The following is a 55,255-nucleotide window of genomic DNA, read 5'->3' as shown; positions in this document are numbered from 1 at the left end:
CCCGAACGGGTCCCGGACTTCGCCCGCCGCCCCTGACCCGCCCGGATCAGGCGTTCGCGGGAACCGCGGTGAGCGCGGACAACCGCTCGAACTGGTCCTGGGTCAGCGATACCGCACCCGCGGCGATGTTCTCCTCGAGGTGCGCGATCGAGGTGGTTCCTGGAATCGGGAGCAGGGTGGGGGAGCGGTGCAGCAGCCAGGCCAGTGACACCTGTGCCCGGGTGGCCCCGACCTCGGCCGCCACCTCGGCGAGCGGGCCGTCCACCTCGGCGTGCGCGCCCCCGGCCACCGGGAAGAACGGAATGAACGCGATCCCGTGCGCCGCAGCGTAATCCACGACATCCTCGTGGTGGCGATCGCCGAGATTGTAGAGATTCTGCACGCTCGCGATGGGCGCGATCTCGGCCGCCTCCCGCAACTGCTCGACCGTCGCCTCCGACAGCCCGATATGGCGCGCCTTGCCCTCCTCGACCAGTCGCGCCAACGCGCCGATCTGATCGGCGAGCGGGTAGTTCGGGTCGATCCGATGCAGCTGCAACAGGTCGATGCGGTCGAGTTTCAGCCTGCGCAAACCCAATTCGGCCTGCTGGCGCAGATAGTCCGGATGCCCGAGCGGCACCCATTCGGTCGGCGAGGGCCGCAGCACGCCGATCTTGGTCGCGACCACCACATCCTCGCGATAGGGATGCAGCGCCTCCGCGACCAGCTCCTCGTTCTCACCCAGTCCGTACGAATCCGCGGTGTCGATGAGGTTTGCCCCCAATTCGACCGCCCGCCGCAGTACCGCCACGGCCGCCGCCCGATCCGCCGGCGCCCGCCAGATGTGTCCCATGCCCGGTTCGAAACCGGGTTCCGGCGCTGCCGCCAAACGCATGGTGCCGTAACCGATCCGGTTGACCGGAAGATCGCCGCCCATCTGGAATTCCGTCATCGTTCCTCGACTCCCTCGTGCGTCGTGCCGTTACGGGGCGAATGAACCGCAACTCCCGGGGATTCATTCCGGGCTCGGCACGGGGGATCGGCTTGCGGCGTCCGGGACCCCTCGGTTACCGGACGCCGTGTGGGCGGAACTGAATACTGATCCGCGGCCCGACCGGTCGCTTCGTCTTGGGAATCGCATGCTCCCAAGTTCTTTGGCACGACCCGCCCATCACGATGAGATCCCCGTGCCCGAGCGGATACCGCACACTCGCCCCGCCGCCGCGCGGCCGCAGCAACAACGCGCGCGCCGCACCGACCGACACGATCGCCACCATGGTGTCGTCGGTCGCCCCGCGCCCGAACGTATCCCCGTGCCAGGCAACGCTGTCGTTGCCGTCGCGGTAGTAGCACAGCCCGGAGGTGGTGAACGGCTCCCCGAGCTCCTCGGAGTAATACGCGCTCAACGCATCCCGCGCCTCACCCAGCACCGGATCCGGTAGCTCCTGCCCCTCCTCGTAGAAGCACAGCAGCCGAGGCACATCCACCACCCGGTCGTACATGGCCCGCCGATCCGCCCGCCACGGCACCTCCGCCGCCAGCCGTTCGAACAACTCATCCGCCCCGCTCAACCACCCCGGCAGCACATCGATCCATGCGCCGTCCCCGAGTTCGGTGCGCCGGATCCCTTCCAGCGCCCCGACCCCGACCTCCCCGAACCCATCGAGCAGTGATCCCTGCAATGGCGTCGACATGCGCACGAACCTACCACAAGATCGAACATGTGTTCGGATATTTCGGCTAGACCCGGACCGGCTCTGGCTGACGGGCCGTCACCGAGCGATGCAGACAGACGAAGAAGAGGGTGAATCCGATGGTCATGAGGATGTGGGCGCCGCCGGAGAGGTGGGCGAACAGGTCACTTTCGGTGCGGCCCTGCACGGTTCGCATGCCGATCGCGGTCATGCAGGCCACCACCCACAGCAGGCCCACGTTGAAGGTCCAGAAGAACCAGGCGAACAGTTGCTGGGAGGAAAGCGTGAACTGTTTTTCCAGGACCAGGACTATCAGGAAGAACAGCGTGCCGAGCGCCAGCAGGTGGGTGTGAACGACCGCGAGTTCGGTCTTCCCGGTGAAGTCGTGGGACTTCGTGTACTCGCGATAGAACAGGCCGGACAGCAGTCCGAGCAGGGTGTAAAGGGTCGCCGCGTAGTAGAGCTGCTTCATCACGAGCATCACGATAGAACAAAAGACCATTTAATGGAACAGTGTTCTAGTTACTAGTCCGATGATCGTGTGCGCGGTACGCTGATCCGGTTGCGGGTGGGTCGTCGGCAGGAGGAAATGGATGTCAGCGGAGCAAGTGGTCCGGTTGCGTGATCGGCGTGAGCAACTGACGCTGCGGACCATCCTGACCACCGCACGACGACTGTTCGCCGAAAGTGGATACGCGGGGACATCGATTCGGCAGATCGCGCGTGAGGCCGGGGTGGCGCCGCAGACGATCTACTCGCACTTCGGCTCGAAGGCCGGTGTGCTGCGGGGACTGATCGACCTGCTCGAAGAGGAGGCCGGGCTGATCGACCTGCGGGCCGAGGCCCAGCGCCTCGACGACCCCATGGCGTTGATTCGCATGCTGGCCAAGGGAAGTCGGCAGACCCGCGAGCGGTGCGGTGACATCCTCACCCTGCTGCATGCGGGTGTCGGCATCGACACCGATCTTGCCGACGCGTGGGCAGACGCCATGCGCCGCAACCGTGTTGAAATCGACGCGATCATCGTGCAGATCCGGGATACCGGCAGAAAACTCGACGCCAATGCCACCGACGTCGCGGTCGCGTTGATGACCGACGGCGTCTATCACAGCCTGGTCGGCGAGGCCGGTTGGACGCCCGCGGCGTACGAGCGGTGGCTCACGGACACGCTCGCACGCCTGCTACTGGGCTCCGAGCCGGCAGTCGGCCGATAGGTCAGGCGCGGACCTGATCGTGTTGCTTCACGAAGTCCAGGAACCGGGGGATCACCTTTTCCGGTATGGCCCATAGCATTTCGTGGCCCACACCGGGGTAGATGTCGACCACCGCGCTCGGAATCAGTTCGCGAACACGCTGTGCGCCGACCTCCGGATCATTGGCGACCGTGGTGGCTCCGAAAAGCACCATCAGCGGCGCGGTAACCGCGGTGAGCTGCTCATCGGTGAGCGGTCGTTCCCAAGGCATGGCCATGCGGAACCTGATGGCACTCATGGCCAATTCCCACTGCTGCTCGGTGAGCTCGACTCCCGGCGTGAGCCACTGCAGGAGCTTGGCCATCCGCTTGCGTGTGGGCACCATGCCGCCGATGAGGAACTTGAACAGGACACTCCACCGCGGTTTGGTGAAGGTCGCGCCACCCGGTTCGAGCATGGTCACACTGGCCAGCCGCTCGGAGTGATGCACGCCGACCAGCAGCGAAAGCCATGAGCCGACCGAGTATCCGGCGAGGTGCACACGCTGGGCGTCCAAGCCGTCGAACACCTCGAGCAGCCAGGCGACGATGTCGGCCTCGTCGCGCAGGGGAGCGGTCTGCTCGCTGCGCCCGGCCCAGCCGAGCGGATCGACCGTGTACACGACGCGGTCTCGCGACAGTTCCTCGATGACCGATTCCCAGAACAATCCATTGCCCGGCATGCCCGGTAGCAGCACGATGGGCGTGTCGGACCCGGACCCGGATTTGCGTACCCGCGTGGTTCCGTACGACGTCTCGAGATCGAAATCGGTTGACGGCACCGGCCATTGCGCGGCCATGGCGTCATAGGCCCGCAGGTACCTCGCCTCGGCCTTGGCGCTGATGAAACGTCCGATCTTGGCGGCCATTCGGCCTCCCCTTCCTCGTTGAAGCTTCGGTCTGTGACGGCGGGTTCACTTGGCGTGCGGGGCGTCCACGGGATCGTGCAGGGTTGCGAAACCCAGGATCCGGTCGAGGACTGCATCCTTGTCGCGCCCCTGGAACAGCAACCCGTGTGTCGCGCCGGGATAGATCTCCACCTCGCAATGCGGAATCTGCTGTCGCGCACGGGCCGCGGCGGCCTCGGGGTCGCCGAGCACCGACTCGGCACCGTAGATGAGCAGGGTGGGTGCGGTGATCGCCTGCAGTTCTTCGTCTTTCAGCCGCTGCGGCCACGGCGAGCGCGTCTTGTAGCCGAGTCCGGCCTTCGCGCAGGCCATTTCCTCCTCGACCGGGACATTGCCGGGCATCAGCCATTCGGCCGCCTTGCGCATGTTCTTCACCGACGGCGGAATGGCGTAGCGAATCATCTTGAACAGCACGCCCCACGGCGTCTTACCGACCGCCCCGCCCGGCTCGACCAACAGCAGGCTCGCGATCCGCTTCGATCCGTCGACCGCCGCCATGAACGCCCGCCACGCGCCATCGGAATAGCCCATGACGTGCACGTGCGGCAGCTCCAGCGCCGCGAGTGTCTCGTCCAGCCAGGCCGCGTAATCGGCCCGGCCGGTGATCGGCGCGGTCTGCACGCTCAGTCCCGGCCCGCCGATGATGTCGAGCGCGTACACGGTCCGCTCGGCGGCCAGTCGTTCGATGATCGGATACCAGACCGCCCCATTGCCCATCACCGGCGGATCAGTACCAGCGGAGCCCCCGCGCCGCTGCCGCATTTTCGGACATGTGTTGTCCCGTAAGCAGTTTCGACGTCGAACTCGGTGGCCGGAACCGTCCACAGTTTCGACAGTGACGCATAGGCCCGCAGGTAGGCGTCCCGTGCCGCCTCGCTCTTCCATTGCCCGATCTTGGCCATCGCGCCTCCCCGTTCATCATCGTTGATGGTATGAACGTACCATAAAAATGGTATGGGCGTACCATCAAAAACTTCGCACCCCCGGGAGTCACAGGAGAGCTGGTCACATGCCGCGTTTGGTCGATCACGAGCAGCGGCGGCAGGAAATCACCACCGCCGCACGCAAGGTCATCGCCACCGGTGGGCTCGACGCCGCCACATTCCAGGCAGTCGCCGCCGAGGCGGGGATCTCGGTGCGGCTGATCCAGTACTACTTCGGGACGAAGCGGGATCTGATGCTGGCGACGCATCGGGCGGTGGTTGAGGACTGGGGGAAGGGATTCGCGGCGGCGCTCGGCGGATTGGGGCCTGATGCCACGCCGCGGGAGGTGATTCGAGCGGTATCCATCGGGCTGATTCCACTGGACGATGTTCGGCACCAGGACAATCTGGTATTCGCGGCGTTTCACGCGGCGAATCTGACCGGGAACACCGTCACCTCGGAGGAGATGATGGGCGCGCCACGGTATCTGATCACCAGCTTCACCGAGCAGCTACGGCGCGAACGGCCGGATGAATCCGATGCGCGCGCAACAGAACTCGATGCGGAGCTGATCGTGCTCGCGGTGACCGGGGTCAGTCAGGCGGTGCTGGCCGGTGGCGCCACCCGGGAGCGGGCGGTCGAGTTGCTCGACCACATGCTCGACCGGGTGTTCGCACCGGAGCGGCGTTAGGACTGCTGCTCGCCGACCTGGGCGCGCACGAAATCGACCACCGCGTCGGTGAATTCGTCATTGGCGTCGCTGGCGGCGGTGTGGGCCGCCGTACCGATCTCGGCGTAGTCGGCGTGCGGCACCAGGGCCCGGAAGGCCGCGACGCCCTCATCGCTGACCACATCGGAGAGCGCGCCGCGCACCAACAGCACCGGAATCTCCAGCTGCCGGGCCGCGTTCTCCAGCAGCTCGGTGTGCACATCGATCGCCTCGCCGCGCCCGTCGCGCGGCCCCGCCATCATGGCCGGATCCCAGTGCCAGTACCAGCGGCCGTCGGCGCGCTGACGCAGATTGCGCTGCAGCCCTTCGGGATTGCGCGGCCGACGGCGGTGGGGGAGATACGCGGCGACGGCGTCGGCGGCCTCCTCGAGGCTGGCGAAACCCTCGGGATTGCTGCTGAGGAAATTGATGACGCGCTCGACGCCCTTGCGCTCCGGCCGCGGCACCACGTCCACCAGCACCAGGCCCGTAATGCGTTCGCGCTCAGCGTGTGTGGTGGCCAGAAGCCCGGTGAGACCGCCCATGCTGGCGCCGACGATGAACGCGGGCTTGTCGAGTTCGCGCAGCACCGCCATCAGGTCCTCGACCATGGCCTCGCGGCGGTAATTGCCGTCGGGATCCCATTCGCTGTCGCCGTGCCCGCGCGCGTCGAGGAGGACCGCGTGCATCCCGGCCTTGGCCAGGGCCAGCCCGGAGTCCTTCCAGGATCCGCGGGTCTGCCCGCCGCCGTGCAGGAACACCACCAGCGGGCCGTCGGCGGGTCCCCAGCTGTCCCCGGCGATCCTCAGCCCGCCGTGCCCGGTGAAGCTCACCCGGGCGGGTTCGGTGAATTCAGCGTCATTGCTCACCCCTCGAGCATCGCACACCTCGGTTTACGGTGTATGAAGACCGGCCGGTAGCAAGAATCGCGGGTCGTCGGTGGGGGAGAAGGCCAGGGTGCGCACCGGGTAGGGGATGGTGATGCCTTCCTCGCGGTAGCGCCGGTGTAGGGCCTTGATGAATTCGCTGATCAGCAGGTACTGGTCCTCGTATTGCCGGGTGCGCAGCACGACCCGGAACTCGATGCCGGAATCGCCGAAGGTGTGGAACCGCACGCGCGGATCCGCGCCGGCGAAACCCTCGTCGAGTTCCTTCATGACCTCGCGCGCCACCTCCAGGGTGACCGCCTCGACGTGTTCGAGGTCGCTGTCGTAGCCGGTGGAGACCTCGACCATGACCGCCATGTCCTGTTCGGGGCGGTGGAAGTTGGTCAGGATCGCGTCGGCGAACTTGCGATTGGGCACGATGATGAAGTTGCCCGGAATGTCCTGGATAGTGGTGGTCCGCCAGTTCACGTCGTGGACCCAGCCCGCCTCGCCGGTATCGAGCTTCACGAAATCGCCGGGATTCACCGTCTTGGATGCCAGGATGTGCACGCCCGCAAAGAGATTCGCGAGGGTGCCCTCCAGTGCGAGGGCGATGGCCAGGGCGCCGATGCCCAACGCGCCGAGCAGGGGCGTGATCTGCAGGCCCACCGAGTCGAGGGTGATCAGCACGCCCAGCGCGAACACCACGACCCGGGTGATCGTGGTGAACAGACTGACCGACCCCGAGATGCCGGTGATCCGCTTCGCCACCGTGGTCACCACCTCGGCCGCCAGCCGGGCCACCGCGTAGGTGATGGCCAGCATGAAAGCCGCTTCGAGAATCTGATGAACCGCACGGGGGGAGAACGGCAGCCCGGTGGGCAGCGTCAGCGCGATGAGCAGGCCGGTCAGCGAGGCGAGCGGCACCGCGAGATCGCGGGCCAGGCCGAAGGCCATGCGGTGCACGGCCAGATTACGCGCCGAGGTCTTGGCGGCGATCCGGTCGACCAGGCGGCGGGCGGCGATGCCGACCAGCGGGCCGAGCACGGCGAACCCGATGGCCAGGGCCCAGATCAGCGACTTGTTCATCCGAGATTCCTCCCAGCAACGGTGGTGGGGTGGAACGCCAGCAGGCAACTCACGGATCATAGCGAGCCCGCTACCAGCACGAACGCGGACCCGGACGGAGATCCGGGTCCGCGTGCGGGGTCGGCGGTCAGGCCGCGGGGGTGGGTTCCGGGTCGAGGTATTCCTCGCGAATCTGCTTGGGGCCGAAGGGCCAGATCTTCTCGACCCGGGCCCAGAGCAGGAAGGCGACGATGCCCAGCGCGGTCCAGGCCAGGGACCATTCGATCGGGTGGACGCCGGGATTCGCCTTGTCCGCATAGCCGTAGATGACCGCCCAGCCGATGCCCGCGACCACCGCGGGCAGCGGATAGAGCAGCATCTTGTAGGGGCGCGCGAGGTTCGGTTGGCGGCGGCGCAGCACGGCCAGCGCGGCGATCTGCGCGAACGCCTGGACGATCACCATGACCGTGGTCAGCAGCGAAATCAGCACGGCCAGTGGCGGATGCGTGGCCGAGGTTCCGACATGCCGGGCGAAGACGAACCCGGCCGCGGTGATCGCGCCCATCACGATCAGGCCCAGCATCGGGAATTCGTGCTTGGGATGCAGGCGTGCGAAGGACCGGAAGAAGACGCCGTCGCGGGCCGCGTCGAAGGGGACGCGCGAGCCGCCGAGCAGTCCGGCGAACACCGATGCGAAGGCGGTGATGAGGATCAGCACCGTCACCACATCGGCCGCGCCCTTGCCGATGGTCTTCTCGAGCACCGCCGAGGCCACCGATTGCGAGGCGACATTGCTCGAGTCGAGCATGTCGTGCCAGTCGATGACGCCGAGCACGCCGATCTGCATGCCGAGGTAGATCACCATGACCGCGAGCACGGCGTAGATGATCGAGCGGGGGAGCACGCGGCCCGGATCCTTCACCTCCGCACCGATGTACGCGGTGGTGTTGTAGCCCAGGTAGTCGTAGATGCCGATGGTCAGGCCGGAGGCGAAGCCCAGCCAGAAGCTGCCGCGCCCGAAATCGATGGCGTGATCGGGCCAGGTGAAGGCCATGCTCGGGTGGAAGTGCGTGAAGGACGCCAGGATCACCGCGGCCACGGAGACGATCATGACCGCCCACATCACCACGGTGATGCGGCCGATGGAATCGATGCGCCGCCACAGCAGAAGCAGCACCAGCGCCACCACCGCGAGCCCGACGATATCGCCCTGCCCGGTGGTCATGGACGGCCACAGGTAGGTCAGGTACTGCACCAGTCCCTGCACGCCGGTCGACATGATCAGCGGAATGAAAAGTATTGCGGTCCAGACGAACAGGAACGGCATGAGCCGCCCGCTGCGGTACTGGAACGCCTCGCGCAGGTACACGTAGGTGCCGCCCGCGCCGGGCATGGCCGCGCCGAGTTCGGCCCAGATGAGCCCGTCGGCCAGGGCCAGCACCGCGCCGGCGACGAAGCCGATGACGGCGTGCGGACCGCCGAAGGCCGCGACCATGAGCGGGATGGTGACGAAGGGTCCGATGCCGACCATCTGGCTCATATTGATGGTCGTGGCCTGGAACAGGCCGATTCTTCGGGGAAGTGTGCGGGGGCCGGTCATGGCTGCCTCCGTGTCGCGCTGGGGCGTAAGGGTTTTGTAAAGTTAAATTCCTTTACTATCTGAGTCAAGTGGTGCGGCCGATTGTTTACAGTCGGATCGATGACGGATCGGGATCGGAGTGCGATGGACGAACTCCCTTGGAACAGGCAGCGTTTGCGCAGCAACAATGAATGGCTGCTGCTCGAGCAACTGCGCACCGCCGGGCCCAGCTCGCGCGCCCAGCTGGCCCGCGACACCGGGCTGTCCAAGCCGACCGTGTCGAGCGCCCTTGCCACACTGCAACAGCACGGGTTGGTGCGCGAGATGGGGACCGTCGTGCCCGAACGCGGGCGCACCGCGGTCGTGTACGAACCCGACCCGACCGCGGGCTATGTCCTCGGCATCGACGTCGGCCGCGCCTTCCTGCGTACCGCCGTGGCCGACCTATCCGGAAAAGTGCTGTCCCGCACCGACATTCCGAATCGCGCCCGGACGGCCACCGCCCTCGCGCAGACCGCCGCGGAAGCGGTCCGCGAGACCCTCGCCGACGCCGATGTCTCCGTCGATCGCGTCGTCCACACCGTCCTCGGCAGCCCCGGCGTGTTCGACCCGCAGGACGGCCGCATGCACTACGCCGTCAACCTCCCCGGCTGGGGTCGCGCGGGCCTGCTCGACGAACTCCGCGATGCCCTCGGCGTCTCGGACCTGTCCGTCCACAACGACGCCAACCTGGCCGCCCTCGGCGAATACGCCCACGGCGGCGGCCGCGGCAGCCGCCTGTTCGTCTACGTCCTGATCGGCACCGGCCTGGGCGTCGGAATCGTCTCCCACGGCGAGCTTTTCACCGGCGCGCACGGCGCGGCAGGCGAAGTCGGCTTCCTCCCCGCGGCTTTCGGTGACCCGGCCGCCGGAGCCTCCCGCCGCGGCGCCCTCGAAGAGGCCGTCACCGCCGACGCCGTCGTCCGCGCCGCCCGCGACCGAGGCATGACCGGCCGCCTCACCGCCAAGCGCGTCTTCGACGCCGCCCGCGCGGGTGACCCCCTCGCAACCGCGGTCGTCCGTCAAGAGGGCGAACGAATCGCCTTGGTGGTAGCCGCCGTCACCGCCGTCCTCGACCCGGACGTCATCGTCGTAGGCGGCGGCCTCGGCCGCAGCGCCGACCTCCTCCTCGACCAAGTCCGCGCCGCCCTCCAACGCACCACCCCCCTCCGCCCAACCGTCCGCCCCAGTGAAGTGGGCGACGACGCCGTCCTCCTCGGCGCAATCGCCACCGCCCTCCGCACTGCCCGGCCCCAAGTCTTCGACCGCCGAACCCCGAACACTCAATGACGTTTGGTTATTTTTCGGCAATTCGGGAACTGCTGGCGATGCCACATCACTGCGATTCAAAGGAGGAGATCTCATGCGATTCGCCAAGACGGGTGCCGCGGCCGCGATCCTGGTAGGTGTACTGACGGCCGGAGCCGGTGCCGCGCACGCCGACCAAACCATCACGGTGACCGCCGACCTACTGGGCTGTGCGGCACGAGCCGATATCGACGTCTCCGGGCTCAACGCCGTCGAGCCCGGGAGCTCGGTGACGATTTCCGACGGGCTGGCGGCTCAGCTGCGTCAGCACGGTTGCCTGCCCTGACCGGCGCGGCGACAGGTGCGCGCGGCCGCTGTGGCGTGAACCGTGCCACAGCGGCCGCGAGGCCGTATTGCTGTGGACTTGCTGGTGAATCGGGGTGCGGCGGGTTCCGGCAGGTCGGGGGCGGTGGGACGGTCGCGCATCGGGCTGGGTTGCGGAGGGGGTGCGGGGTCGGGGGCCGGTCGGCGCGCTGGTAGGGTTGCCGCTCGAAAGACATCCTTTAACGGACCGTCCCGTGAGGCGGGGAAGGAGGTCGGCATGGCTGTGCCCGAAGACCGGGCGGCCAAGTCGGGCGCTGGTGAGTTCTCGCAGCGGCACGACCCGGACCGGGTCGAGACCGGACGCGAGCTGCTTTCCGATTCGGATGTCGGCCGGACGATCGCGCGTATGGCGCACCAGATCATCGAGAAGACGGCCCTGGACTCCGGTGACCCGGCCGTTGCCCGCGTGGTGCTGATCGGAATCCCCACCCGCGGAACCACTCTCGCCCATCGCCTGGCGGGCCGGATCGAGGAATTCTCCGGCGTGCGCCCCGCGATCGGCTCCCTGGACATCACCCTCTACCGCGACGATCTGCGCTCCAAGCCGCATCGTCCGCTCGAGCGCACCTCGGTGCCCGAGGGCGGGATCGAGGACGCGCTGGTGGTGCTGGTCGACGATGTCCTGTTCTCCGGCCGCACCGTCCGCTCGGCACTGGACGGGCTGCGCGATCTGGGCCGCCCGCGCGCGGTGCAGCTCGCCGTGCTCATCGATCGCGGCCATCGCGAACTCCCCATCCGCGCCGACTATGTCGGCAAGAACGTTCCCACCGCCCGCACCGAGGACATCTCGGTACTGCTGCGCGAGCACGACGGCCGCGACGGCGTGTACCTGCGTCAGGAGAGTGACAAGTGAAGCATCTGCTGTCGGTCACCGACCTGGACCGCGAGGCCGCCACCGGTTTGCTGGACGAGGCCGAGCGCTTCGAGCAGGCGCTGCTGGGCCGCGAGGTCAAGAAGCTGCCGACGCTGCGCGGACGCACGGTCATGACCGTGTTCTTCGAGAACTCCACCCGCACCCGCGTCTCCTTCGAGGTGGCGGGCAAGTGGATGAGCGCCGACGTCATCAATGTGAGCGCGTCGAGTTCCTCTGTATCCAAGGGCGAGTCGCTGCGCGACACCGCGCTGACCCTGCACGCGGCGGGCGCGGACGCGCTCATCGTGCGGCACCCGGCCTCGGGCGCCGCCCATCAGATCGCGCGCTGGTTCGCCGAAATGGACGAGGCCGCAAGCGGTTACGCCGGTCCCGGACCCGCGATCATCAATGCCGGTGACGGCATGCACGAGCACCCCACCCAGGCGCTGCTGGACGCGCTGACCCTGCGTCAGCGCCTCGGCGACCTGGAGGGCAAGCGGGTCGTGCTGGTCGGCGACATCCTGCACAGCCGGGTGGCGCGCTCGAATGCGTTCCTGCTCAAAACCCTTGGCGCCGAAGTGGTCCTGGTCGCGCCGCGAACCCTGCTGCCGGTCGGCGTCGAGGCCTGGCCGGTGCGGATCTCCGATTCCCTGGACGCCGAGCTGCCGGGCGCGGACGCGGTCATGATGCTGCGCGTGCAGGCCGAGCGCATGAACGGCGGCTTCTTCCCGTCGGCGCGCGAGTACTCGATCCGCTACGGGCTCAACGAGCGCCGCATGAAGATGCTCGACGAGAACGCGGTGGTCCTGCACCCGGGTCCGATGCTGCGCGGCATGGAAATCGGCTACACGGTCGCGGATTCCCCGCAGGCGGCCGTGCTGCAGCAGGTCAACAACGGGGTTCATATGCGCATGGCGGTGCTGTTCCGCCTGCTGGTCGGAACCGACGAGGTGGTCGCGTGATCGGGTCAGGCCCGGAGGCGGCAGCCTGCGTAACCACGGAGGGGCCCCGAGCGCGCGGAGAGGAGACAGCATGAGCGTCCTGATCAAGAATGTCCGTCTGTACGGCGAAGGCGACCCCGTCGACGTGCTGCTCGCCGATGGCGAGATCCGCGAGATCGGCGCGGGCCTGCAGGCCGACGACGCCGAAATCGTCGACGGCACCGGCCAATTCCTGCTGCCGGGCTTCATCGACCTGCACACTCACCTGCGCGAGCCGGGCCGCGAGGACACCGAGACCATCGAAACCGGTTCCGCCGCAGCGGCTCTGGGCGGCTACACCGGCGTGTTCGCCATGGCCAACACCAGCCCGGTCGCCGACAACGCGGTCATCACCGACCACGTGTGGAAGCGCGGCCAGGAGGTCGGCCTGGTCGACGTGTACCCGGTCGGCGCGGTCACCGTGGGCCTCGAGGGCAAGCAGCTCGCCGAAATGGGCACCATGGCAACCGGTCTCGGCCAGGTGCGCATGTTCTCCGATGACGGCATGTGCGTCTACGACCCGCTGATCATGCGCCGCGCGCTGGAGTACGCGAACTCGCTCGGCGTGCTCATCGCCCAGCACGCGGAGGAGCCGCGGCTGACCAAGGGCGCTGTCGCGCACGAGGGTCCGACCGCCTCGCGCCTGGGCCTGGCCGGGTGGCCGCGCGCCGCCGAGGAGTCCATCGTGGCCCGCGACGCGCTGCTGGCCCGCGACGCCGGCGCCCGCGTGCACATCTGCCATGCCTCCACCGCGGGCACCGTCGAACTGCTGAAATGGGCCAAGGCCCAGGGCATTTCGATCACCGCCGAGGTCACCCCGCACCACCTGCTGCTCGACGACTCGCGCCTCGAGACCTACGACGCGGTCAACCGGGTGAACCCGCCGCTGCGCGAATCCTCCGACGTGGCCGCGCTGCGCCAGGCTCTGGCCGAGGGCGTCATCGACTGTGTGGCCACCGACCACGCCCCGCACGCCGACCAGGACAAGTGCTGCGAATTCGCGGCCGCCCGTCCCGGCATGCTCGGCCTGGAGACCGCGCTGTCGATCATCGTGGAGACCATGGTCGAGCCGGGCCTGCTCGACTGGCGCGGCGTCGCCAAGGTCATGAGCGAGAACCCGGCCCGGATCGTGGGCCTGGACGATCAGGGCCGACCCCTCGCGGTCGGCGAACCCGCCAACCTGGCGCTGATCGACCCGGCCGCCGAATGGACGGTCGAGGCCAAGGAATTGGCGTCGATCGCCCGCAACACGCCGTACCAGGCGATGACCCTGCCCGCGAAGGTGACCGCCACCTTCCTGCGCGGCCGGGCCACCGTCCGGGACGGCAAGATCGTCGCCGGTTAGCGGCGGGTGGGGAACCGAGGAGGACCGTAATGGAGCGCACGCTGCAAGTGGTGGTGTTGCTGGCGCTGTTCGCCGGATGCCTGGGGCTCATGTACTGGGCCTGGACCGGTAGGGCCAAGAAGCAGGCGAACGCGATCGGCGAGTTGCCGCCGATTCCGGCCGACTGCGGCGCGCAGCTGCTGGAGCCCACCACGGGGCTCTACCTCGGCAGCACCCTCGCCCCCAGTTGGATTCAGCGAATCACGGTGGGCGACCTGGGTTTCCGCGCCACGGCGGAACTCACTCGATTCGAGCGCGGCATCCTGCTGGAACGGGATGGCGCGGCGACGATCTGGATTCCCCAGGAATCCATCACCGCGGTGCGCGCCGAGCGCGGGCACGCGGGCAAAGTTATGACCGAAGACGGTGTGCTGGTGATTCGCTGGACATTGCCGACCGGGACCGAGGTGGATACCGGTTTCCGCGGCGATGACAAGGACGTTTACCCAGCATGGACCGGAGCAGCTACGAAGACGGGAGACGAGGCATGAGCAGCGGCGATACCGCAGTGATGGTGCTCGAGGACGGCCGCGTGTTCCGCGGGACGACCTTCGGCGCCGTCGGACAGACTTTGGGTGAGGCGGTGTTCTGCACCGCCATGACCGGGTACCAGGAGACCCTGACCGACCCCAGCTACGACCGCCAGATCGTGGTGGCCACCGCGCCCCAGATCGGCAATACCGGCTGGAACGACGAGGATGACGAGTCCGGCAAGATCTGGGTCGCCGGTTACGCCGTGCGCGACCCCGCGCGCCGCGCCTCCAACTGGCGCTCGAACCGCACCCTGCAGGCCGAGCTGGAGAACCAGAACGTGGTCGGCATCTCGGGCATCGATACCCGGGCCCTGGTGCGGCACTTGCGCACTCGCGGTTCCATGAAGGCCGGCATCTTCTCCGGCGAGTCCCTGGCCGACTACGAGGAGATGCTCGCCCGGGTCAACGGCCAGCCCTCCATGCTGGGCGCGGACCTGGCCGGTGAGGTCTCCACCGACGAGATGTACACCATCGACCCGGTCGGCGAGCACCGCTTCACCGTGGTCGCGGTCGACCTGGGCATCAAGTCCAACACCCCGCGCATGTTCGCCCAGCGCGGCATGCGGGTGCACGTGGTCCCGTCCAACGTGACCTTCGACCAGATCAAGGAACTCAACCCCAACGGTGTGTTCCTGTCGAACGGCCCGGGCGACCCGGCCACCCAGGACGCCATGGTGGCCCTGACCCAGCAGGTGCTGGGCGAGGACATCCCGCTGTTCGGCATCTGCTTCGGCAACCAGATCCTGGGCCGCGCCTTCGGGCGCAACACCTACAAGATGAAGTTCGGCCACCGCGGCATCAACGTGCCGGTCGTCGAACATCATTCGGGCCGCATCTCGATCACCGCCCAGAACCACGGCTTCGCCCTCGAGGGCGAGCGCGGCGAGGTGTTCGACACCCCCTTCGGCAAGGCCGAGGTCTCCCACGTCTGCGCCAACGACGGAGTCGTCGAGGGCGTGCAGCTGGTGAGCGGCCGCGCCTTCTCCGTGCAGTACCACCCCGAGGCCGCGGCGGGCCCCCACGACGCCGCCTACCTGTTCGACCGCTTTGCCATGCTGATGGAAGGAGCCTGATGCCACGCCGCACCGACCTCAACCACATCCTGGTGATCGGCTCGGGCCCGATCGTCATCGGCCAGGCTTGCGAGTTCGACTACTCGGGAACCCAGGCGTGTCGCGTCCTGCGGTCGGAGGGCCTGCGCGTGTCGCTGGTCAACTCCAACCCGGCGACCATCATGACCGACCCGGAGTTCGCCGACTCGACCTATGTCGAACCGATCACCTGGGAATTCGTCGAGAAGGTCATCGCCAAGGAGCGCCCCGACGCCATCCTCGCCACCCTGGGCGGGCAGACCGCGCTCAATTGCGCTGTCGCCCTGCACGAGAACGGCATCCTGGAGAAGTACGGCGTCGAGCTGATCGGCGCCGACTTCGAGGCCATCCAGCGCGGTGAGGACCGCCAGAAGTTCAAGGACATCGTCGCCAAGGTCGGCGGCGAGAGCGCCCGCTCCAAGGTCTGCTACACCATGGCAGAGGTCCGCGAAACCGTTGCCGAACTGGGCTTCCCGGTCGTCGTGCGCCCCTCGTTCACCATGGGCGGCCTGGGCTCGGGCATGGCCTACAACGACGAGGACCTCGACCGCATCGCCGGCGGCGGCCTGGCCGCCTCGCCCACCGCGAACGTGCTCATCGAGGAATCCATCCTGGGCTGGAAGGAATTCGAGCTCGAGCTCATGCGCGACGGCAAGGACAATGTCGTCATCGTCTGCTCGATCGAGAACGTGGACCCGATGGGCGTGCACACCGGTGACTCGGTCACCGTCGCCCCGGCCATGACCCTCACCGACCGCGAATACCAGAAGATGCGCGATCTGGGCATCGCCATCCTGCGCGAGGTCGGCGTCGACACCGGCGGCTGCAACATCCAGTTCGCGGTGGACCCGCGCGACGGCCGCCTGATCGTCATCGAGATGAACCCGCGTGTGTCGCGCTCGTCGGCATTGGCTTCCAAGGCAACGGGTTTCCCGATCGCCAAGATCGCCGCCAAGCTGGCCATCGGCTACACCCTCGACGAGATCCTCAACGACATCACCGGCGAGACCCCGGCCTGCTTCGAACCGACGCTCGACTATGTGGTCGTGAAGGCCCCGCGCTTCGCGTTCGAGAAGTTCCCGGGCGCCGACCCGACGCTGACCACCACCATGAAGTCGGTCGGCGAGGCGATGTCCATGGGCCGCAACTTCTCCGAGGCGCTGGGCAAGGTGCTGCGCTCGCTCGAGACCAAGGCCACCGGCTTCTGGACCCAGCCCGACGGTGAATGGACCGACGTGCAGGCCATTCTCGACGACCTCAAGGTGCCCACCGAGGGCCGCATCTACCAGGTGGAGCGCGCGCTGCGCCTGGGCGCGAGCATCGAGGACACCGCCGCCGCCTCCGGCATCGACCCCTGGTTCGTGGCCGAGGTCGCCGGGCTGGTGGAGCTGCGCCAGGAGATCCTGGACGCCCCCGTGCTGGACGAGCCGCTGCTGCGCAACGCCAAGCACTACGGCCTCTCGGATCGCCAGATCGCCGCGCTGCGACCGGAACTCGCGGGTGAGGGCGGCGTCCGCGAGCTGCGCCACCGGCTCAACATCCGCCCGGTGTTCAAGACCGTCGACACCTGCGCCGCCGAGTTCGAGGCCAAGACCCCGTACCACTACTCGGCCTACGAGCTGGATCCCGCCGCGGAATCCGAAGTGGCGCCGCAGAAGGAACGCGAGAAGGTCATCATTCTCGGCTCGGGTCCCAACCGCATCGGCCAGGGCATCGAGTTCGACTACTCGTGTGTCCATGCGGCACAGACGCTTTCGGAAGCCGGTTACGAGACCATCATGGTCAACTGCAACCCGGAGACCGTGTCGACCGACTACGACACCGCCGACCGCCTCTACTTCGAGCCGCTCACCTTCGAGGACGTGCTCGAGGTGTACCACGCCGAAACCGAGTCCGGCACCGTCGCGGGCGTCATCTGCCAGCTCGGCGGCCAGACCCCGCTGAGCCTCGCCCAGCGCCTGACCGACGCGGGCGTGCCCGTCGTCGGCACCTCGGCGGCGGCCATCGACCTGGCCGAGGACCGCGGCGAGTTCGGTGATGTCCTTGTGGCGGCTGGCCTTCCGGCCCCGAAGTACGGCACCGCCACCACGTTCCCGCAGGCGAAGAAGATCGCCAACGAGATCGGCTACCCGGTGCTGGTGCGCCCGTCCTACGTGCTGGGCGGCCGCGGCATGGAGATCGTCTACGACGAGAAGTCCCTGGAGGACTACATCTCCCGCGCCACCGAGATCACCCCGGACCACCCGGTGCTGGTCGACCGGTTCCTGGAGGACGCCATCGAGATCGACGTCGACGCCCTGTGCGACGGCGAGGAGGTCTACCTGGGCGGCGTCATGGAGCACATCGAGGAGGCCGGCATCCACTCCGGTGACTCGGCGTGCGCCCTGCCCCCGATCACGTTGGGCCGCAGCGATATCGAGGCCGTGCGCCGCTCCACCGCCGCGCTCGCCCAGGGCATCGGCGTCAAGGGCCTGCTGAACGTGCAGTACGCGCTCAAGGACGATGTGCTCTACGTCCTCGAGGCCAACCCGCGCGCCAGCCGCACCGTGCCGTTCGTGTCCAAGGCCACCGCGGTGCCGCTGGCCAAGGCCGCGGCGCGAATCGCGTTGGGCGCCACCATCGCCGAGCTGCGCAAGGAAGGCCTGCTCCCGGCCGAGGGCGACGGCGGCTACGCGCCGATCGACGCCCCCGTCGCGGTCAAGGAAGCCGTCCTGCCGTTCCACCGCTTCCGCCGCCCCGACGGCAGCGGCATCGATTCGCTGCTCTCACCGGAGATGAAGTCCACCGGCGAGGTCATGGGCATCGACGCCGACTTCGGCACCGCCTTCGCCAAGTCGCAGTCCGCCGCCTACGGTTCGCTGCCGACCGAGGGCACCGCCTTCGTGTCCATCGCCAACCGCGACAAGCGGGCCATGGTGTTCCCGGTCAAGCGCCTGCACGACCTGGGCTTCCGCATCCTCGCCACCGAGGGCACCGCGGAAATGCTGCGCCGCAACGGCATTCCGTGCGATCGGGTGCGCAAGCACTCCGACGACGCCACCGATCAGGCCAGCATCGTGGACATGATCAAGGACGGCGACGTCGACATCGTGTTCAACACCCCCTACGGCAACAACGGGCCGCGCGTGGACGGTTACGAGATCCGCACCGCTGCGGTGGGCGCGAACATCCCGTGCATCACCACCGTGCAGGGCGCGGCCGCGGCCGTGCAGGGCATCGAGGCCACCATTCGCGGTGGCATCGGGGTGCGGTCGTTGCAGGAACTCCACGCGGTGCTGCGCGGATGACCAGCTTCGGTGTGCGGCTGAAGGAGTCGATGCGTGAGCACGGCCCGCTGTGCGTGGGCATCGACCCGCATCCGCCGTTGCTGCGGGCCTGGGGCTTCAGCGAGGACGCCGCGGGCGTGGCGAAGTTCGCCGACGTCTGCGTGCGCGCCTTCGCAGGCCGGGTGGCGCTGGTCAAACCGCAGGTCGCGTTCTTCGAGACCTACGGCTCGGCCGGAATCCTGGTGCTGGAGGAGACGATTGCCGCGCTGCGGTCGGCGGGCACCCTGGTGCTGGCCGACGCCAAGCGCGGCGATATCGGCTCCACCATGGACGCCTACGCCCATGCCTGGCTCGGCGACGGGCCCCTGGGCACCGACGCGGTCACCGTCTCGCCGTACCTCGGATTCGGTGCGCTCGCACCGGCTCTGGAGCTGGCCAAGGCCAATGACCGCGGCGTGTTCGTGCTGGCCGCCACCTCCAACCCGGAGGCGGTGGAACTGCAGAACATCACCGGCCCCGACGGCCGCACCATCGCCCAGCGCATGGTCGACGACGCGGCCGCCGCCAACGCCGGACCCGAATTCGGTTCCGTCGGCGTGGTCATCGGCGCGACCCTGGACTCCGCGCCGAACCTGAGCCATCTCAACGGCCCGATCCTCATGCCCGGCGTCGGCGCGCAGGGCGGGGGAGCGGACTCCATCCGGAAACTGGTCCCCGAGAGCGATCTCGACGCGGTCCTGCCGAACGTCTCCCGCGAGGTGCTCAAGGCGGGCCCGACGGTCTCCGCACTGAAGGAGAAGGTGGCCGAACTGGCCGCCGAATTCGCCTTCCTGCAGCGCTGATTCACCGAACGACAGCCTCGCGGCACCGGACACTGTCCGGTGCCGCGAGCTTTTCGGAGGAAGCTTCTCCGCTTGCCGGTCTGCCCGGATACAGTGGCAGCATGTCTGCCGCGATGCCGCCCAATGGAATTCGTCATGCGCTGGTCCTCGGGGGAGGTGGCGCGGTCGGCCTGAGCTGGATGGCGGGCGTCGTCATCGGCCTGCGCGAGGCGGGGGTGGATCTGACGCTGGCCGAACGCATTGTCGGCACCTCGGCGGGCGCGGTCGTCGGCGCGGCGATCGCCGCCGAGGTCGATCTGAGCCTGCTGCTGCGCCGCCCGTCGGCGGACAATCCGGATGCCCCACCGATCAACTTCGACCCCAACGCCTTCGGCGAGATCATGGGCATCCTGGCCACCCCGGGCCTGGACGCGAACGAGGCCCGCCGCCGCGCCGGCGCCCGCGCTCTGGAAATGACCGCCGGTGTCGACCCCGCCGACCACATCGCCCGCATCGGCGGCTTCGTCGGCCACACCGATTGGCCCCGCCGCGATCTCCGGATCACCGCCTGCAGTGTCACCACCGGCGAACTCCAGGTCTGGACCCCGGACGGCAAGGCCACCCTCCCCGAGGCCCTCGCCGCCAGCACCTCGGTCCCCGGCGTCTTCCCGCCCATCCCGATCGACGGCACCCATTACATCGACGGCGGCATGCGCTCACCCATCAACGCCGACCTCGCTGCCGGCGCCGAACGCATCCTCATCATCGAACCGCTGGCCCACTTGTTCCCGCACAGCCCGTCCGACCGCGACCTGGGCGGCGCGGCAACGACTTTCATCGTCCCCGACGCGGGCGCGATCGCCGCCTACGGTCCGGATCTGTTCAACACCGCGGCCCTGCAGCCCGCCTACGAGGCGGGCTTCCGCCAGGGCAAGGAGGCCGCCGCGGCCGTGCGGGAGATCTGGCCGGCCGCCTGAACCGAGAACTCGGGTCTGACGAAGAGCCGGTGCGCCCGCGTAGGGTGGCCGGGTGCTGTCACTCACCGAAATTCTCACGCTGGCCGGGGTGATCGTCCTCGGCTCCATGTCACCCGGGCCGGATTTCCTGATCGTGCTGCGGAATTCGGTGGTCTCGGGCCGCCGCGCGGGCATCGCGTGTTCGAGTGGGATCGCGGCCGGGGTGTTCGTGTGGGCGCTGGTGACGGCGATCGGGGTGGCCGGGCTGCTGGCGGCCTCGGCCGAGGCGTACACGGTGGTGAAGCTGGTCGGCGCGATCTATCTGGCGTTCATCGGGATTCGCGCGCTGCTGGCCGCGCGGCGCGGGGACTACCGGCCCGATCCGGACGCGGCCGCGAACCGCCGCGGTGTGCTGGTCGCCTTCCGGCAGGGCCTGCTCACCAACCTGCTCAACCCCAAGTGCGCGGTGTTCTTCATCGCACTGGTCCCGCAGTTCCTGCCCGCGCACCCCTCCGCGCTGGGCACCCTCGAACTGGCCGTGGTGTGCACGGTCGCCAACCTGTGCTGGTTCATCACGCTGTCCGTCGGCGTGGGCATGCTGCGGAAGGTGTTCACCCGCAGCCGGGTCCGCCGCGCCCTCGACGCCGCCATGGGCACCTTCATGGTCGGGCTGGGCCTGCGAATCGCCATGGAGAGCAACTGATTCCACCCCGCCGCCGGGCGCTAGTCTGACGCAGACCGCTCGGTAGAAAGGTGGGATTTCTCATGTCCGACGCCGCCCTCGGCCTCGTCTCCTACGGCCAAACACGGGTTCTCGTGGACGATTTCGCGTCCAGCTATCGCTTCTATCGCGACGTGCTGGGACTGCCGCTCAAGCACGAAACGCCGGGGGACGTACCGGAATCCGATGACGGCCCCTACGCCTGCTTCAGCCTCGACGGACGCGATCTGGCGCTGTTCACGCGCGCCTATCAGGACGCGGCGATCGGGGCCGAGCACCGCCCGCGCGACGGCGTCGACGGCGTGGTCGTCGTGCTGCGCGTCACCGATGTCGACAAGGCCACGGCGGTCGTGCGCGAGCGCGGCGCGCAGATCGTCGCCGAGCCCGTCGATCAACCCGCGTGGGGGATGCGCGTCGCGCACCTGCGCGCGCCCGAAGGCACTCTGATCGAGTTCTGTCAGTACGACGACTGACCCTTCGCGTGTTCGCCCACCGCGAACAGATCGAACGCTTGTCCTGATCGCGCGTCTCACTGTCGCGCACCCTCGGGGGCCGTTACGGGTTGCGCGGCCCCCGTTTCGCGTCCCAGCGTGCGTGCCAGGGCCCGAAACAGGCCGTCCAGGCGCTGATCCGGGCCCGCACACCCTGTCCTACCTGCACCGGAACCATGTCGGAATTGTGTGTTTCACGACCGCTCCGACCACCCCGCGTGACGCGCGACACGCGGTACGGAATCGAACGACACGCCGAGAAATTCAAGAAAAATCCAGGTCGCGAGATTACAGCTCGGTCACGGTTTCATCCGGGGCCAGTCCGACCCTTGTGCGACCCTGTCAAGTTTCCGAAAAAGCCCTGGCTGCAAGGATATTCGTGGCCCCCGCGAGCGGATTCCCGCGGCCGCTTGCACACGGCTCACGGGCCCGCCCATCCGGCCCGGTCGCGCGCCGAATCACGCGCTGACCTGGGGGGTGGGTTCGCAATCGGCAAGCGTCGTGGGTACGGTCGCTGAGACCACCGGGTTACCGGAGGTAGATCAAGCAATGAACGATGAGACGGAGGAACCGTGGCCCTTCCCCAGCTGACTGACGAGCAGCGCGCCGCTGCTTTGGAGAAGGCGGCTGCCGCTCGCCGCGCTCGGGCGGAGCTCAAGGAGCGCTTGAAGCGTGGTGGCACCGATCTGAAGACGGTCCTTGCGGACGCCGAGAAGGACGAAGTCCTCGGCAAGATGAAGGTTTCGGCTCTGCTCGAGGCCCTGCCGAAGGTCGGCAAGGTCAAGGCGGCCGAGATCATGAGCGAACTGGAGATCGCTCCCACCCGCCGCCTGCGCGGACTGGGCGACCGGCAGCGTAAGGCGCTGCTTGCCCGGTTCGACTTCAGCGCCGAATAATCCGAGGGTGGTCGAACACACTCGGAAGGGTCGACTGGTAGTCCTGGTCGGCCCCTCGGCCGTCGGCAAGTCCACCGTCGTGCGCTGCGTGCGCGAACGACTGCCCGAATTGGTATTCAGTGTGTCGGCCACCACCCGGGCTCCGCGGCCCGGGGAGGTCGACGGCCAGGACTACCGATTCGTCACCCGCGAGAAGTTCGACGCCATGATCGAGGCGGGCGAACTGCTCGAATGGGCCGATATCCACGGTGGACTGCAGCGGTCGGGCACCCCGGCCGCACCCGTGCGGGAAGCGATCGCGACCGGACATCATGTCCTGATCGAGGTTGACCTCGAGGGCGCGCGCTCGATCCGCAAGACCATGCCGGAGGCCAAACTGGTCTTCCTGGCCCCGCCCAGCTGGGACGAGCTGGTGTCCCGCCTGACCTCACGCGGGACGGAATCGCCCGAGGTGATCGAGCGTCGGCTACAGACCGCTCGTACCGAATTGGCTGCATGTGACGAGTTCGACATCGTCATCGTGAACGACCACGTGACCAGCGCCTGCGAGCAGTTGGTATCGTTGTTCGTTAGCACAAATTCGGGATCCTAGGTTCCGAACGCCGACTCGTCTTGCAAGAGAGTCGGAATCCATCCTTCCGAACAACCCCGCAGGAGCCTTCCTAGTGAGTACGGACATCAAGACCGTTCCCGCCTACGACACTCCGGTCGGCCTCACCAACCCGCCGATCGACGAACTGCTGGAGCGGACTTCGTCCAAGTACGCGCTCGTCATCTACGCGGCCAAGCGCGCCCGGCAGATCAACGACTACTACAACCAGCTCGGCGACGGCATTCTCGAATACGTCGGTCCGCTGGTCGAGCCGGGTCTGCAGGAGAAGCCGCTGTCGGTGGCCATGCGCGAGATCCACGCCGACCTGCTCGAGCACTCCGAAGGCGAGTAAAACCGCGGTGACCCGAGTCGTCGTCGGAGTCGGCGGCGGTATCGCTGCCTACAAGAGCTGCAACCTCGTGCGCCGGTTCACCGAAACCGGGCACGAGGTTCGTGTCATTCCCACCGAGTCGGCGCTGAACTTCGTCGGCAAGGCCACCTTCGAGGCGCTCTCCGGGCACCCCGTGCACACCGGCGTCTTCGCCGATGTGCCGGAGGTGCCGCACGTGCGTCTCGGCCAGGAGGCCGATCTGGTCGTCATCGCCCCCGCGACCGCGGACCTCATGGCCCGCGCCGCGCAGGGTCGCGCCGACGACCTGCTGACCGCGACGCTGTTGACCGCGCGATGTCCCGTTCTGTTCGCCCCGGCCATGCACACCGAGATGTGGGAGCACCCGGCCACCCGCGCGAACGTGGCGACGCTGCGCGCGCACGGCGCCGTGGTGATGGAACCCGCGTCGGGCCGGCTGACCGGAACCGACACCGGACCGGGCCGCCTGCCCGAGCCGGAGGAGATCTTCGGACTGGCCCGGCTGCTGCTCGAACGTGCCGACGCGCTGCCCCGTGACCTCGAGGGCCGCCGCATCGTCGTGTCCGCGGGCGGCACCCGCGAACTGCTGGATCCCGTTCGCTTCCTTGGCAATCGGAGCTCCGGCAAGCAGGGCTACGCACTCGCGCGCCTGGCCGCCCAGCGTGGCGCACAGGTGACATTGATCGCGGGCAATACCATCGGCCTGGACGCCCCGGCGGCGGTCGAGGTGGAGCACGTGACCACCGCCGAACAGCTGAAGGTGGCGGTCGACAAGCATGCGCTCGGCGCGGACGCGGTCATCATGGCCGCCGCGGTGGCGGACTTCCGCCCCGTGAACGTGGCGACCGCTAAGATCAAAAAGGGTGCGGGAGAACCGGATTCGATCGCGCTCACCAAGACACCGGATATCCTGGCCGGGTTGGTGCAAGCCCGTCGCGACGGGCACCTACCCGGTACCGCGATCGTCGGGTTCGCCGCCGAGACGGGGGACGAGCACGCTGATGTGCTCACCCACGCCCGGGCCAAACTGGCCCGCAAAGGCTGCGACCTGCTGGTCGTGAATGCCGTCGGAGAGGGTAAGGCCTTCGAGGTCGACACCAACGACGGCTGGTTGCTCGGCGCCGACGGCACCGAGATCGCCCTGGACCACGGGTCCAAGGCCCTACTGGCTAGCCGGGTGCTGGACGCACTCGGCCCCTTGCTCCGCTGAAGCCTCGGCACCGCAGGGTTCAGGCAGTCGCCGTGATAGGCACGGCAACTGTCTGAGTCACAATGTGTTCGTCATGGTGGCAGCCTCGCCACTGTGTCGAACATATTGGAATAACCTGAGACAAAGGGTTGTGCGATGGCGCGGAGACGCTACTGTCGCACCCCGATACGAGAAACCCGTTGAGGGAGAGGGAACAACTGTGCGCACGTCTGGCAGCCGCCTATTCACCAGTGAGTCGGTGACCGAAGGTCATCCCGACAAGATCTGTGATGCCATCAGCGATTCCATCCTCGACGCGTTGCTCGCGGCCGATCCGCGCAGCCGGGTCGCGGTGGAGACCCTGGTGACCACCGGTCAGGTGCACGTGGCCGGTGAGGTCACCACCTCGGCCTACGCCGATATCCCGACCATCGTTCGCGAGAAGGTCCTGGAGATCGGATACGACTCCTCCGCAAAGGGTTTCGACGGCGCGTCCTGCGGCGTGAACGTCGCCATCGGCGCGCAGTCGCCGGATATCGCCCAGGGCGTGGACACCTCGCACGAGGCCCGCGTCGGCGGCGAGGACGATGACATCGCGCGCCAGGGTGCGGGCGACCAGGGCCTGATGTTCGGCTACGCCACCATCGAGACCCCCGAGCTGATGCCGCTGCCGATCTCGCTGGCGCACAAGCTGTCCCGGCGTCTGACCGAGGTCCGCAAGTCCGGCGTGCTGCCGTACCTGCGTCCCGACGGCAAGACCCAGGTCACCATCGAATACGACGGCTCGATCCCCAAGCGCCTCGACACCGTCGTCATCTCGACCCAGCACGCGGCCGACATCGACCTCGACAACCTGCTCACCCCGGACATCCGGGAGAAGGTCGTCGACTCGGTGCTCGCCGAACTGGAGCTGCCGAACCCCCTCGATACCTCCAATGTGCGACTGCTGGTCAACCCGACCGGCAAGTTCGTGCTCGGTGGCCCGATGGGTGACGCGGGCCTGACCGGCCGCAAGATCATCGTCGACACCTACGGCGGCATGGCCCGCCACGGTGGCGGCGCCTTCTCCGGCAAGGACCCGTCGAAGGTCGACCGCTCGGCCGCCTACGCCATGCGCTGGGTCGCCAAGAACGTCGTCGCCGCCGGCCTGGCCGAGCGGGTCGAGGTCCAGGTCGCCTACGCCATCGGCAAGGCGGCCCCGGTCGGCCTGTTCGTCGAGACCTTCGGCACCGAGCAGATCGATCCGCTCAAGATCTCCGACGCCATCGGTGAGGTCTTCGACCTGCGTCCCGGCGCGATCATTCGCGACCTGGACCTGCTGCGCCCGATCTACGCGCCGACCGCCGCCTACGGCCACTTCGGCCGCACGGATGTCGATCTGCCCTGGGAGCGCACCGACCGCGCGGAGAAGCTGCGCGCGGCCGCCGGGCTGTAATTGACCGGCACCCCACACCACTCGACGGGAGCGTCGGGCACGGAAACCTCTTCCGAGCCCGACGCTCCCGCCGTCGTTGGCATGAGCCGACCCATCGCCAGGGTCCTGCCCCTGCTCGAACCCGCCCACCTGGACCGGGATTTCGACTACCTGGTCCCGCCGGAAATGGACGAACTCGCCCAGCCCGGAGTCCGAGTCCGAGTCCGCTTCTCGGGCCGCCTCATCGACGGCTACCTCCTCGAACGCCTCGAAAAGTCCGACCACACCGGCAAACTCGTCCGCCTCGAACGAGTCGTCTCCGGTGAACGCGTCCTCACCCCCGAGATCCTCAAACTCGTAGCGGCAGTAGCCTCCCGCTACGCAGGCACCCGAGCCGACGTCCTGCGCCTCGCCATCCCACCCCGCCACGCCAAGGTCGAATCGGAGGGCATCGAGAAGCCCGACAAGCCCAAGCGCGCCTCGAAGAAGGCACAGGCGGTGACGGAGGAGGTTGCCGACGAGGTTGTCGCGGAACCGGATCCGGTTGTCGAGAGTGCCGTACCCGACATTGCTGTCCCACAGCCGATCCCGGAGGAGTTTCCCGGGTGGGGGCGGTATCTGCACGGGCATTCGTTCCTGGGGGCGCTCGCCGAGGGGCGGGGGCCGCGGGCGGGGTGGCAGGCGCTGCCGGGGGAGGAGTGGGCCACGCGGCTGGCGGAGTTGGCGGCGGTGACCGTGCGGGGCGGGCGCGGGGTGGTGATCATGGTGCCGGATCAGCGGGATTTGGATCGGGTGCTGACCGAATGTGTTGCGCTGGTGGGGGAGTCGGCGGTGGGGTTGGCGGCCGGGTTGGGGCCTTCGGCGCGGTATCGGCGGTGGTTGTCGGTGCTGCGGGGGCAGGCGAAGGTGGTGGTGGGGACGCGGAGTGCGGTGTTCTCGCCGGTGAAAGACCTCGGTCTGATCGCCATTTGGGATGACGGGGACGATACGTTCGCCGAGCCGCGGTCACCGTATCCGCATGCGCGGGAAGTGGCCATGTTGCGGGCGCACGAGACCGGGGCGGCGTTCGTGGCGGGCGGGTTCTCGCGGACCGCCGAGGTGCAGGCCATCGTCGAATCCGGTTGGGCGCATGATCTCTTGGCGGATCGGAGTGTGCTGCGGCAGGCGATGCCGCGGATCACCGCGCCCGGCGATACCGATGCGGCGCTGGAGCGGGACCCGATCGCGCAGGCCATTCGCATTCCGGCGGTGGCATTCACCGAGGCGCGCAAGGCGCTCAAATCCGGTGGGGCGGTGCTGGTTCAGGTGCCGCGGCGCGGATACATTCCGGCGCTGTCGTGTGCCAAGTGCCGGACGCCCGCGCGCTGCCGCCATTGCAACGGTCCGCTGGCGTTGCCGGACAGTGCGCCATCGTCACGTGGCGCTTTGCGTACCGGGCGGGAAGGCGTCGCGGAGGCGCAGAGCCCGGCCTGCCGGTGGTGCGGAATCACCGAGGCCGCGTTCCGCTGTGGGGCATGTGGTTCGCGGGCGCTGCGGGCCGTCGTCATCGGTGCCTCCCGTACCGCCGAGGAGCTGGGCCGCGCGTTTCCCGGTGTGCCCGTGCGGGGTTCGGGCGGCACGTCGATTCTGAACTCGGTGCCCGAGGGACCGCAGGTGGTGGTGTCGACCATCGGCGCGGAACCGCCGGTCCCCGGCGGCTATGCGGTCGCCATGCTCCTCGACGGTTGGGCCCTGCTCGGCCGCGCCGACCTGCGGGCCGCCGAGGACACCCTGCGCCGCTGGATGTCCGCCGCCGCCCTGGTCCGCCCCGACGGCCGCGTCATCGTCATGGCCGACGCCGGGCTGCCGACCGTGCAGGCGCTGGTGCGCTGGGATCCGGTGTGGCACGCCGGTTTCGAACTCGATCAGCGCGCCGAGGTCCGCTTCCCGCCCGCCGTCCGCTTCGCCGCCATCGACGGCACTACGGACTCGATCGCCGAATTGCTCGGCGAGGCAAAACTTCCCGACAACGTCGAGATCCTGGGCCCGGTGCCGCTGCCGCCCGGCGCGCGAAAGCCTTTCTCCTCCGGCGATTCTCCCGCCGAAGTCGAGCGCATGATCCTCCGAGCGGACCGCAACGCGGGCGCGGCCCTCTCCCGCGCCCTCATCGCCGCCCAGGCCGTCCGCAGCACCCACCGCTCCGACGCCCCTCTCCGCGTCCAGATCGACCCGATCGACATCGGTTAGGTCGATATCGCTCAGGGCGTGGTGATTTCGTCGCGGGGGAGAGCGGCGAGGGTGGTGAGGGCATTGAGGAAGCCGCGGCGGTCCGTGGCGGAGAGCTTGTCCAGGAGGCGGTCCTCCTGCGCCTGGATCTCGGCCTGCGCCGCATCACGTAGACGGCGGCCCTCTGGAGTCAGCGCGAGGAGCCGAGCCCGGCGATCGGCCGGATCCGGTCGGCGCTCGATCAGCCCGCGGTCCTGAAGATCGTCCAGCACCGCGATGATCCGCGTCTTGTCCGCCCCGATCTCCTGCGCGAGCACCCCCTGCCCGCGCGTGGTCGTCTCGTCCAGCCGCAGCAGTACGACGTAGGCCCACATGGTGAGGCCGTGGGCGGCCAGCACCGGTTGCTCGGCCGCCATGAGGGCGCGGCCCAGGGGGACGATCATCGCTGCCAGGTCCGGACGGTCTGTCATGCGGACAAGATTAGGCGGCCCGCCCGTGCGGCCTCTCGATCGTGTCGCCCGCGCGGGTCAGGATGGCGTCGGCGTCGAAGGTTTCGGCCTGCCACGAGTCGATTCCGATGCCGACCCGGCCGCGCCAGGCCCGCACGATCGCGGTGTGCACGGGCCAGCGCACGAACCGGCGCATATCGCGTTCGGATTCCCACACCGAGATCGAGCCGCCCCGGAACTCCGAGGGCCTGCCCCACAACCACAGCCCGACCGCGCCCTGCATGACCGGCCAGGTCTTGCCCAGCTCCAGCCCGGTCGAATAGATCTCTCGCGCTTCGGCTTCCGAGCCCGAGAGAAAGTCCGTCACACTCACGAAAACCGGGCCCGAATGGTGTTGGTTCGGGCCCGGATTCCACGGCATCAGCACGGTGCCTTCAGAGAAAGATATCGTATGCATATGCTTACGATATGTGTGCGCGTACGAAACTGGCAACGGTGAGTTTCAGCGGAAGGCCGGTGCGACGCGGGCCGCCCACCGGGCGTAACTGGTTGCGGGGCGGCCCAGTACGCGCTCGACATCGCCGCTGACCTGCTGCTCCTCGGCGGTGGGCGCGCCCAGGATCTCGAGGGTGTGGTCCGCGACGGACTCCGGCATGAAGCGCAGCATGTTCTCCCGCGCCTGCGCGCGGGTGAGTTCGACGAACTGCAGCGGCCGCCCGAGTACGGCCGTCAGTGCCTCCGACTGCTGGCGTGGCGTGACCAGCTCCGGGCCGGTCACCGTATAGGCCCGCCCGTCATGGCCGTCCTCGAGCAGCGCGGCCGCCGCCACGGCGGCGATATCGGCCGGATCCACCTGCGGCAGGCCCACATCCCCGAACGGTGCCGGGATGATGCCCTGCGCGCGCACCGGCTCGATCCAGGCGAAGGTATTGGTGAAGAACCCGCCCGGCCGCAGCACGGTCCACTCCAGATCCGAAGCGGCCAGGGCCTGCTCGAATTCGAGGGTGCGCGCGTAGCCGTCGCTGCCGGGCCGGGTCACCGCGCCCTGCGAGGACACGAACACCACCCGCCGGACACCCGCTGCCGCAACGGCTTCCAGCACTTCAGCGGGCGGCGGTCCCTGGACCAACTGCGGTCCGGTGATGAGCAGGAACAGCGCCCGCGCGCCCGCCACCGCCTCGGTCAGGCTCGCGAGATCGCCGATATCGGCCCGGCGGTGCTCGGCGCCCTCGGGCAGCTCCACCGGCTTCTCGCCCCGCGACACCGCGACCACCTTCTCGCCGGCCGCCGCGAGCTCACGCACGAGGGCACTGCCGACATTTCCGGTCGCTCCGGTCACCACGATCATCTGTCTCACTCCTGAGTTAGTTGGCTGACTAACTCGAACAGTAGGGCACTCCACCGGGCGTTGTCTATAGTTAGTTGTATGACTAACTCAGTGGCCGCCAATGCGGGCAAGCGGGAGCGGCTGGCGGACGCGGCGGCCAAGGTGTTCCACGAACGGGGAGTGGAGAAGACGACCATCGCCGATATCGCGCGCGCCGCCGAGGTGCCCGTGGGCAACGTCTACTACTACTTCAAGACCAAGGACCAGCTGGTCCAAGCCGCGATCAGCGCCCACGCGCGCACCGCCCAGGAGATCATCGCCGAGCTGGAGCAATTCGACGCCCCGGCCGAACGATTGAAGGCTCTCGTCCGCGGCTGGGTCGACCAGCGCGAACTCGCCGCCCAATTCGGTTGCCCCTCGGGCACTCTCGCCACCGAACTCGACAAGCGCGCCGACGGCCTCGACCGCGAACTCGCCGACGTCATGCGCGGCCTACTGGACTGGATCGACACCCAGTTCGCCGCCCTGGGCCGCAAGGACTCCCGCGAACTCGCCGTCGCCTTGATGGCTGCCTACCAGGGAATCTCCCTGCTCACCAACACCTTCCGCGACCCGGCCATGATGGAAGCCGAGGGCGCCCGCCTGGAGCGCTGGATCGACTCCCTGGTCCCCGCGACCTAGCCCGGATCTGCCACCTCGTGAGAATGCACTGGTGGACAGGTCTTCTCGACGTTTGTGTCCACGATTGCATTCTCGTGGGATGGGTTGGCTCGTGGGGGAGAGGGCGAGCGGGCTGGCGTGGGGTTCGGGTCAGGCGGGCTGGGATCGGGTGGGGCGGACGGACCAGCGGCCCTCGTCGCGGAGGATGCGGACGGGGTGGTCGAAGCAGGTGCTGATGTGCTCGGTGGTGATGACCTCGTCGACGGGGCCCTGGGCGATGGCGCGGCCGTCGCGCAGCAGCATGGCGTGGGTGGTGCCGGGCGGGAGGTCCTCGAGGTGGTGGGTGACCAGGACCGAGGCGAGGTCGGGGTGGGTGCGCTGGAGTAGGTCGACGCGTTCCAGGAGTTGTTCGCGGCCGGCGAGATCCAGGCCGGTGGCGGGTTCGTCGAGGAGCAGCAGGCGCGGATTCGGCATCAGGGCGCGGGCGATCAGGGTGCGGCCGTGCTGGCCCTGGGACAGGATTTCCCAATCGGCGTCGCGGCGGTGACTCAGGCCGAGCAGGTCGATCAAGCGGTCGGCTTCGGCGAGCTCTTCGGCGGACGGCTGTCGGCGGGGGATGAGGCCCGCGGTATTGGTCGCGCCGGTGAGGACGATCTGGCGCACGGTCATCGGGTCGCTCGGGCGGTGGCGCGGATCCACGTGACCGATGCCCGCGCGCAGGGCACGCATATCGACGCGGCCCAGGCGGTGGCCGAGCACCTCGACGGTGCCCCGCGTCGGATGCTCGAAGGCGCCGAGCATCTTCAACAGCGTCGTCTTGCCCGCGCCGTTGGGGCCGAGCAGCGCCCAGTGCTCACCGGCGTGGACGGTGAGCGAAACCTCTTGCAGGATCGGGTTTCCGCCCCGCACCACCGTCACGTCGTCAACGTTCAGCACCTGGTCGCTCATGTGGCCACCGTAGCAAATTCCTCAGACAAGTTGAGGAGTGATCTCCGCGCCCCCGGCATGCCCGTGAGGCGTCTGTGTAGGGTGGCGGCATGGCGATCGAGGCGGTCTTGTTCGACTTCTCCGGCACGGTTTTCCGATTTGAGGAGGCCGCCTTCCATGGGGCGCGGCTCACCGATGCCGCGGGTCGCCTGCTCGACAACGACGAGATCGCCGAGATCATGCGCAGGCTCACCGCGCCCGTCGGTCAGACCGTCGAATTCGACGCCGAGGGCCAATACGCCTGGGAGAACCGCGATCTCGACCCGGCACTGCATCGCCGCGCGTATCTGGAGGTGCTCGAGCAGACCGGCGTCCCGCACCCGCAGGCCGTGCAGGTCTATGAACTCCTGCTCGATCCGGACGGCTGGACGCCCTACCCGGACACCGGCGACGTCCTGCGAGCCCTGCACGAGCGCGGCCTGCGGGTCGGCATCGTCAGCAATATCGCCTTCGACATCCGCCCGGCCTTCGCCGATCGCGGCTGGCACCGATATATCGACGACTTCGCCCTGTCCTTCGAAGTGGGCGCGATGAAGCCGGACACCCGCATCTTCAAGGCCTCCCTCGACGCCCTGGGCGTGGCGCCCGGCAACGCCCTCATGGTCGGCGACAGTCAGGAGGCCGACGGCGGCGCCGAGGTCCTCGGTTGCGCCTTCTCCCTGGTTGACCCGCTGCCGACGGTCGATCGCCCGTCCGGGCTGTGGGATGCCGTGCGTGCTCACGGCCTCCTGACCGGCTAAAAGTCCAAACCAGACGGTTTGTGTCCCGCTTCACTCTTGTCGTAAATACATTGTCGATATATCGTCGATAGCAACAAGAACAACGACGAGCCTTGAAGGAGGCACGACCATGGAACACATGGACAACATCGAACGGGGCCGCGGCCCTGGCGGCGACTGCGCGCGGAAGAGCAGCAGGCCCGAACATCCGCGGATGCGTCGAGGCGGACCGCGCGGTCCGCGTGGTGAATTCGGCGGGCGCGGCGACTTCGGTCCGCACCGCCACGGTCACGGCCACGGCCGTGGCTTCGGCCCGGACTTCGGTCCCGGCTTCGGACCCGGCGGGGGCTTCGGTCCCGGCTTCGGTCGCGGTCGCGGCCGGGGCGGGCGGGGCCGGCGCGGCGATGTCCGCGCCGCCATCCTCCTGCTGCTGCAGGAGCGGCCCATGCACGGCTACGAGCTGATCCAGCAGATCCGCGAGAAGAGCCAGGACGTCTGGCGGCCCAGCCCGGGCTCCATCTACCCCGCGCTCGCGCAGCTCGAGGACGAGGGCCTGGTCATCATCGAGAAGGTGTCGGGTCGAAAGACGGCCAAACTCACCGAATCCGGCGTCGAGTACGTCGAGGCCAACAAGGCCGAACTCGGCGATCCCTGGCAGGACGTCAAGGACGGCGTCGGCGATCAGGCGCTCGATCTGCGCGGTCTGGTCGGTCAGCTGATGGGTGCGGTCGCTCAGGTCGCCGCCGTCGGCACCACCGAGCAGGCGGCCAAGGCGGCCGAGGTGCTCACCGAGGCGCGCCGCTCGCTCTACCGCATCCTCGCCGAGGACGACACACCCGAAAAGTGATGGGTCCGAATCACCGGCCCCCGCCGGGACTTTCGGCTCGAAACCAGTCAAGATCGTGACATGGGACAACAGCGCCCCATGGAAACTTGTGACATGGGACAACAGAGGAGCCGAACCCGCGGATTCATGCGCCGCGTGGCACCGGCGGGGGTAATGGCGCTGGCGGCCGCCGTGATCGGCACGGCCGCCACACCGACGGGGACATACGCACAGGCCGAACCGGCGCCGGATCCGGTCGCGTCCGTGACTTCGGTACTGAGGGTGCCGATGCAACAGGGGCCGCCGCAGCCCGAACATCTGGCGGCGGCCCACTATCTCAAGGAGCATCCGGACGCGGCGCCCCAGGGCGCCAACGACTTCGGCTGCAAACCGACCGCCGAACATCCGCGCCCGGTGGTTCTCGCCCACGGCACCGATTCCTCGGCCTACTCCGACTGGTCGGGCATCGGACCGCTGCTGGCGCAGGCCGGAATCTGCGTCTTCGCACTGAATTACGGCGGCAAGCCGGGCAAGGACACCTACGGCACCGAGGATGTGTGGGACAGCTCCGCGCAGATCGGCGCCTTCGTCGATCAGGTGCTCGCCGCGACCGGGGCGACTCAGGTTGACCTGGTGGGCTTTTCGCAGGGCGCGAGCGTGACCCGCTACTGGATCAACAAGCTCGGCGGCGCGCCCAAGGTCGGCCAGTGGATCGGGTTGGCCTCACCCAGCTACGGCGGCGTCATGTACGGACTGGTGCCGATCGCCGACGCGGTGCCCGGAATCTACAAACTCGTCGAGATGGGGTCCTCCCTCGCGGCGGTCCAGCAGGCCGCCGGAGCGCCCTTCATCCGCGACCTCAATGCCGGTGGCGACACGGTGCCCGGTGTGAAATACACGACGATCGGCAGCCGCGTCGATGAAATGATCCAGCCCAACACCAATATCGCGCTGCGCGGCGCGGGCGCGACCAACATCGTGCTGCAGGACCTCTGTTCCGAGGATCTGACCGGGCATTTCCATCTGGTCTACGACCCGTTCGTGCAGCGGCTGGTGGTCAATCTGCTCGATCCCGGGCACCCGGTGACAGCGGCCTGCGTGCCGGTCGCGCTGGGCACCGGCATCAGCGATGTCGTGTTGGCGGCGCATTCCTGATCAGGGTGGTCACGGGCGTCCGTAAAATGAGACGACCGTATCTTCGTTATCCATCGGGAGCTGCCCGTGACCATCCAGCCTGTCCGCCTGTTCGGCGATCCGATCCTGCGCGCCCGCGCGGCGGAGGTCGAGACGTTCGATCGGGAGGTACGCCAGCTGGTGACCGACCTCATCGACACCATGTACGAGAGTGGGGGCGTCGGCATGGCCGCCCCTCAGATCGGGGTCGGGCTTCGGGTGTTCGTGTACGACACCGGTGACGCGCAGGGGCATCTGATCAACCCCAGCTACGAGGTGCTCGACGAACAGACCCAGACCGGGCCGGAGGGGTGCCTGTCGATTCCCGGGGTGCGCTTCGACGTGACACGCCCGCTGATCGTGCGGGCGCGCGGTGTCGATTTCGACGGTAAGCCGGTGGAATTCCGGGCCGAGGGGCTGCTGGCGCGCTGCGTGCAGCACGAGACCGATCACCTCGATGGCGTACTGTTCCTGCAGCGGCTGGACTCGGCCTCGCGCAAGGAAGCCATGCGCACGATCCGCGAATCCGGCTGGTTCACACAGGGAATCACGATGCTCGCGGCCTCCGAGATCGGTGGCAGCCGCAGCCGGGAACGGAGCCGCTGATATGCGTCTGGTCTTCGCGGGAACCCCCGAACCGGCGGTGCCGTCGCTGCGGCGACTCATCGAATCGCAGCGGCACGAAGTGGTCGGGGTGGTGACCCGGCCGGACGCGGTGGCCGGACGCGGCCGCAAGATCACCCGCTCGCCCATCGGACTGCTGGCCGACGAGCACGGGATTCCCGTGTTCACGCCGCGCAAGCCGTCCGAACCCGAATTCATCGAGCAGCTCACGGCTTTGGCGCCGGACTGCTGTCCGGTGGTGGCCTACGGCGCGCTGCTGCCCGAACCGGTACTCGACATTCCCAAACACGGCTGGATCAACCTGCACTTTTCGCTGCTGCCCGCCTGGCGTGGCGCGGCGCCGGTGCAGGCGGCGCTGCTCGCCGGTGACGAGTACACCGGGGCGTCGACCTTCCGGATCGAGAAGGGGCTCGACACCGGGCCGGTGTTCGGGACCATGACCGAGAAGATCGCCGTCACCGACACCGCGGGCACGCTGCTCGCGCGGCTCGCCGAAGCCGGTGCGGTGCTGCTGGAATCCACCCTCGACGGTGTGGAAGACGGTACGGTGCAAGCGGTTCCGCAGTCCCTGGACGGCGTCTCCTACGCCCCCAAGATCGAATCGGAGGCCGGGCACATCCGCTGGGATCAGCCCGCCCTCGCCATCGGACGCCGCATCCGCGCGGTCACCCCCGCCCCCGGCGCGTGGACCGAAATCGACGGCAAGCGCCTCAAACTCGGCCCCGTCGAGATGGTGGAGGAAACCCTCCCACCCCGCACCATCGACATCCGCAAGACCGGCGTCTACGTCGGCACCGCCACCACCGCGGTCCGCCTCACCCAGGTCCAGCCCCAGGGCAAGCGCATGATGCCCGCCCTGGACTGGGCCCGCGGCGCCCGCCTCGAGCCCGGCACGGTGATCGAGTGACCCGCCCCGAAGGCGAAAACCGCCCGGGCGACGATCGATCCGGCGACGCCCCGCGTCGCGGCTTCCGCCGCTCAGCCTCCACCGACGCGGGCACGTCGACGCCGCGTCAGGACGAACGGTCCCGCTCCGATCAACCCCGCACATCCGGAAACCGATCCGGCGACGACCGCCGCTCGACCCCGCGCAATGGCGACGGCGACGACCGCCGCGGCTTCCGCCGTTCCGGTTCCGAAGGCGGCGGACGCCCTGCGGGAGACCGCAATTCGGGTTCGAACCGCGCGGGCGGCGGGTCGCGCGGCCGCGATTCGTCCGGTGGTCGCGACCGCTCGGCCGGAGGCGATCGCAACGGCTGGGACCAGCCGCGCGGTGGATTCTCTGGCGGGCAGCGTAATTCGGGGTCGGACCGGTCGGCCGGTGGCTCTCGCGGTCGCGATGGTTACGGATCCGACGCGGGCCGTGGGCGCGAATCGGCGGGCGGCGGGCGGTCTGGTGACCAGCGGTCCAACGATGAGCGCGGCGGATTCCAGAGTCGCGGCGGGCGTGGCGCTGAGCGCCGCAACGACGAAGGCCGCAGTGGGCACTCCACTCCCCGTCGGAGCGGTGGTGCCGGTGGCGCTGCCGGGAAGCAGGCAGGCGGGCGCGGCGGCGGGAAACCGCAAGGCCGCGGCGGGGATTCGTCCACCGCGAGGCGGGATGATCGCCATTCCAACGGCCACGATTCCGGTGGGGCGGCGGCTCGGCGGGCGGAGAAGGCCGGGGCGGATCCTGTGCGGGTTGTGGCTCGGGACGTTCTGCGGGCGGTGCGGGAGCGGGATGCTTACGCGAATCTGGTGTTGCCCGGGTTGCTTCGGGAGCGGCGGATCAGTGGGCGGGATGCGGCGCTTGCGACCGAGTTGACGTATGGGGCTTCGCGGTCTCAGGGCTTGTTGGATGCCGTGATCGCCGATTGCGCGGGGCGCGGTGTCGATGAGATCGACGGGCCGCTGCTGGATGCGTTGCGGTTGGGGACGTATCAGCTGTTGCGGACTCGGATCGGGGCGCATGCGGCCGTCGATACGTCGGTGGCGTTGGTGCGGGCCGAGTTCGGGCAGGGGAGGGCCGGGTTCGTGAACGCGGTGCTGCGGCGGGTCGCGGAGCGGACGCCCGAGGAGTGGGTGGAGCGGCTGGCGCCGCAGGATCCGCTGGGGCACTTGGCGTTCGAGTTCGCGCATCCGGTGTGGATCGCGCAGGCCTTCGCGGATGCGCTGGGCGCGAACGCGGGTGAGCTGCGGGATGTCCTCGAGGCCGATGACGCGCGGCCGGCGGTGCATCTGGTGGCGCGGCCCGGCGAGATCAGCGCCGAGGAGCTGGCGTTGATCACCGGCGGTGAAGAGGGCCGCTGGTCGCCGTACGCGGTGTACCTCGACGGCGGCGATCCGGCCAAGCTGGAGCCGGTCCGCGAGGGATTGGCCGCGGTGCAGGACGAGGGCAGTCAGCTGGTGGCCCTGGCCGTCACGCGCGCCCCGCTCGAGGGCTCGGATAACGGGCGCTGGCTGGACCTGTGCGCCGGACCGGGCGGAAAAACCGCGCTGCTGGCCGCGATCGCCGATATCGACGGCTTCCGCGTCGACGCCGTCGAACCCGCCGAGCACCGCGCCGACCTGGTGCGCCAGACCACCCGCGGCATGCCGGTCGACGTCCACGTCGCCGACGGCCGCGACAGCGGACTCACCCCGGGCTTCGACCGCATCCTGGTCGACGCCCCCTGCACCGGCCTCGGCGCACTCCGCCGCCGCCCGGAGGCCCGCTGGCGCCGCCAGCCCTCCGACGTCCGCGAACTCGTCACCCTGCAACGTGAATTGCTCACCGCCGCATGGGATCTGGTCCGCCCCGGCGGCGTAGTGGTCTACTCGACCTGCTCCCCGCACCTCCCGGAAACCGTCTCGGTCGTGGCCGACGTGGCCCGCCGAGTCGGCGCGGAACAACTCGACACCCGCGAATTGCTCCCCGGCGTCACCGAACTCGGCGACGGCCCCGGCGCCCAGCTGTGGCCCCACCGCCACGGCACCGACGCCATGTTCCTCGCGGCGCTGCGCAAGCCCCTGGACGCGTAGTACAACCACGGCCCGGATCCCCTGCGGCGGCGAATCACTCAACGCCGCAGGGGATCCGCTGGCCTCGGCCGAATGTGGCGGCGGTTTCTTATTTCGCTCCGTTGCCGCGTCGGCAGGCCTAGTGCTCTGGCCGCGAGGTCCAGCGAATGACCCTCGCGGCGTGAGCTTTCCGTGCCCGCGGCCACGACGTTGGGGTTGACCCGGCGCGTCAGAGGTCGGGGACGTTGCGGGCTAGTTCGTCTAGCCAGGCGGTGGCGGAGGCGTCGCTGGGGGCGCGCCAGTCGCCGCGGGGGGAGAGGGAGCCGCCGGAGCCTACCTTGGGGGCGTTGGGGAGGGTGGAGCGTTTGAATTGGCTGGTTTGGATGAAGCGGCGGAGGAATTCGGCGAGCCAGGATTTGATGGTGGGGAGGTCGTATTCGTGGCGTTGGTCGGCGGGGATCAGGTCGGGCCATTGGCCGCGGGTGCGGTCGGACCAGACGTGGTGGGCCAGGTAGGCGATGCGGCTGGGGAGGTCGCCGAAGCGGAGCAGGTGGTAGAGGTGGAAGTCCTGGAGTTCGTAGGGGCCGACAGTGGCCTCGGAGCTCTGAGCGGGGACGTCACCGTCGCCGGGGACGAGTTCGGGGGAGATCTCGGTGGTCAGAATGGATTTCAGGACCTCGCCGGCCTCGTCTCCTAGGCCGTTGGTGTCGATGGTCCAGGCGACCAGGTATTTGATCAGCGTCTTGGGGACCGAGGCGTTCACGCTGTAGTGCGCCATATGGTCGCCGACGCCGAATGTGCACCAGCCCAGCGCCAATTCGCTCAGATCGCCGGTGCCGACGACCAGCGCGTTGTGCATATTGGCCAGCCGGAACAGGTGTGAGGTGCGCTCGCCCGCCTGCACGTTCTCATAAATGATGTCGTACTGGGGAACCCCGTCGGCGGCCGGATGGCCCAGATCCCGCAGCATCTGAGTGGCCGAGGGCCGGATGTCGATCTCGTGCGCGGTGGCGCCGACCGCGCGCATCAGCCGTCGCGCGTCGTCGAGGGTGCGGCTGCTGGTGGCGAAGCCGGGCATGGTGTAGGCCAGTACATTCGAGCGCGGCAAGCCCAGCCGATCCATGGTCTTGGCCGCCACGATCAGCGCCACCGTCGAGTCCAGCCCGCCCGATACCCCGATCACCACACGTTGCGAACCGGTCGCCGCCAGCCGGGTGCTCAAGCCCTCCACCTGAATGCGATGCACCTCCGCGCAGCGCTCGTTGCGCCGTGCGGGATCAGCGGGAACGTAAGGGAACCGCGGGATTTCGCGCCGCAACGGCACCGTCCCGCCCGGCACCGGCAGCTCGAACTCGATGCGCCGGAACCGCTCGAGCCGCTCCCGGTGATCGTGCACGGTATCGGCGAAGCTGGTGGTACGCAGCCGATCCGCGGCCAACCGCCGCAGATCGATATCGGCCGTCACGAGCTGCGCGTGCTCCGCGAACCGCTCACCCTCGGCCAGCACATTGCCGTTCTCACACACCAGCGCCTGTCCGTCCCACGCCATATCCGTGGTCGACTCACCGTGTCCGGCAGCCGAATACAGATACGCCGCGATATACCGCGCCGAATGCGAAGTACAGAGGTCGCGCCGGTAGTCGGCCTTGCCGATCACGATATTGCTGGCCGACAGGTTCACCAGCACGCTCGCCCCCGCTAGCGCGGCGAAACCGCTGGGCGGCAACGGAACCCAGCCGTCCTCGCAGATCTCGACATGAAACACGAAGCCGGGCAGGTTGATCGCGTTGAACAGCAGATCCGAGCCGAACGGCACGCGTTGCCCGGCGATCACGATGTGGTCGTCGAGTGCCTCCCGCGCCGCAGCGAACTGCCGCTTCTCGTAGAACTCGCGATAGTTCGGCAGGTAGCTCTTGGGGGCCGCCCCGAGCACCCGGCCGTGGTGAATCACGATGCCGCAGTTGAACAGCCGCCCCTGCGCCCGCACGGGCGCGCCCACCAGCAGCACGGTGTCGATGCCCGCGCTCTCCTCGACGATCCGCTCGAGCGCCTCGCTGACCGCCGCGTCCAGCGCGTCCTGGTGGAACAGGTCGTCGGCGGTGTAGCTGGACAGCCCGAGTTCGGGGAAGACCGTCACGACCGCGTGCTCGGCGGCGGCCCGCCGCGCGAGCAGCAGCGTCTGCTCGGCATTGAAGGCCGGATCGGCGACCCGCACCGGCGGCACGGCCACCGCGACCCGCGCGAATCCGTGCCGATACAGCGAATCGAACGGCGGTTGCTCCGCCGACCCCGACCCGTTTGCCACTACCGACCCGTTAGCCAACACCGACCCCTTTGCGTCCGGCCGAGGTGATCATGGTTCTGCCCGCAATCTACCCATGTCGGACACCGATCGGGGACCGGACCCCGCCGGCTCACTCGCGCGCTGACTGCTCCCGCAGACGGGCAAGGGTTTTCGACAGGATCCGCGACACATGCATCTGCGAGATGCCCATCTGCTGCGCGATCTGGGTCTGCGTCATGGATTCGAAGAATCGCATGGTCAGAATCCGCCGCTCGCGTTCGGGAAGTCCTTCCAACAGCGGCCGGATCGCCACGTACTCCTCGACCCGGTCGAACTGCGACTCCTCCTCGCCGAGCGTATCGAGCAGCGAGGCCTCGGTATCGCGCCCCACCGACACGGCATCGATACTGCTGGGCTGGTAGGCGTTTCCGGCGATCACCGCCTGCGTGACCTCGTCCGGGTCGATATCGAGGGCCGCCGCGATCTCCTTGGCGGTGGGGGAGCGCCCCAACTGCTGGGACAGCGCGTCGATGGCCGACCCGATGCGCAGATGGGTTTCCTTGACCCGCCGCGGAACCCGCATGGCCCAGGTGTTGTCGCGGAAGTACCGGCGAACCTCACCCATGATGGTCGGCACCGCGAAGGACAGGAAGTTGGAGCCGCGTCCGATGTCGAAGCGATCCACCGCATGCACCAGCCCGACCCGCGCGACCTGGGTGAGGTCGTCGAAAGGCTCACCGCGCCCGCTGAATTTGCGCGCGATGTGATCGGCGAGCGGAATGCAGCGGTTGATCAGTTCGGTGCGCAGCGCGGCGCGCCGCCCGGATTCCGGTGCGGCGGCGGCCAGTTGCTCGAACAGCGCGGTGACGTCGTCATAACCGGAGACGCTGCGCGCGACCTCCTCGGCCTCTTCGGCGTCGACGGTCTCCTCGGCAGCGTCTTCGGTGGCGTCCTCGGCCTCGGTCTCCGCGAGCTCGGTGTCGGGTTTGTCGGGCTGTGCCGGGTCGGGGGTGGATGCGAACACGTCTTCTCCCTCGATCACTACGCCTTCCCCCGGACCCGCCGGAACTCCACTGCCGTCGGGTATCCGGAGAGCGCCTGATCGAAGGGTTCCTGGCCGGCGGTCACCTCGTCCGAGAGCGTGCGCAGCACATGCCAGCCGAAGCTGCGCTGATCCGGTAGGCCCTCGGCGCGGGCGATGCCGCTGACCCGAACCAGCAAATCGGACTCGCCGACGGTGAAGCGGCACTGCAGGGTGGTGCCGGGCACGGCCAGGGCGATGAGCGTGGAGGCGGCCTCGTCCACCGCGAGCCGGATATCGGCGACTTCGTCGAGGGTGAATTCGCTGAGCAGCACCAGTGTTTCGGCGAGTCCACGCACGATGGGCAACTGGGAGACGGAGGCGGCGACGCCGATCTCGACCGGTGTTCCCCGCAGTCCTTGTTCCGCCGAAATGTTGATCACCCTGTAGAGGCTACCCATTCCGGGGCGCGGCAATCAGCCATTCGCGGTGACGGCGGCGTCATTAGGGGGTGCCGTTAGACTGCGCCGTGTGTGCACCTCTACCTCCCCTTTCCAGCGGCCCGCGCCGATGATCGCCCCGTCCATCCTGTCCGCCGACTTCGCGCGCCTGGCCGATGAGCTGAAGGCGATCGAGGGCAGCGACTGGGTGCACGTCGACGTCATGGACAACCACTTCGTGCCCAATCTGACGCTGGGTTTGCCGGTGGTGCAGAGCATTCTGAAGGCGACCGACATTCCGGTGGACTGCCACCTCATGATCGAGAACCCGGAGCGCTGGGCCCCGGGCTACGCCGAGGCCGGCGCCTACAACGTCACCTTCCACGCCGAGACCACCGACAATCCGATCGCGGTGGCGCGTGACATCCGCGCGGCGGGCGCGAAGGCGGGCCTGTCGGTGAAGCCGAACACCCCGATCGAGCCCTACCTGGAGATCCTCAAGGAGTTCGACACGCTGCTGGTGATGAGCGTCGAACCCGGTTTCGGCGGACAGTCTTTCATCGCGCACGTGCTCGACAAGGCCAAGCAGGTGCGCCGATTGGTCGATGCCGGGGAGCTGCGCCTGGTGGTGGAGATCGACGGCGGCATCAATATGGACACCATCGAGCAGGCCGCCGAGGCGGGTGTGGACTGCTTCGTCGCGGGATCCGCGGTGTACGGCACCCCGGACCCGGCCGCGACCGTGGAAGCCTTGCGGCAGAAGGTGATCGCCGTCGAGGCCGCCTCCGCGTAGCGGATCGAGCGGCCCCGGCTCAGCGGCTGGAGCGTTGTCGCCTAGCGGCGGAGCAGCGCCTCGATGACCGACTCCAACGGGGGAACGGAATCGATGGCGTCGGGGGAGTGGATCCAGGTGCGGTATCCCGTCCGCTCGTCATCGGCGGATGGGAGCACGACCTGCGCGCCCGAGCAGGCGACCGTGGCGTAGAGGCGGAACAGCGCCGCCGCCACCGATTTGCTGAGCGTTTCCGGGCGCGCCGGACCGGTGATGAAGGTCCAGCGCCGCGCGCGGGGATGATGCACGACCGGCCCGGCCAGATCGGCCTGCGTCAGCCGCTGCTGAACGCGTTCGCCGAGCTCGGCGGGCATGGTGATGGCTCCGTAACGCTTGCCTATCTCCAGCAGGATGTGTCGTGACGTCGGATCGATCGATGCCGGCAGGTGAAATTCGCGCCGATACTGTACGCAGCGAAGTTCGAGTGTCGAATCGAGAAACGTTGTCACGCCGCACCCCCAACTGTGCCGATGATGTTGTCTGCCACCTGGATCCGACCCGCGCGGGGTCCATCCTTCCTTCGGTTCGAGTGCTTGCGATGAACGTCTCCGGCCTGGATCGGCCGGCGGACGCGGGACCGTTCTCCATTGAACTGCTCGCCGAGAAGTTGAACTGTTGGAATCAGCGACATAACAATCTTGCGACCATTTTTGGTTCTGCGCAAGATTCTGGTGTAAGCGAGTCGTGGATTGGGTACCACCAGCGTTGGCCCAGGTCAGGCGATATGACGAACCGGTAAATTCCGACTTTTCAATTGGGATTGCCACCTAATTCGGACAATTTGCGGATCGCAAGTTGGCTTATGCCCGATTTCATCCGTCCATCGGTCTCCAACTCTCCAGTGAACAAGGCCGCATGTCGCCTACGACCACGCGTCGTTAGGCTGAGGGGGACAACCGCTCGTCCCGGGAATACCGCCCGTGGTGTGGGCTGTTGGCGCAAGCGGAGCACACACGCGGACGGAGAGGTCAGGCATGTTCACAGGCATCGTCGAGGAGCTGGGCGAGATCGTCGCCAGCGAATCGCTGGACGACTCGGCGCGACTCACCATTCGCGGCCCGCTGGTGACCTCCGATGCCGGACACGGTGATTCGATCGCCGTCAACGGCGTCTGCCTCACCGTCGTGGACCAGCAGGTCGAGGGCGACACCTTCACCGTCGACGTCATGGCCGAGACCCTGCACCGCTCCAGCATCGGCGGCCTGACCGTCGGTTCCCGCGTCAATCTCGAGCGCGCCGCGGCCGTGAACAGCCGCCTGGGCGGCCATATCGTGCAGGGCCACGTCGACGGCACCGGCACCATCGTCTCGCGCACCCCGTACGAGAACTGGGAGGTCGTGCGAATCTCGTTGCCCGACAGCCTCGCCCGCTATGTCGTCGAGAAGGGCTCGATCACCATCGACGGCATCTCGCTGACCGTCTCGGGCATCGGAATCGCCGAGGACGCCTACGCCGACGGCGCGAAGGACTGGCTCGAGGTCTCGCTCATCCCCACCACCCGCGAGCTCACCACCCTGGGCACCGCCCCGGTCGGCACCGTCGTGAATCTCGAAGTCGACATCATCGCCAAGTACGTCGAGCGTCTCGTACAGCGCGGCTGATCTTCCGCGAGACCAGAGTCGGCGCAAAACGGGCACGGCGGCTGGCCTACTGTAATGAGGCACCTAATTCGAGATGGAGCACAACAGACGTGACCAGGTTCGACACCATCGAGCGCGCAGTCGCCGACATCGCCGCCGGTAAGGCGGTCGTCGTTGTCGACGACGAGGGCCGGGAGAACGAGGGCGACCTCATCTTCGCGGCAGAGAAGGCGACCCCCGAACTCGTGGCCTTCATGATCCGCTACACCTCCGGTTACATCTGTGTGCCGCTCACGGGAGAGGACTGCGATCGGCTGGGCCTGCCCCCGATGTACGCGGTCAACCAGGACAAGCACGGCACCGCCTACACCGTCGCCGTGGACGCCCGCGAGGGCATCACCACCGGCATCTCGGCCGCCGACCGTGCCACCACCATGCGCGTGCTCGCCGACCCGAACGCCAAATCCGACGATCTGACCCGCCCGGGTCACGTGGTTCCCTTGCGCGCCAAGGACGGTGGCGTGCTGCGCCGCCCCGGCCACACCGAGGCCGCGGTCGATCTGGCCCGCATGGCCGGGCTCAGCCCCGCCGGCGTCATCTGCGAGATCGTGTCGCAGAAGAACGAGGGCGATATGGCGCGCACCGACGAGCTGCGCGTCTTCGCCGACGAGCACGATCTGGCGCTGATCTCCATCGCCGACATGATCGCCTGGCGGCGTCGCAACGAGAAGCACGTCAAGCAGGTCGCGGAGGCCAAGCTACCCACCGAGTTCGGTGATTTCCGGGCCATCGGCTACGAGTCCGAGTACGACGACGCCGAGCACGTCGCCCTGGTCATGGGCGAGATCGGTGACGGCCGCGACGTGCTCGTGCGCGTGCACTCCGAATGCCTCACCGGTGACGCGTTCGGTTCGCTGCGCTGCGACTGCGGCCCGCAGCTGGACGCCGCGCTGGAGATGATCGCCGAGCAGGGACGCGGTGTGCTGCTCTACATGCGCGGGCACGAGGGCCGCGGCATCGGGCTGCTGCACAAGCTGCAGGCCTACCAGCTGCAGGACGGCGGCGCGGACACCGTCGACGCCAACCTGGAACTGGGCCTGCCCGCCGACGGCCGCGACTACGGCATCGGCGCGCAGATCCTGGTCGATCTGGGCATCACCTCGATGCGGCTGCTCACCAACAACCCGGACAAGCGCGCGGGCATCGAGGGTTACGGCCTGAGCATCAGCGAGCGCGTCGCCATGCCGGTGCGCGCCAACAAGCACAATCTGCGCTATCTGCGCACCAAGCGGGACCGGATGGGCCACGACCTGGTCGGCCTGGAAGACTTGGACCTGGGCGAAACCGCGCACTGAGCCCCGGGTGAAACCCGCACTAGCACCGCGCGACCCAACCGACTGCTGACTACCGAGAGGGCACAACAACGATGAGCGGCACGGGCGTACCGACCTTCGAGCTCGCCGATGCCAAGGACCTCAAGCTGGCGATCGTGGCGTCGCGCTGGCACACCACCATCTGCGACGCGCTGGTCGCCAATGCGGAGCAGACCGCCCGCGAGGCCGGCGTCGCCGACATCACGGTGGTCCGGGTCGCCGGTGCCATGGAGCTGCCGGTGGTGGCGCAGGCGCTGGCCCGCAGCCATGACGCGGTGGTCGCGCTGGGCGTGGTGATCCGCGGTGGCACACCGCATTTCGAGTACGTGTGCGATTCGGTGACCGCGGGCCTGACCCGGGTGTCGCTGGACGAGAGCACCCCGGTCACCAATGGCGTGTTGACGGTGAACACCGAGGAGCAGGCCCTCGATCGTGCGGGCTTGCCGGGCTCGGCGGAGAACAAGGGCGAGCAGGCGGCCGCGGCCGCGCTCGATGCCGCCCTCACCCTGCGCGAACTCGCTCAGACCGTTTAGTCATGCCCGAGAACGATTCAGCCGTGCCCGAGAACGAATGGGACCTCGAGGTGCGGCCGCACCACGCGATCGTCACCGTACGGATCGTGGCGGCCGTGCTCGCGGCCATCTTCATCTTCGGTGGATTCGTACTGCGGCACGGCTCCACCGGCGTGAACTTCCGGGTATCCGATCAGATCGGCCTGATGCTCTTCGGCCTGCTGCTGGCCGGTGGCGTGCTGCTACTGACCCGGCCCCGGGTGCGGGTCGGCAAGCGCGGCGTGGTGGTGCGGAACATCGTGGGCGACACCGAATTCCCGTGGAAGGACATCCGGGGCGTCTCGTTCCCGGACAAGAAGTCCTGGGCCCGTTTGGAACTCGCGCACGACGAGTACGTGCCCATGATGGCCATCCGGTCCAACGACAAGATGCGCGCCGCCGCGGCCATGGACAGGTTCCGGGAACTGGGCGCGAAATACAGCGCCCAGAACCAGGACTGACGCTTCAGCGCGGGCTGCTCCGCACTAGCGTGGACTGCCGAGCACCGCGCCCTCACGGCGGGGGTCGGCGCCGCCGATCCAGCCGTCGCCGTCGCGGACCAGCGCCGACAATCCGCTGGACTGCGGGTTGACCGAGACCGTATCGCCGAACTGGCGCAGCTTCTGCACTATCGGGTCGTGGTCGCCCTTGTCGGCGGCGTTCACCGCGGGATGTTCACCGCCCAGGTAGGTGGTGGGTGTGTTGGCCGCGCCGAAGTCGATCATCGACACCGCCTGCTGCGGGTTCATGCCCCAATCCAGCACGCCGATCAGGGTTTTGATGACGAACTGGATGATGACCGCGCCGCCGGGCGAGCCGGTGACCATGTGCAGCTGCCCGCGGGTGCCGTCGGGATTGCGGTCGAAGACCAGGGTCGGGGCCATGGAGCTGCGCGGCCGCTTACCGGCGGCGATGCGGTTGGCGATCGGGTTGCCCTCCTTGTCGAGGGGCTCGGCGGAGAAGTCGGTGAGCTGGTTGTTGAGAATGAAGCCGTCGACGAAATGGAAAGAGCCGAAGGCGGATTCGACCGTGGTGGTCATGGACGCGGCATTGCCGTACTTGTCGACGATGGAGATGTGGCTGGTGCCGTGCTCGGGCTGCTGCGGGCCGTTGCCGACCGGCACCGGGCCGAAATCGCCGGGCTTGGCGGTGCCCAGGCTCTTGCTCGGATCGATCAGTGCCGCACGCTGCTTCAGATAATTCGGATCCAGCAGCGTCTGCGGCGAATTGCCCGGCAGCGGAACGAAATCCGAGTCGGCGATGTACTTGTCGCGGTCGGCGTAGGCCAGCCGCTCGGCCTCGGCGATCAGGTGCACGGCCTCGGCGCTGGGCTTGCCGCCATTGCGCGCGGTCTCAGCATCGCCGGACAGGTCGGTCGGCTTCATCGACGCCAGATCGAAATTGGACAGAATGCCCAGCGCCGACTCGACCGTGATGCCGCCCGAGGACGGATTGGGCATGCCGCAGATCTCGTGGCCGCGATACGGCGAGCACACCGCGGTGCGCTTCTTCGTCTGATAGTTCTGCAGATCCGCGAGCGCGAGCAGGCCGGGTGTGCGCCCGCCGGAGGCCAGCGCGGTGGTGTCGACGATATCGGCGGCGATGGCGCCGGTGTAGAAGGCGTTCGCGCCGTCGGTCGCGATGGCCGAGAACGTCTTGGCCAGCGCCGGATTCGTGAGCGTGGTGCCCGACGGCTTCGCGCTGCCATCCGGCTGCAGGAAGTACGCCTTGGCATTGTCGTCGCGGGCCAGATCGGCCTTGGAGTCGAAGATCTGGCTGGCCATCCGCGGCGAGATCTTGAAGCCCTGATCGGCCAGGTTGATGGCCGGGGTGAACAGGTCCTTCCACGGCTGCTTGCCGTGCTCGTTGTGCGCCGACTCCAGCAGCCGCAGCACGCCCGGCACGCCGATGGACCGCCCACTGGCCTGCGGGCGGGGCTGGGGCTGGGTGTGATCGTCGGGACTGATGTAGCGCAGATAGTCCTCGGTGGCCGCGGCCGGGGCGGTCTCGCGGCCGTCGTAGGCGTCCACGGACTTGGTGTTCGCGTCGTAGTACATCAGGAACGCGCCGCCGCCGATGCCGGTGGCCTGCGGCTCCACCAGATTCAGCACGGTCTGCGCCACGATGAGCGCGTCCGCGGCGGTGCCGCCGTCGCGCAGCACCTTGCAGGCCGCTTCCGTCGCAACGGGATTGGCGGTGGCGACCGCGAAATCACCGGTCTTCACCGGGGTCATGCCGGTCCGATAGCCGGTGGCCACCTCGGGATTGAGCGCCATATTGGTGCTGGTCGGCCCGGCCGGGACACCGGAGGTGACCGGAGTTCCGTTGTGCGACACCGTGCATGACGCGGTCTTGTCCGTCGAGGACGAACAGGCGGTGATCAATCCGAGCAGCAAGAGCAGAGCGGCAGCGCCGCTCCCGGTTCGTCGCGAGCGCCTCATGAGCGGACTCTAACCCCGCGCCGCCGCCGGGGCAGGGCTTTGACGGGCGGAATGCTCCGGATGTCGGGAAAGCGCGTTGTTGCAGGTCGCCTATGGATTTCAAGCGCATTTATGGCAATCACCGATAGATCACACCAATTGGTCGCTTGACCGCTGATATTCGCGGAAAGTTCACCCGCTCGGAGCGCCGATTCAACGCTCAGCAAACCGCAAGGTACCCTCAGGCTGCCTCAACTCACGATTGCGGAGGGTTAACCCGGCGAATGACCGAGATCCGGACAACTGCCACCAGCCTCAACGCCGAGGACAGCGGCTATCACAAAGCGCTCAAGCCTCGTCAGTTGCAGATGATTGCCATCGGTGGTGCCATCGGCACCGGCCTGTTCCTGGGAGCGGGTGGCCGCCTGCACAGCGCCGGACCGTCGCTGTTCCTGGTGTACCTGGTCTGTGGCGTCTTCGTCTTCTTCATCCTGCGCGCGCTCGGGGAGCTGGTGCTGCACCGGCCGTCCTCGGGTTCGTTCGTCTCCTATGCGCGCGAATTCTTCGGGGAGAAGGCCGCATTCGTGGCCGGGTGGATGTACTTCCTGAACTGGTCCATGACCGGCATCGTCGACACCACCGCCGTCGCTACCTACCTGCACTACTGGGGTCCGTTCCAGCCGGTCGCGCAATGGATTCTGGCGCTGGGCGCGCTGATCATCGTGCTCGGCATCAACCTCGCCTCGGTGAAATGGTTCGGCGAGATGGAGTTCTGGGCCGCCATGATCAAGGTGCTGGCCCTGGTCACGTTCCTGGTCGTCGGCACCATCTTCCTGGCCGGTCGCTTCGATGTCGACGGCGCCCGCACCGGCTTCGGGATGGTCTCGGACGCGGGCGGCTGGTTCCCGACCGGTGTGCTGCCGCTGGTCACGGTCACCTCGGGCGTCGTATTCGCCTATGCCGCCGTGGAAATGGTCGGCATCGCCGCGGGCGAGACCGAGAATCCGGCCAAGATCATGCCGCGCGCCATCAATTCGGTGATCATGCGTATCGCGCTGTTCTACTGCGGTTCGGTGATTCTGCTGGCGCTGCTGCTGCCCTACACCGAATACAAGTCCGGCGAAAGCCCGTTCGTCACCTTCTTCGGCAAACTCGGTGTGGCGCATATGGGCTCGATCATGAACTTCGTGGTGCTCACCGCCGCGCTGTCGAGTTTGAATGCCGGGCTGTATTCCACCGGCCGAATTCTGCGGTCGATGTCGATGAACGGTTCCGCGCCGAAATTCACCTCGCGGATGTCGAAGGCGGGTGTGCCCTACGGCGGCATTCTGCTCACCAGTGTGATCGCGCTGTTCGGCATCTGGCTGAACTATGTGGTGCCGTCGCAGGCGTTCGAAATCGTCTTGAACGTGGCCTCGCTGGGCATTCTGGCCTCCTGGGCGACCATTGTGGCGTGCCAGTTGCGGCTGTATTCCTGGTGGAAGAAGGGGCGGGCCGAGCGTCCGGCGTTCCGGATGATCGGCGCTCCCTACACGGGATACGCGACGCTGGCGTTCCTGGGACTGGTGCTGGTACTCATGGCATTCGACCGGCCGGTCGGTACGTGGACGGTGGCGAGCCTGGTGATCATCGTTCCGGCGCTCGCGATCGGGTGGAAGGTCGCCAGCCCGCGGGTGCTGGCCATCGCCAAGATGCGCGAGGGCTACACCGGTGAGTTCCCGGTGATTCCGCCGATCCCGCTGGACGACAAGTAGTTTCCGGCTTCCGGGGGTACACTGGGAAACCGTCTCCGGACCTGCGCTTTTCAACGGCCGCACGCGAAAACGCGTGCGGCCGTTATGTGTTCGAGATCACTGTTTGCCGCGCTATCTATCGGCTGTGGCCATGGTCATAACTTGCGCAACCAGATTGTCCGGAATCCGAACATTTGGTTAGCGTCAGGTTCAACGCGTTCGCAGGGGGCGCGTGACCAGGGGTTACTCGATGAGGAGTGCTGTGAGTTCGCAATCGGCTGTCGCCGACGAGGTGGATATGACACCCATAGCCGCGGAAAACGGTGTTCCAGCGACCTTTTTCGAGCGTGCGCTCGACGGCGTGCGGGGGCTGCGCCGTGATAGCGCCGAGATCGACGTGCCCGCCAAAGTCCGGGAAACCCAGATCGCCGCACTCGCCGCGATGGGACTGGCGGTGCTGCACAGCCTGCTGTCCATCACCGGCGGCGTGTCCTGCGTGGTCGGCAGCGTCGGCCACTTCTTCGCCGCCTGGGTGACCGGCGGTGTCGCACTGCTTTTCGGGCTGCGCTCGCGCTGGATCTGGATCACCGCGCTGGGATTGGCCAGCCTGCAGGTGTTTCTGGGGATCTTCACCCTGGTCTCGGCCGAAATGCCCACGGGCGTCGGGCCATACACCGTGCTGGTTGGCGTAATGGTGTCCGGCGTCGTGCTGGCGCTGCTGCTGCGCCGCGACCTCTACCGCTGGTTCGCGGTCGTCTGACCCTGTCCGCCCCGTCATTCCGGCATGCTTTTGGCCGGAATCCACACCGTGAGTATGGATCCCGGCCAAGAAGCGCGCCGGGATGACGGAGTTCGGCTGCGTTACTGGACGGTTCGGCCGATCGCGCGTCCGGCATTGCGGCCGGAGAAGATGCAGCCGCCCAGGAACGTGCCTTCGAGCGCGTTGTAGCCGTGCACGCCACCGCCACCGAAACCGGCGACCTCACCCGCGGCGTACAGGCCCGCGAACGGGGTGCCGTCGGGGCGGATGACCTGGGAGTCCAGGTTGGTCTGCAAGCCGCCCAACGTCTTCCGGGTCAGGATGTTGAGCCGCACGCCGATCAGCGGGCCGTGTGCGGGGTCGAGGATCTTGTGCGGGCTCGCCACCCGGACCTTGTCGCCCAGGAAGCGCCGCGCGTTGTTGACCGCCATGAGCTGGGCGTCCTTGCTGAACTTATTGGCGACATCGCGGTCGCGGGCCACGATCTGCCGCTCGATATCGGCCAGATCCAGCTGCGGGCCACGCGAGAGCTTGTTCATGCCCGCGATCAGCTCGGCGAGGGTATCGGCGACCACGAAATCCGAGCCGTGCTGCTTGAACGCCTCCACCGGGCCTGGCGCGCCCTTGGCCACGCGGCTCTTGAGCGCGAGTTTCAGGTCCTTGCCGGTGATATCGGGATTCTGCTCCGACCCCGAGAGCGCGAATTCCTTCTCGATGATCGACTGATTGAGGATGAACCACGAGTAGTCGTAGCCGGTCGCGAGAATCTGCTTCATCGTGGCATTGGTGTCGAAACCCGGGAAAGCCGGTGCGGCCATGCGCTTTCCATTGGCGTCGAACCACAGCGACGACGGCCCGGGAATGATGCGAATGGCGTGATCGGGCCAGATCGGATCCCAGTTGTGGATGCCCTCGGTGTAGTTCCACATGCGGTCCCGGTTCACGATGCGCCCGCCCGCGGACTCGGTAATGGCGAGCATGCGCCCGTCCACGTGCGCGGGCACACCGGAGATCATGTGCTCGGGGCACGGGCCCAGCCGGTCGGTGGGCCAGTTGCGGCGGATGAGTTCGTGATTGTGGCCGATGCCGCCGGAGGACACGATGACGGCCCGGGCGTGGAGTTCGAACTCGCCCACGATGTTTCGTGACGAGGCGACGCCGCGCTCCTCGTTCGAGGGCTCGAGCACGCTGCCGCGCACACCGGTCACGGCATCGTCCTCGACGATGAGCTCGTCGACCTGATGGCGGAAGGCGAAGCCGACCTGACCGCGCTTCTCGGCCTCGAGCACCGGCTCGAGAAATACCCGCACGACCTCGGGCCCGGTGCCCCAGGTCAGGTGGAAGCGCGGCACCGAGTTGCCGTGCCCGTCGGCGGTCACCCCACCGCGCTCGGCCCAGCCGACCACCGGGGTCACCCGCAGCCCGAGGTCGTAGAGGTACTGCCGCTTCTCGGTGGCCGCGAACTCCACGTACGCGCGCGCCCACTGCCGCGCCCAGTGGTCCTCGTCCTCGCGGTCGAAGCCGGCCGAGCCGAACCAGTCCTGCAGGGCCAGGTCGAGACTGTCCTTGACGCCGAGCCGCCGCTGCTCGGGGCTGTCGACGAAGAAGAGGCCGCCGAGCGACCAGAATGCCTGCCCGCCCAGGTTGGCGCGGTTCTCCTGATCCAGGACGAGCACACGGCGGCCCGCCTTGACGAGCTCGTGAGTGGCTACGAGACCGGCCAGACCGGCGCCGACGACGATGACATCCGGGTTCTCGATCATGCCCAATTCCTTGCGCTAGAGGTTCGATACACGAATGTATCGAACGAGGTCGCTGCTGTACAGGCGCTCGATACAGACCTGTATCGGACGACGTTGTCGGTGGGTCGTGGCATGGTTCGAGTGTGCCGACTTCCATGCCCGGATCGATGACACTCGCGGCGGCGCGCCGCACCGCGCTCGCGGCCCAGGGGTTCGCGGCCGCCCGGCCCAGCGGGCCGCCCACGCGCCGCACCGTGATGAAGGTGCTCGACAGCACCCGGTTGCTGCAGCTGGATTCGGTGTCGGCGGTGGTGCGGGCGCACTACGCGCCGGTGTTCAGCCGGATCGGGGCCTATGACCGGACCTTCCTGGACGAGGCGGCTTGGGGACACAGTGCCCGGCGGCCGCGGCAGCTCATCGAATACTGGGCACACGAGGCGGCCCTGATTCCGGTTCAGGACTGGTCGCTCATGCGCTGGCGCATGGTGCAGTACCGCAACGGCCGTTGGGGCGGGATGCGGCAGACCCTGGAGCGCAATCCGTCGCTGGCCGATGACGTGCTCGGGGTGGTCAAGGAGTTCGGGGCCAGCACGGCGGGGGAGATCGAGAGGCACCTCGAACTGGATCGGCCACGGGCCAAGGACAATTGGGGCTGGAACTACAGCGACACCAAGGTGGTGTGCGAGGCGCTGTTCGCCGCGGGGGAGCTGACGGTGCCCAAACGGGTGGGCTTCCAACGGCATTACGACCTGGCCGCGAATGTGATTCCGCCCGAGGTGCTCTCGGCCGAACTCGACGAGGCCGATGCGGTGCGGGAGCTGGTGCGGCGGGCGGCGCGGGCGCACGGGATCGGCACCGAAACCGATCTGCGGGACTACTACCGGCTCAAACGTGTGCAGACCGAGCCCGCCATCGCGGAGCTGGTCGATGCGGGGGAGTTACAGCCGGTGCGCGTCGAAGGCTGGGACAAGCCCGCCTATCTGCATGCCGAGGCGCGGACGCCGCGCCGGGTGACGGGTGCGGCGCTGTTGTGCCCGTTCGATCCGCTCATCTTCTTCCGGGATCGCACCGAGCGGCTCTTCGACTTCCACTACCGCATCGAGATCTACACGCCGGAACACAAACGGGTGCACGGGTATTACGTCTTCCCGTTCCTGCTCGACGGCGAGATCGTGGCGCGGGTGGATCTGCGCGCGGAGCGGTCGAGCGGGCGTCTGCTGGTGCCGGGTGCGTTCGCCGAACCGGGTCGCGACACCGCGCGGGTGGCGGGTGCACTCGCTGCAAGCTTGCGTGAGATGGCGGATTGGCTCGAACTCGAGACCGTGGAGATCGGTGAAAAAGGCGATCTCGCACCGCGATTGCGGCGCGAGATCGCCTAGTTGCAGAGCGGAGAACAGGATTGGCGGGTCAGAACGGCCCGTCGGTCCACGCGTTGAGCACGATGCCCTTCTTGCCCTCGCCATTGCATTCGATGGTCATGGGGATCAGCGGCCGCGGCGAATCGCCCACGATGTAGGTGGGGGACTGGAAGCCGCTGCCGACCTGGCGGGTGCCCAGGCACTGCACCACCGCGGCGTACCAGGCGTTCTCCGGGCAGGTGAAGGTCGCGGTGTCCAGGGTCTTGTCGATCCGGCAGACATTGTCGGCGTGGGCGGCCGGGGCGCCGGTCACCGCGATCAGGCCCGCCGCGCCGATGCTGAGCGCGGAACCGATCGCGAGCGTGCGGCGGCGCGGGTGGAGATGGTGATGCTGGGTCATCGAACAAACTCCCTCGTATACGGACAGTTCAATCGAAACAGTTCGTCCCATACTGACCGCGAGATGCGCCGGACAGCGGAAACTCGCGGAGATCGGTTGTCCGGCGTGGCGCGTCGCCGCGGACTCGCGGGCGCCCATATCTGCGCGACGTGCCAACGTGCACGCGCTGCAACATGGCATTCCACGTGATTCCGTCATGCTTTTCGCCGGAATCCGGCCGGGCCGCGATGGATCCCGGCCAAAATCACGTCGGGATGACGGGTGGGGCGCTATGCGACCAGCAGCAGCGGCGTCGAATCCTGAACCGCCCCACCGCAGATCATCATCACGGTCGAATCGTGGCGCAGATAGTTGCCGGGCACGGCGTCGAGCCCGCGCTCGGACTCGGCGGAGGCGGGCACGGAGACCGCCACCAGCGCGGCGGCGGCCAGGCACAGGGCCCCGGCGATGGCGAGCGAGCGGCGGCGCGAGCGCAGACCGGTCATGGCGTTCCCCTCTCTGAACTGATCTTGCGGATACTTCGTCGCCGCGACCGCCGCGGATGGCAGGCGACCGGCGCGGCGGGTGTGTCGGAGGGCATGACTAACCTGGATGCGTGGCAGATCCCGCGACCTACCGGCCCGCCC

The 55,255-nt window shown here is 68.0% G+C and carries 58 protein-coding genes (1 of these 58 only partly in view); 36 read left to right on the top strand and 22 right to left on the bottom strand.

What is annotated here, in order from left to right; translation table 11 throughout:
- Window positions 1-46: 46 nt before the first annotated feature.
- The 3 genes from ON43_RS19665 to ON43_RS19655 form a co-directional block, all read right to left on the bottom strand.
- Complete coding sequence (locus ON43_RS19665; protein ID WP_040809520.1) at window positions 47-931, bottom strand: aldo/keto reductase; 885 nt, start codon at window positions 929-931, stop codon at window positions 47-49.
- A gap of 115 nt (window positions 932-1,046) precedes the next feature.
- Complete coding sequence (locus tag ON43_RS19660) at window positions 1,047-1,673, bottom strand: alpha-ketoglutarate-dependent dioxygenase AlkB (protein ID WP_040809519.1); 627 nt, start codon at window positions 1,671-1,673, stop codon at window positions 1,047-1,049.
- A gap of 46 nt (window positions 1,674-1,719) precedes the next feature.
- Window positions 1,720-2,145, bottom strand: a complete 426-nt coding sequence (locus tag ON43_RS19655; protein WP_040809543.1) for a DUF2871 domain-containing protein — start codon at window positions 2,143-2,145, stop codon at window positions 1,720-1,722.
- Between the two features lie 121 nt (window positions 2,146-2,266).
- Here ON43_RS19655 and ON43_RS19650 point away from each other — a divergent pair, with 121 nt between their 5' ends.
- Window positions 2,267-2,887, top strand: a complete 621-nt coding sequence (locus ON43_RS19650) for a TetR/AcrR family transcriptional regulator (protein WP_040809518.1) — start codon at window positions 2,267-2,269, stop codon at window positions 2,885-2,887.
- Between the two features lies 1 nt (window position 2,888).
- Here the strand turns inward: ON43_RS19650 and ON43_RS19645 are convergent, their stop codons facing one another.
- Genes ON43_RS19645 through ON43_RS44920 form a run of 3 tightly spaced genes read right to left on the bottom strand, consistent with a single transcriptional unit; the run spans window position 2,889 to window position 4,714 of the window.
- Window positions 2,889-3,773 (bottom strand): alpha/beta fold hydrolase, encoded by an 885-nt coding sequence (locus ON43_RS19645; RefSeq protein WP_040809517.1) that lies wholly within the window; start codon window positions 3,771-3,773, stop codon window positions 2,889-2,891.
- A gap of 45 nt (window positions 3,774-3,818) precedes the next feature.
- Window positions 3,819-4,529 carry an alpha/beta fold hydrolase gene (locus ON43_RS19640; protein WP_051178721.1) on the bottom strand — a complete coding sequence of 237 codons (711 nt, stop codon included), beginning with the start codon at window positions 4,527-4,529 and terminating at the stop codon, window positions 3,819-3,821.
- Window positions 4,529-4,714, bottom strand: a complete 186-nt coding sequence (locus ON43_RS44920) for a hypothetical protein (protein WP_051178719.1) — start codon at window positions 4,712-4,714, stop codon at window positions 4,529-4,531. Before ON43_RS44920 ends, ON43_RS19640 begins: the two co-directional genes overlap by 1 nt.
- A gap of 107 nt (window positions 4,715-4,821) precedes the next feature.
- Here ON43_RS44920 and ON43_RS19635 point away from each other — a divergent pair, with 107 nt between their 5' ends.
- Window positions 4,822-5,427: a TetR/AcrR family transcriptional regulator gene (locus tag ON43_RS19635; RefSeq protein ID WP_040809516.1), complete on the top strand. Its 606-nt coding sequence runs from the start codon at window positions 4,822-4,824 to the stop codon at window positions 5,425-5,427.
- Here ON43_RS19635 and ON43_RS19630 read toward each other — a convergent pair.
- From ON43_RS19630 to ON43_RS19620, 3 genes are all read right to left on the bottom strand, one after another.
- A complete protein-coding gene (locus tag ON43_RS19630; RefSeq protein ID WP_051178717.1) occupies window positions 5,424-6,314 on the bottom strand; it encodes an alpha/beta fold hydrolase in 891 nt (296 codons plus the stop codon). The two genes, ON43_RS19635 and ON43_RS19630, sit on opposite strands and share 4 nt — an antisense overlap.
- A 24-nt stretch (window positions 6,315-6,338) precedes the next feature.
- The gene (locus ON43_RS19625) at window positions 6,339-7,400 is read right to left on the bottom strand and encodes a mechanosensitive ion channel family protein (RefSeq protein WP_051178715.1); all 1,062 of its coding nucleotides are present in this window, start codon (window positions 7,398-7,400) and stop codon (window positions 6,339-6,341) included.
- Window positions 7,401-7,527: 127 nt separating this feature from the next.
- Entirely contained in the window at window positions 7,528-8,979 is a 1,452-nt protein-coding gene (locus tag ON43_RS19620) for an APC family permease (RefSeq protein WP_083913540.1), read from the bottom strand.
- Window positions 8,980-9,078: 99 nt separating this feature from the next.
- Here ON43_RS19620 and ON43_RS19615 point away from each other — a divergent pair, with 99 nt between their 5' ends.
- The 18 genes from ON43_RS19615 to ON43_RS19530 all read left to right on the top strand — a co-directional run bounded on the left by ON43_RS19615 (window position 9,079) and on the right by ON43_RS19530 (window position 28,412).
- A complete protein-coding gene (locus ON43_RS19615; protein WP_040809514.1) occupies window positions 9,079-10,287 on the top strand; it encodes an ROK family transcriptional regulator in 1,209 nt (402 codons plus the stop codon).
- 73 nt (window positions 10,288-10,360) lie between these two features.
- Window positions 10,361-10,591 (top strand): hypothetical protein, encoded by a 231-nt coding sequence (locus tag ON43_RS19610; protein ID WP_040809513.1) that lies wholly within the window; start codon window positions 10,361-10,363, stop codon window positions 10,589-10,591.
- A gap of 255 nt (window positions 10,592-10,846) precedes the next feature.
- On the top strand, window positions 10,847-11,482 hold the full coding sequence (pyrR, locus tag ON43_RS19605) for a bifunctional pyr operon transcriptional regulator/uracil phosphoribosyltransferase PyrR (RefSeq protein WP_040809512.1): 636 nt from the start codon (window positions 10,847-10,849) through the stop codon (window positions 11,480-11,482).
- Window positions 11,479-12,444 carry an aspartate carbamoyltransferase catalytic subunit gene (locus ON43_RS19600; protein ID WP_040809511.1) on the top strand — a complete coding sequence of 322 codons (966 nt, stop codon included), beginning with the start codon at window positions 11,479-11,481 and terminating at the stop codon, window positions 12,442-12,444. Before pyrR ends, ON43_RS19600 begins: the two co-directional genes overlap by 4 nt.
- Before the next feature lie 70 nt (window positions 12,445-12,514).
- Window positions 12,515-13,807, top strand: coding sequence for a dihydroorotase (locus ON43_RS19595; RefSeq protein WP_040809510.1), 1,293 nt, complete (start codon window positions 12,515-12,517; stop codon window positions 13,805-13,807).
- A gap of 29 nt (window positions 13,808-13,836) precedes the next feature.
- Complete coding sequence (locus ON43_RS19590) at window positions 13,837-14,337, top strand: PH-like domain-containing protein (RefSeq protein ID WP_040809509.1); 501 nt, start codon at window positions 13,837-13,839, stop codon at window positions 14,335-14,337.
- Window positions 14,334-15,452 (top strand): glutamine-hydrolyzing carbamoyl-phosphate synthase small subunit, encoded by a 1,119-nt coding sequence (gene carA / locus ON43_RS19585; protein ID WP_040809508.1) that lies wholly within the window; start codon window positions 14,334-14,336, stop codon window positions 15,450-15,452. The genes ON43_RS19590 and carA overlap by 4 nt, the downstream gene beginning before the upstream one ends.
- The gene (gene carB, locus ON43_RS19580) at window positions 15,452-18,757 is read left to right on the top strand and encodes a carbamoyl-phosphate synthase large subunit (protein ID WP_040809507.1); all 3,306 of its coding nucleotides are present in this window, start codon (window positions 15,452-15,454) and stop codon (window positions 18,755-18,757) included. Before carA ends, carB begins: the two co-directional genes overlap by 1 nt.
- A complete protein-coding gene (gene pyrF / locus ON43_RS19575; RefSeq protein ID WP_040809506.1) occupies window positions 18,754-19,578 on the top strand; it encodes an orotidine-5'-phosphate decarboxylase in 825 nt (274 codons plus the stop codon). Before carB ends, pyrF begins: the two co-directional genes overlap by 4 nt.
- Window positions 19,579-19,679: 101 nt before the next feature.
- Entirely contained in the window at window positions 19,680-20,534 is an 855-nt protein-coding gene (locus ON43_RS19570) for a patatin-like phospholipase family protein (RefSeq protein ID WP_083913538.1), read from the top strand.
- 52 nt (window positions 20,535-20,586) lie between these two features.
- Window positions 20,587-21,216, top strand: coding sequence for a LysE family translocator (locus ON43_RS19565; protein ID WP_040809505.1), 630 nt, complete (start codon window positions 20,587-20,589; stop codon window positions 21,214-21,216).
- Between the two features lie 62 nt (window positions 21,217-21,278).
- Window positions 21,279-21,707 (top strand): VOC family protein, encoded by a 429-nt coding sequence (locus tag ON43_RS19560; RefSeq protein WP_051178712.1) that lies wholly within the window; start codon window positions 21,279-21,281, stop codon window positions 21,705-21,707.
- A 590-nt stretch (window positions 21,708-22,297) separates the two neighbouring features.
- Window positions 22,298-22,621, top strand: coding sequence for an integration host factor, actinobacterial type (gene mihF / locus ON43_RS19555; RefSeq protein WP_033086940.1), 324 nt, complete (start codon window positions 22,298-22,300; stop codon window positions 22,619-22,621).
- A 7-nt stretch (window positions 22,622-22,628) separates the two neighbouring features.
- Window positions 22,629-23,213 (top strand): guanylate kinase, encoded by a 585-nt coding sequence (gene gmk / locus ON43_RS19550; RefSeq protein WP_040809504.1) that lies wholly within the window; start codon window positions 22,629-22,631, stop codon window positions 23,211-23,213.
- 73 nt (window positions 23,214-23,286) lie between these two features.
- Window positions 23,287-23,565 carry a DNA-directed RNA polymerase subunit omega gene (gene rpoZ, locus ON43_RS19545; RefSeq protein ID WP_033086942.1) on the top strand — a complete coding sequence of 93 codons (279 nt, stop codon included), beginning with the start codon at window positions 23,287-23,289 and terminating at the stop codon, window positions 23,563-23,565.
- 7 nt (window positions 23,566-23,572) lie between these two features.
- Complete coding sequence (coaBC, locus tag ON43_RS19540) at window positions 23,573-24,793, top strand: bifunctional phosphopantothenoylcysteine decarboxylase/phosphopantothenate--cysteine ligase CoaBC (RefSeq protein ID WP_040809503.1); 1,221 nt, start codon at window positions 23,573-23,575, stop codon at window positions 24,791-24,793.
- Between the two features lie 199 nt (window positions 24,794-24,992).
- Window positions 24,993-26,207 carry a methionine adenosyltransferase gene (gene metK, locus ON43_RS19535; RefSeq protein WP_040809502.1) on the top strand — a complete coding sequence of 405 codons (1,215 nt, stop codon included), beginning with the start codon at window positions 24,993-24,995 and terminating at the stop codon, window positions 26,205-26,207.
- A gap of 81 nt (window positions 26,208-26,288) precedes the next feature.
- Window positions 26,289-28,412 (top strand): primosomal protein N', encoded by a 2,124-nt coding sequence (locus tag ON43_RS19530; protein ID WP_040809501.1) that lies wholly within the window; start codon window positions 26,289-26,291, stop codon window positions 28,410-28,412.
- An 11-nt stretch (window positions 28,413-28,423) separates the two neighbouring features.
- On the opposite strand, the gene ON43_RS19525 is transcribed toward ON43_RS19530, so the two are convergent.
- Genes ON43_RS19525 through ON43_RS19515 form a run of 3 tightly spaced genes read right to left on the bottom strand, consistent with a single transcriptional unit; the run spans window position 28,424 to window position 30,188 of the window.
- Window positions 28,424-28,861 carry a MarR family winged helix-turn-helix transcriptional regulator gene (locus tag ON43_RS19525; RefSeq protein ID WP_040809500.1) on the bottom strand — a complete coding sequence of 146 codons (438 nt, stop codon included), beginning with the start codon at window positions 28,859-28,861 and terminating at the stop codon, window positions 28,424-28,426.
- A 10-nt stretch (window positions 28,862-28,871) separates the two neighbouring features.
- Entirely contained in the window at window positions 28,872-29,297 is a 426-nt protein-coding gene (locus ON43_RS19520) for a hypothetical protein (protein WP_157514111.1), read from the bottom strand.
- Window positions 29,298-29,342: 45 nt separating this feature from the next.
- Complete coding sequence (locus tag ON43_RS19515) at window positions 29,343-30,188, bottom strand: NAD(P)H-binding protein (RefSeq protein WP_040809498.1); 846 nt, start codon at window positions 30,186-30,188, stop codon at window positions 29,343-29,345.
- Between the two features lie 78 nt (window positions 30,189-30,266).
- Between ON43_RS19515 and ON43_RS19510 the strand changes: the two genes are divergently transcribed.
- Window positions 30,267-30,848, top strand: a complete 582-nt coding sequence (locus ON43_RS19510; RefSeq protein ID WP_040809497.1) for a TetR/AcrR family transcriptional regulator — start codon at window positions 30,267-30,269, stop codon at window positions 30,846-30,848.
- A gap of 129 nt (window positions 30,849-30,977) precedes the next feature.
- Here ON43_RS19510 and ON43_RS19505 read toward each other — a convergent pair whose 3' ends face one another.
- On the bottom strand, window positions 30,978-31,775 hold the full coding sequence (locus ON43_RS19505; protein WP_040809496.1) for an ABC transporter ATP-binding protein: 798 nt from the start codon (window positions 31,773-31,775) through the stop codon (window positions 30,978-30,980).
- Between the two features lie 89 nt (window positions 31,776-31,864).
- On the opposite strand from ON43_RS19505, the gene ON43_RS19500 reads away from it, so the two are divergent.
- The 5 genes from ON43_RS19500 (at window position 31,865) to fmt (ending at window position 36,063) form a co-directional block, all read left to right on the top strand.
- Window positions 31,865-32,554: an HAD family hydrolase gene (locus ON43_RS19500; RefSeq protein ID WP_040809495.1), complete on the top strand. Its 690-nt coding sequence runs from the start codon at window positions 31,865-31,867 to the stop codon at window positions 32,552-32,554.
- Window positions 32,555-32,747: 193 nt separating this feature from the next.
- The gene (locus tag ON43_RS19495) at window positions 32,748-33,380 is read left to right on the top strand and encodes a PadR family transcriptional regulator (protein ID WP_040809538.1); all 633 of its coding nucleotides are present in this window, start codon (window positions 32,748-32,750) and stop codon (window positions 33,378-33,380) included.
- A gap of 93 nt (window positions 33,381-33,473) precedes the next feature.
- The gene (locus tag ON43_RS19490; protein WP_373283462.1) at window positions 33,474-34,514 is read left to right on the top strand and encodes an esterase/lipase family protein; all 1,041 of its coding nucleotides are present in this window, start codon (window positions 33,474-33,476) and stop codon (window positions 34,512-34,514) included.
- A 66-nt stretch (window positions 34,515-34,580) separates the two neighbouring features.
- The gene (gene def / locus ON43_RS19485; RefSeq protein WP_040809494.1) at window positions 34,581-35,138 is read left to right on the top strand and encodes a peptide deformylase; all 558 of its coding nucleotides are present in this window, start codon (window positions 34,581-34,583) and stop codon (window positions 35,136-35,138) included.
- Between the two features lies 1 nt (window position 35,139).
- Entirely contained in the window at window positions 35,140-36,063 is a 924-nt protein-coding gene (gene fmt / locus ON43_RS19480) for a methionyl-tRNA formyltransferase (protein ID WP_040809493.1), read from the top strand.
- 71 nt (window positions 36,064-36,134) lie between these two features.
- On the opposite strand, the gene ON43_RS19475 is transcribed toward fmt, so the two are convergent.
- The gene (locus ON43_RS19475) at window positions 36,135-36,767 is read right to left on the bottom strand and encodes a hypothetical protein (RefSeq protein ID WP_040809492.1); all 633 of its coding nucleotides are present in this window, start codon (window positions 36,765-36,767) and stop codon (window positions 36,135-36,137) included.
- Between the two features lie 72 nt (window positions 36,768-36,839).
- On the opposite strand from ON43_RS19475, the gene ON43_RS19470 reads away from it, so the two are divergent.
- Complete coding sequence (locus ON43_RS19470) at window positions 36,840-38,156, top strand: RsmB/NOP family class I SAM-dependent RNA methyltransferase (RefSeq protein ID WP_040809536.1); 1,317 nt, start codon at window positions 36,840-36,842, stop codon at window positions 38,154-38,156.
- 208 nt (window positions 38,157-38,364) lie between these two features.
- Here ON43_RS19470 and ON43_RS19465 read toward each other — a convergent pair whose 3' ends face one another.
- From ON43_RS19465 to ON43_RS19455, 3 genes are all read right to left on the bottom strand, one after another.
- Window positions 38,365-40,440 (bottom strand): NAD(+) synthase, encoded by a 2,076-nt coding sequence (locus ON43_RS19465; RefSeq protein ID WP_040809487.1) that lies wholly within the window; start codon window positions 40,438-40,440, stop codon window positions 38,365-38,367.
- Between the two features lie 109 nt (window positions 40,441-40,549).
- Window positions 40,550-41,443 carry an RNA polymerase sigma factor SigF gene (locus ON43_RS19460; protein WP_281033325.1) on the bottom strand — a complete coding sequence of 298 codons (894 nt, stop codon included), beginning with the start codon at window positions 41,441-41,443 and terminating at the stop codon, window positions 40,550-40,552.
- 17 nt (window positions 41,444-41,460) lie between these two features.
- A complete protein-coding gene (locus ON43_RS19455) occupies window positions 41,461-41,883 on the bottom strand; it encodes an ATP-binding protein (protein WP_040809483.1) in 423 nt (140 codons plus the stop codon).
- 127 nt (window positions 41,884-42,010) lie between these two features.
- Here ON43_RS19455 and rpe point away from each other — a divergent pair, with 127 nt between their 5' ends.
- Window positions 42,011-42,673, top strand: a complete 663-nt coding sequence (gene rpe / locus ON43_RS19450; RefSeq protein WP_040809481.1) for a ribulose-phosphate 3-epimerase — start codon at window positions 42,011-42,013, stop codon at window positions 42,671-42,673.
- Between the two features lie 41 nt (window positions 42,674-42,714).
- Here rpe and ON43_RS19445 read toward each other — a convergent pair whose 3' ends face one another.
- The gene (locus ON43_RS19445; RefSeq protein WP_245568664.1) at window positions 42,715-43,026 is read right to left on the bottom strand and encodes a hypothetical protein; all 312 of its coding nucleotides are present in this window, start codon (window positions 43,024-43,026) and stop codon (window positions 42,715-42,717) included.
- 660 nt (window positions 43,027-43,686) lie between these two features.
- Between ON43_RS19445 and ON43_RS19440 the strand changes: the two genes are divergently transcribed.
- From ON43_RS19440 to ON43_RS19425, 4 genes are all read left to right on the top strand, one after another.
- The gene (locus ON43_RS19440) at window positions 43,687-44,313 is read left to right on the top strand and encodes a riboflavin synthase (RefSeq protein WP_040809479.1); all 627 of its coding nucleotides are present in this window, start codon (window positions 43,687-43,689) and stop codon (window positions 44,311-44,313) included.
- 89 nt (window positions 44,314-44,402) lie between these two features.
- On the top strand, window positions 44,403-45,647 hold the full coding sequence (locus ON43_RS19435) for a bifunctional 3,4-dihydroxy-2-butanone-4-phosphate synthase/GTP cyclohydrolase II (protein WP_040809477.1): 1,245 nt from the start codon (window positions 44,403-44,405) through the stop codon (window positions 45,645-45,647).
- A 71-nt stretch (window positions 45,648-45,718) separates the two neighbouring features.
- Window positions 45,719-46,198 (top strand): 6,7-dimethyl-8-ribityllumazine synthase, encoded by a 480-nt coding sequence (ribH, locus tag ON43_RS19430; RefSeq protein ID WP_040809475.1) that lies wholly within the window; start codon window positions 45,719-45,721, stop codon window positions 46,196-46,198.
- 2 nt (window positions 46,199-46,200) lie between these two features.
- Window positions 46,201-46,677 (top strand): PH domain-containing protein, encoded by a 477-nt coding sequence (locus ON43_RS19425; protein WP_051178707.1) that lies wholly within the window; start codon window positions 46,201-46,203, stop codon window positions 46,675-46,677.
- 24 nt (window positions 46,678-46,701) lie between these two features.
- Here the strand turns inward: ON43_RS19425 and ON43_RS19420 are convergent, their stop codons facing one another.
- The gene (locus tag ON43_RS19420) at window positions 46,702-48,657 is read right to left on the bottom strand and encodes a gamma-glutamyltransferase family protein (RefSeq protein ID WP_040809474.1); all 1,956 of its coding nucleotides are present in this window, start codon (window positions 48,655-48,657) and stop codon (window positions 46,702-46,704) included.
- A gap of 263 nt (window positions 48,658-48,920) precedes the next feature.
- On the opposite strand from ON43_RS19420, the gene ON43_RS19415 reads away from it, so the two are divergent.
- Both ON43_RS19415 and ON43_RS19410 read left to right on the top strand, forming a co-directional pair.
- Window positions 48,921-50,390 carry an amino acid permease gene (locus ON43_RS19415; RefSeq protein ID WP_040809473.1) on the top strand — a complete coding sequence of 490 codons (1,470 nt, stop codon included), beginning with the start codon at window positions 48,921-48,923 and terminating at the stop codon, window positions 50,388-50,390.
- A 241-nt stretch (window positions 50,391-50,631) separates the two neighbouring features.
- On the top strand, window positions 50,632-51,129 hold the full coding sequence (locus tag ON43_RS19410; protein ID WP_040809472.1) for a hypothetical protein: 498 nt from the start codon (window positions 50,632-50,634) through the stop codon (window positions 51,127-51,129).
- Between the two features lie 101 nt (window positions 51,130-51,230).
- Here the strand turns inward: ON43_RS19410 and ON43_RS19405 are convergent, their stop codons facing one another.
- Complete coding sequence (locus ON43_RS19405; protein ID WP_040809471.1) at window positions 51,231-52,892, bottom strand: FAD-binding dehydrogenase; 1,662 nt, start codon at window positions 52,890-52,892, stop codon at window positions 51,231-51,233.
- Between the two features lie 146 nt (window positions 52,893-53,038).
- Between ON43_RS19405 and ON43_RS19400 the strand changes: the two genes are divergently transcribed.
- Window positions 53,039-54,250, top strand: a complete 1,212-nt coding sequence (locus ON43_RS19400) for a winged helix-turn-helix domain-containing protein (protein ID WP_040809534.1) — start codon at window positions 53,039-53,041, stop codon at window positions 54,248-54,250.
- A gap of 28 nt (window positions 54,251-54,278) precedes the next feature.
- Here the strand turns inward: ON43_RS19400 and ON43_RS19395 are convergent, their stop codons facing one another.
- Both ON43_RS19395 and ON43_RS19390 read right to left on the bottom strand, forming a co-directional pair.
- On the bottom strand, window positions 54,279-54,629 hold the full coding sequence (locus ON43_RS19395; protein ID WP_040809469.1) for a hypothetical protein: 351 nt from the start codon (window positions 54,627-54,629) through the stop codon (window positions 54,279-54,281).
- Window positions 54,630-54,898: 269 nt separating this feature from the next.
- Window positions 54,899-55,114, bottom strand: coding sequence for a hypothetical protein (locus ON43_RS19390; RefSeq protein ID WP_040809467.1), 216 nt, complete (start codon window positions 55,112-55,114; stop codon window positions 54,899-54,901).
- A gap of 110 nt (window positions 55,115-55,224) precedes the next feature.
- On the opposite strand from ON43_RS19390, the gene uvrC reads away from it, so the two are divergent.
- A protein-coding gene (uvrC, locus tag ON43_RS19385; RefSeq protein WP_040809465.1) for an excinuclease ABC subunit UvrC crosses the window boundary here: on the top strand, window positions 55,225-55,255 show its 5' portion. Its footprint extends 1,970 nt past the window's final position; the window shows 31 of its 2,001 coding nt (coding positions 1-31); its start codon is at window positions 55,225-55,227; its stop codon lies off the right edge, out of view.

The sequence above is a fragment of the Nocardia concava NBRC 100430 genome, from assembly GCF_000308815.1.
Taxonomy (GTDB): Bacteria; Actinomycetota; Actinomycetes; order Mycobacteriales; family Mycobacteriaceae; genus Nocardia; species Nocardia concava.
The sequence above is the reverse complement of the archived record's forward strand: the minus strand, read 5'-3'. Positions and strand labels throughout refer to the sequence as shown.

Coding starts and splice junctions, on each gene's coding strand:
- ON43_RS19665 (WP_040809520.1), bottom strand. CDS start 931: ATGACGGAATTCCAGATGGGCGGCGATCTTCCGGTCAACCGGATCGGT.
- ON43_RS19660 (WP_040809519.1), bottom strand. CDS start 1,673: ATGTCGACGCCATTGCAGGGATCACTGCTCGATGGGTTCGGGGAGGTC.
- ON43_RS19655 (WP_040809543.1), bottom strand. CDS start 2,145: ATGAAGCAGCTCTACTACGCGGCGACCCTTTACACCCTGCTCGGACTG.
- ON43_RS19650 (WP_040809518.1), top strand. CDS start 2,267: ATGTCAGCGGAGCAAGTGGTCCGGTTGCGTGATCGGCGTGAGCAACTG.
- ON43_RS19645 (WP_040809517.1), bottom strand. CDS start 3,773: ATGGCCGCCAAGATCGGACGTTTCATCAGCGCCAAGGCCGAGGCGAGG.
- ON43_RS19640 (WP_051178721.1), bottom strand. CDS start 4,529: ATGGGCAATGGGGCGGTCTGGTATCCGATCATCGAACGACTGGCCGCC.
- ON43_RS44920 (WP_051178719.1), bottom strand. CDS start 4,714: ATGGCCAAGATCGGGCAATGGAAGAGCGAGGCGGCACGGGACGCCTAC.
- ON43_RS19635 (WP_040809516.1), top strand. CDS start 4,822: ATGCCGCGTTTGGTCGATCACGAGCAGCGGCGGCAGGAAATCACCACC.
- ON43_RS19625 (WP_051178715.1), bottom strand. CDS start 7,400: ATGAACAAGTCGCTGATCTGGGCCCTGGCCATCGGGTTCGCCGTGCTC.
- ON43_RS19620 (WP_083913540.1), bottom strand. CDS start 8,979: ATGACCGGCCCCCGCACACTTCCCCGAAGAATCGGCCTGTTCCAGGCC.
- ON43_RS19615 (WP_040809514.1), top strand. CDS start 9,079: ATGACGGATCGGGATCGGAGTGCGATGGACGAACTCCCTTGGAACAGG.
- ON43_RS19610 (WP_040809513.1), top strand. CDS start 10,361: ATGCGATTCGCCAAGACGGGTGCCGCGGCCGCGATCCTGGTAGGTGTA.
- pyrR (WP_040809512.1), top strand. CDS start 10,847: ATGGCTGTGCCCGAAGACCGGGCGGCCAAGTCGGGCGCTGGTGAGTTC.
- ON43_RS19595 (WP_040809510.1), top strand. CDS start 12,515: ATGAGCGTCCTGATCAAGAATGTCCGTCTGTACGGCGAAGGCGACCCC.
- ON43_RS19590 (WP_040809509.1), top strand. CDS start 13,837: ATGGAGCGCACGCTGCAAGTGGTGGTGTTGCTGGCGCTGTTCGCCGGA.
- carA (WP_040809508.1), top strand. CDS start 14,334: ATGAGCAGCGGCGATACCGCAGTGATGGTGCTCGAGGACGGCCGCGTG.
- carB (WP_040809507.1), top strand. CDS start 15,452: ATGCCACGCCGCACCGACCTCAACCACATCCTGGTGATCGGCTCGGGC.
- pyrF (WP_040809506.1), top strand. CDS start 18,754: ATGACCAGCTTCGGTGTGCGGCTGAAGGAGTCGATGCGTGAGCACGGC.
- ON43_RS19570 (WP_083913538.1), top strand. CDS start 19,680: ATGTCTGCCGCGATGCCGCCCAATGGAATTCGTCATGCGCTGGTCCTC.
- ON43_RS19560 (WP_051178712.1), top strand. CDS start 21,279: ATGTCCGACGCCGCCCTCGGCCTCGTCTCCTACGGCCAAACACGGGTT.
- ON43_RS19530 (WP_040809501.1), top strand. CDS start 26,289: ATGAGCCGACCCATCGCCAGGGTCCTGCCCCTGCTCGAACCCGCCCAC.
- ON43_RS19525 (WP_040809500.1), bottom strand. CDS start 28,861: ATGACAGACCGTCCGGACCTGGCAGCGATGATCGTCCCCCTGGGCCGC.
- ON43_RS19520 (WP_157514111.1), bottom strand. CDS start 29,297: ATGCATACGATATCTTTCTCTGAAGGCACCGTGCTGATGCCGTGGAAT.
- ON43_RS19515 (WP_040809498.1), bottom strand. CDS start 30,188: ATGATCGTGGTGACCGGAGCGACCGGAAATGTCGGCAGTGCCCTCGTG.
- ON43_RS19510 (WP_040809497.1), top strand. CDS start 30,267: ATGACTAACTCAGTGGCCGCCAATGCGGGCAAGCGGGAGCGGCTGGCG.
- ON43_RS19505 (WP_040809496.1), bottom strand. CDS start 31,775: ATGAGCGACCAGGTGCTGAACGTTGACGACGTGACGGTGGTGCGGGGC.
- ON43_RS19500 (WP_040809495.1), top strand. CDS start 31,865: ATGGCGATCGAGGCGGTCTTGTTCGACTTCTCCGGCACGGTTTTCCGA.
- ON43_RS19495 (WP_040809538.1), top strand. CDS start 32,748: ATGCGTCGAGGCGGACCGCGCGGTCCGCGTGGTGAATTCGGCGGGCGC.
- ON43_RS19490 (WP_373283462.1), top strand. CDS start 33,474: ATGGGACAACAGAGGAGCCGAACCCGCGGATTCATGCGCCGCGTGGCA.
- fmt (WP_040809493.1), top strand. CDS start 35,140: ATGCGTCTGGTCTTCGCGGGAACCCCCGAACCGGCGGTGCCGTCGCTG.
- ON43_RS19475 (WP_040809492.1), bottom strand. CDS start 36,767: ATGGCGATCATCCCGCCTCGCGGTGGACGAATCCCCGCCGCGGCCTTG.
- rpe (WP_040809481.1), top strand. CDS start 42,011: ATGATCGCCCCGTCCATCCTGTCCGCCGACTTCGCGCGCCTGGCCGAT.
- ON43_RS19445 (WP_245568664.1), bottom strand. CDS start 43,026: ATGCCCGCCGAGCTCGGCGAACGCGTTCAGCAGCGGCTGACGCAGGCC.
- ON43_RS19440 (WP_040809479.1), top strand. CDS start 43,687: ATGTTCACAGGCATCGTCGAGGAGCTGGGCGAGATCGTCGCCAGCGAA.
- ribH (WP_040809475.1), top strand. CDS start 45,719: ATGAGCGGCACGGGCGTACCGACCTTCGAGCTCGCCGATGCCAAGGAC.
- ON43_RS19425 (WP_051178707.1), top strand. CDS start 46,201: ATGCCCGAGAACGATTCAGCCGTGCCCGAGAACGAATGGGACCTCGAG.
- ON43_RS19420 (WP_040809474.1), bottom strand. CDS start 48,657: ATGAGGCGCTCGCGACGAACCGGGAGCGGCGCTGCCGCTCTGCTCTTG.
- ON43_RS19415 (WP_040809473.1), top strand. CDS start 48,921: ATGACCGAGATCCGGACAACTGCCACCAGCCTCAACGCCGAGGACAGC.
- ON43_RS19405 (WP_040809471.1), bottom strand. CDS start 52,892: ATGATCGAGAACCCGGATGTCATCGTCGTCGGCGCCGGTCTGGCCGGT.
- ON43_RS19400 (WP_040809534.1), top strand. CDS start 53,039: ATGACACTCGCGGCGGCGCGCCGCACCGCGCTCGCGGCCCAGGGGTTC.
- ON43_RS19395 (WP_040809469.1), bottom strand. CDS start 54,629: ATGACCCAGCATCACCATCTCCACCCGCGCCGCCGCACGCTCGCGATC.
- ON43_RS19390 (WP_040809467.1), bottom strand. CDS start 55,114: ATGACCGGTCTGCGCTCGCGCCGCCGCTCGCTCGCCATCGCCGGGGCC.